Below are 55054 nucleotides of genomic sequence, written 5' to 3'. Positions count from 1 at the left end.
CGTCTCCAGCTGGGGTCCGTTCAAGCCGAGCATCATCAACATGAGCAAGGCCGGCGAGCTGCAAGGCAAGGCAACGCAGTTGATGGATCGCGCCGGTTACAAGTAAGGTGTCAGTCCTTTGACGAAAACGGGCAGCCTGCGCTGCCCGTTTTCCTTTGAACGTTTTCGCCATGTCCTTTGCCCTGTCCCTGCCGCGGCTCAGCCGCGGCCAACTCTATACGCTGCCGGTTGCGCTGCTGACCGTCGTACCGCTCGCGGTGGTGCTGTCGTCGCTGCTCGATCCGCAGCCCGAAGTCTGGGCGCATCTGGCCGAATACGTCCTGCCGGGCGTGCTGTGGAACACCTTCGTACTGATCGTCGGGGTCGGCGCTGGCGTGCTCCTGCTCGGCGTGCCGCTGGCGTGGCTGACCGCGGTGTACGCGTTTCCGGGGCGGCGCCTGTTCAGCTGGGCGCTGATGCTGCCGCTGGCGATGCCGGCCTACGTGCTGGCCTTCGTCCAGGTCGGCCTGCTCGATTTCACCGGACCGGTGCAGACGCTGCTGCGCTCGCTGTTCGGCACCAGTGCCTGGTTTCCGCAAATCCGCAGCACAGGCGGTGTGATCCTGGTGCTGTCGATGGCGTTCTATCCCTACGTCTACCTGCTGGCGCGCAACGCCTTCCTGACCCAGGGGCGGCGGGCGATCGAGGCGGCGCAGACGCTCGGCGTGTCGCGCAAGCGCGCCTTCTTCACCGTCGCGATCCCGATGGCGCGGCCATGGCTGATCGGCGGCGTCACGCTGGCGCTGATGGAAACGCTGGCCGACTTTGGCACGGTGTCGATCTTCAATTTCGACACCTTCACCACGGCGATCTACAAGGCCTGGTTCTCGCTGTTCAACCTGCCGGCCGCGTCGCAGCTGGCCTCCTTGCTGGTGATGTTCGTGCTGGTGCTCGTTGCGCTCGAACAGTGGGGGCGGGGCGCACGCAGCTATCAGGTGCGCAGTACCCAGGCTGAGCGCATCGTGCTGCGCGGCGCTCAGCGCTGGCTGGCGACGGCGTGGTGCGGCATCGTGCTGCTGCTTGCCTTCGTCGTTCCGCTGTTGCAGCTGCTGGTCTGGGTCAGGGGTGTCTGGGTCGAGGACTTCGACTCGCGCTATCCGGCCTTCATTGGCCGCTCGCTGCTGCTCGCCGCAATGGCCGCCGCGCTGGTGACGCTGCTGGCGCTGCTGCTCGCCTACGCGCGCCGCCGCTACCGGGATGCCGGGACGCGCTGGCTGGTGCGGCTGGCGACGCTCGGTTACGCGGTGCCGGGTACGGTGCTGGCCGTCGGCGTGTTCATCCCGATCGCCTGGCTCGACAATGTGCTGCTGGCCGTCCTGCGGCCGCTGGGCTTCGAAGCGCTGGCGATCTTCAAGGGCACGCTGGCGGTGATGCTGCTGGCGCTGGCGGCGCGTTTTCTCGCCGTCGCGTTCCAGCCGGTCGATTCGGCGATGCAGCGGATCACCCGCAGTCAGGAAGAAGCGGCGCGCTCGCTCGGCCTGAACGGCCGCCAGACCCTGTGGCGGCTGCACCTGCCGCTGCTGCGCGGCGGCCTGCTGTCGGCCGCGCTGCTGACCTTTGTCGACGTGCTCAAGGAAATGCCGATCACGCTGATGACGCGCGCGTTCGGCTGGGACACGCTGGCGGTGCGCGTGTTCGAAATGACCTCGGAGGGCATGTGGGACCGTGCCGCCTTGCCGAGCCTGTTTATCGTGCTCGCCGGCCTGGTGCCGGTGGTGCTGCTGATCCGGAAGTCCGAATCATGATGCTTGAAGTCCACGACGTGTCGGTCCGCTACCCGGGGCGGACGGTGATCGAATCGCTGTCGTTCTCGCTGGCGCCGGGCGAGATCGGCTGCCTGCTCGGCCATTCGGGCTGCGGCAAGACGACGATGCTGCGGGCCATCGCCGGCTTCGAGCCTGTCAGCGCCGGCGAGATCCGCATCGCCGGCGAAACCGTTGCCGGCAACGGCAGTAGCGTGGCGCCGGAGGACAGGCGGATCGGCATGGTCTTCCAGGACTATGCGCTGTTTCCGCACCTGAGCGTGCAGGACAACATCGGCTTCGGAATCAAGGCATTGTCCAACGGCGAACGCCACGCCCGCATCGGCGAAATGCTCGCGCTGGTCGGCCTGAACGGCGAGCGTCACCGTTATCCGCATGAGCTGTCCGGCGGCCAGCAGCAGCGCGTGGCGCTGGCGCGGGCACTGGCGCCGCGGCCGCGGCTGATGCTGCTCGATGAACCGTTCTCGAACCTCGACGCCGAGCTGCGCGAGCGGCTGGGGATCGAGGTCCGTGACATCCTCAAGGCGGCCGGCACGACGGCGATCCTGGTCACGCACGACCAGCGCGAGGCCTTCGCCGTCGCCGACGTCGTCGGCGTGATGATGGACGGCCAGATCCGCCAGTGGGCGAGTCCGTACGCGCTCTACCACCAGCCGGTCGACCGCTTCGTCGCCGGCTTCGTCGGCGAAGGCGTGCTGCTGCCCGGTGTCGTCAACGCCCGCGGGCAGATCGAGTTCGAACTCGGCGCTTTCGAGGGGCCGTTGCCGGCGCATTGCGGCCCGGAAGGCTGCGCGATCGACGTGCTGATCCGTCCCGACGACATCCTGCACGACGACGCCAGCCCGTTTATGGCGACGGTACTGGCAAGAGCGTTCCGCGGGGCCGAGTTCCTCTACACGCTTGCCTTGCCGTCGGGGCGCAAGGTGCAGGCACTGGTGCCGAGTCACCACAACCACGCGGTCGGCGAAGCGATCGGCATCCGGCTGGCGCTCGAGCACGCGGTCGCATTCGTGCGCGATTGACCCCGCGCTGTTGCCACGCGTTTTCCGGGTCGCGTTTGAGCGTAGTTTGGCCCGGAGCTAGGCGCGGCGCGCGCAGTGCAGCCGGTCTACACCAAGTGCTTCGCAATGCGGCATCGGGCCAAAAAACGCCGAAAGGGGCCTTCGCCCAACCGGCGTTGCGTCGAGCTGGCGGGGGATGCCTGCGACGCTCGCCGTGACTTGGTCGGACGAAAAGTGTGCGCCGGCGCGGCCGGAAAACGCATGACAACCGCGCCTCGTCTTGCCCGGCCGCGCAGGCTGGGCGAACATGATCATTTCGCCCGGATTCCCGTCATGATCATTGCCTGCCCGCACTGCCAGACCGCCAACCGGCTCGAACCGCCGCGCATCAAGGATGCGCCTGCCTGCGGCCAGTGCCACCAACCGCTGCTTTCCGGCGCGCCGATCGGCGTCACCGCCGAGAACGCGGCCGAACTGATCGCCGCCAGCCCGGTCCCGGTGGTCGTCGATTTCTGGGCAACGTGGTGCGGACCGTGTCAGGCGTTTGCGCCGGCGTTCGCATCGGCTGCGCAGCACTTTGCCGGCCAGGTGCTGTTCCTCAAGGTCGATACCGACGCCGAACAGGCGCTGGCGGCGCAATACCAGATCCGCAGCATTCCGACGCTGATCGCCTTCGATCGCGGGCGCCAGGTCGAGCGGCTCAACGGCGCGATGTCGTCGGGGCAGTTCAAGGCCTGGGTCAGCCAGCTGGTTTGAAGCCGGCGCAAATGAAAAACGCCCTGCTGGAGCAGGGCGTTTTGCCGGATTGGCCGGATCAACCGGCGCGCAGCTTGGCGTACGGGCTGGTCTCCAGCCATTTCTTCACCCGGTTGGCATCTCCGATCCGGGTATAGCTGCCCTGCGAGTCCATCAGGATCATCACCACCGGCGTGCCTTCGATGGTCGCCTGCAGCACGATGCAATGGCCGGCTTCGTTGATGAAGCCGGTCTTGGACAGGCCGATGTCCCAGTCATCCGACTTCACCAGCGGGTTGGTATTGCGATAGACCATTTCCCGGCCGTTGAGGTTGGACATGAAGCGGTACTCGCTCGATGTCGAGAACTGGTGGATCTCCGGGTAGCGGTGCGCGGCCTTGACCAGCTGGACGAGGTCGCGCGGCGTCGACACATTGCTCGGCGTCAGACCGGTCGAATCATAAAAGCGGCTGCCGCGCATGCCGAGCTGCATGGCTTTTTCGTTCATCTTGCGGATGAACGCGTCGCGCCCGCCCGGGTAGGTGCGCGACAGCGCGGCGGCGGCGCGGTTTTCCGACGACATCAAGGCCAGCAGCAGCACCTCGGCCCGGGTCAGCGAGGTGCCGACCGACAGCCGCGAGCTGGTGTGCTTGAGCATGTCGACGTCGCCTTCGCTGATGGTGATCAGCTCGTTCATCGGCAGGTGTGCATCGAGCGTCACCATCGCCGTCATCAGCTTGGTGATCGACGCGATCGGCATCTGGGCGTCGGCGTTCTTCTCGTAGATGACCTCGCCGCTGTGTTCGTTGACGATCAGCGCGGCCGAGGACTGCACGCCGGGACGCTCCAGCGTCGAGGGCACGGCGACGGCGCGGGATACGCGGACTTCCTGGCGGGCGTTGGCAATGGCCTGGCGACTCACATTGCTCTGTTTTCTGACCGTAACCTTAATGGCCGGTTTTTTCGGCTGAGCGGTTTTCTTCTGTTGATTTTTCGCAACAGTTTGTTTGCCGGCAGGCTTGGACTTGGCCGTTTTGCTGCTGGTTTGGGCATTCTGGGTTGCAGCTTCGGCCATCGGCGCGGCGACGAGCGCAAATGCGGCCAGTACGGCGCAAAGCCCGGAAATTCTTGGTTTCATCAAAACCTCGGAGTCGAGTGCGTACTACTTACATCAGTTGATTCTTATTCTAAAGCAGGTTTGGCTGAAAATGTGGCGAAAAATCAAATGCTAATCGGATGATTTGCAGACGATTGTTTAAACATTTCGCGATGCTTGCAGACAATGTGATATTTCTAATATGCTGCGATGCACCATCGGCGGTTGTGAGACGCCGGTGATCGTGAGCCGCTGTATCTGAATGGAGCATCCCGTGTTGCAGCCGATGTCGCTTGAATCGTTTTTCCAGCAGTTCAACGAAGCCAACCAGAAGTGGTGGGGAAGTTGGGTCAACGCGGTCACGCCGCTTGCGGCAAGTCCGCAGGGGTTTCCACCGGTACAGGGGGTTTCGGCCGAAGCGTTCGATACGCACAACGCTTTCTATCGGCAGCAGCTCAACCTCTGGCTGCAGCTGATCGGTGCCGGCGAGGCGCCGGTCGTCGAGGCGGAGAAGGGCGATCGCCGCTTCTCCTCACCCGAATGGGAGTTGCCGATCTTCAGTTTCCTCAAGCAGAACTACCTGCTGACGTCGAAATGGCTGACCCAGATGGTCGAGCATGTCCACGCTGACGAGGACACCAAGGAAAGGATGGCCTTCTTCGCACGCCAGTACATCGATGCGATCAGCCCGGCCAATTTCGCCGTGACCAATCCCGAAGTGCTCAAGCTTGCCGTCGATACCCAGGGCGAGAGCCTGAACGAGGGGATGAAGAAGCTGCTGGAGGACATGCAGAAAGGCGTGATCACCATGACCGACGAATCGCAGTTCGTCGTCGGCGAGAACCTGGCCGTGACGCCGGGGCAGGTGGTGTTCGAGAACGAGTTGATCCAGCTGATCCAGTATTCGCCGAGTACGGCCGACGTGTTCGAGACGCCGCTGCTGATCGTGCCGCCGTGCGTCAACAAGTATTACATCATGGACCTCAAGCCCGAGAACTCGATGGTGCGCTGGGTCGTCGGCGAAGGGCATACGACCTTTCTGGTGTCATGGAAGTCGATCACGCCGGAACTCGGCCATCTGAAGTGGGACGACTATATCGAACAGGGCGTGGTCGCGGCGACCGACGCGGTACGCAAAATCACGAAGCGCGAGAAAACGAATGTGCTGTCGTTCTGCATCGGCGGCGAACTGGTGTCGTCGGCAGTGCCGGTGATGCAGGCACGCGGGCAGGACTGGTTCGAGTCGCTGACGCTGATGACGGTGATGATCGACCACAGCGAACCCGGCGACATCAAGCACTTTCTCGATCCGGCCGTCGTCGCCAGCCGCGAGGCGGTCATCGCGCAAGGTGGCGTGATCTCGGGCAAGGAGCTGGCGCGCACCTTCGCCGCGCTGCGCGCCAACGACCTGGTGTGGAACTATGTCGTCAACAACTACCTGAAGGGCAAGACGCCGCCGCCGTTCGACCTGCTGTACTGGAACAACGATTCGGCCAACCTGGCGTTGCCGATGCACACGTGGTTCCTGCGCAATATGTACTTCGACAACAATCTCGCCAAGCCGGGGTCGTTTTCGCTGTGCGGGGTGCCGATCGACCTGACGACGATCACCCTGCCGACCTATGTGTTCGCCGCGCGTGAAGACCATATCGTGCCGTGGACGTCGGCTTACCGGACCACCGGCATCTTCAAGGGGCCGCTGCGCTTCGTGCTCGGCGCGTCGGGGCACATCGCCGGTACGATCAATCCCGTATCGACAAACAAGCGCAATTATTGGGTCAATGAGACCCTGGCTGCCGAACCGCAGGTGTGGTTCGACGGCGCGGAGTCCCGTCCGGGAAGCTGGTGGCAGGATTGGGGCCAGTGGCTGGCACCGCGTGCCGGCAAGCGCGTTGATGCACCGAAAACCCTGGGCAACCGTCAGTTCAAGCCGATCGAGCCGGCGCCCGGCCGTTATGTGAAAGAACGCCTGTCCTGAATGCAGTGCCGGGTCAGCCGAACTTGCGGGTGATCCGTTAATCCAAAACACAGCCCGAACGGGCACATGGGAGATTCATCATGACCGACATCGTTATCGTCGCTGCACAACGGACCGCGCTGGGCAATTTCGGCGGCGCGCTGGCCAAGGTGGCCGCGCCTGAACTCGGCGCGACCGTGATTCGTGCGTTGCTGGAAAAAACCGGCCTTGCCGCCGATCAGGTCAGCGAGGTCATCCTCGGCAACGTGCTGACCGCCGGCCTCGGCCAGAACCCGGCCCGTCAGGCACTGCGCCTTGCAGGGCTGCCGGACGCAACGCCGGGACTGACGATCAATCAGGTCTGCGGTTCGGGCCTGAAGGCCGTCGCGCTCGGCCTGCAGGCGATCCTGTCGGGCGAGTCCGACATCGTCATCGCAGGCGGCCAGGAAAACATGAGCGCGACGCCGCACATCCTGCCGGGTTCGCGCGACGGCTTCCGCATGGGCAACGCGCAACTGGTCGACACGATGGTCTACGACGGCCTGACCGATGTGTACAACAAGTACCACATGGGTGTGACCGCCGAGAACATCGCCAAAAAGTACGGCATCAGCCGGACCGAGCAGGACGAACTGGCACTGTCGTCGCAGCAAAAGGCCGCCGCCGCCCAGGCAGCGGGCCGCTTTGCCGATGAAATCGTTCCGGTGACGATTCCGCAGAAGAAGGGCGACCCGGTCGTGTTCGCCGCCGACGAGTTCATCAAGACCAATGCGACGATGGAAGGTCTGGCCAAGCTGCGCCCGGCCTTCGACAAGGAAGGCACGGTTACCGCCGGCAACGCGTCGGGCATCAACGACGGCGCCGCTGCGGTGCTGCTGATGACGCGCGAGAAGGCCGAGGCGCTCGGCCTCAAGCCGCTGGCGACGATCCGTGCCGCCGCGTCGGCCGGTGTCGAACCGAGCCTGATGGGCATGGGGCCGGTGCCGGCGACGCAGCGCGTGCTGGCGCGCACCGGCTGGAAGCTCGACGACCTCGACCTGATCGAGGGCAATGAAGCGTTCGCCGCGCAGGCGCTCGGCGTTGCCCGCGAACTGAAGTGGGACTGGAACCGCGTCAACGTCAACGGCGGCGCGATCGCGCTTGGCCATCCGATCGGTGCATCGGGTGCGCGTATCCTGGTGACGCTGCTGCACGAAATGATCCGCCGCGATGCGAAGAAGGGTCTGGCAACGCTGTGCATCGGCGGTGGCATGGGTGTGGCGCTGGCGGTCGAACGCTGAGTCCCGGCCTGCGCCGTCTGCAACGCCCTCCCGACGGAGGGCGTTTTTCTTGGTGGTTCCTCCGTCCGTCAAGCGACCGGATTGCGGATTGGCCGACCGATACGCGGTCAGCATCGTCGATACGACCAACAAGGTCCGCGCAGGTGGAAAAAGTGGCGCAGATGACCGGAGATAGCAGCGCGATCGGCGAAATCTCGTCGGCCACCGTCCGGCTGGGCGGGCTGGTGGCCAGGCTTGAACGTTCGGCCGGGCAGTTCCGCTGCAACTGAGCGTCTATTGCCGGAAAAGGCCATGAACGGGGTTCGGGGCTGGCGTTATCATCGGGGTTTTCCAAGTTTCGGGGAAACATCTTGTCTTTGCTGATTGAACCGCAGGCGCTGGCGGCCCGGCTGGGCGATTGCGTGGTCGTCGATTGCCGGCATGACCTGGCCGCCCCCGATGCCGGGTGCAAGGCCTACGACGCCGGCCATATCCCCGGGGCGGTGTTCGCCCATCTCGAGACGGATCTGTCCGGCCCGAAGTCGGGTCTGAACGGCCGTCATCCCTTGCCGGCGCCGGAAGCGCTGGCCGAGTGGGCGGGCCGCGCCGGCATCGGCGCGCGGACGCAGGTCGTCGCCTACGACGCGTCGGGCGGGATGTTCGCCGCAAGGCTGTGGTGGCTGTTGCGCTGGCTGGGGCACGAGCGGGTTGCCGTGCTCGATGGCGGCTGGCAGGCGTGGCTGGCCGCCGGTCTGCCGGTGTCGGCCGAGGTGGCGCAGCCGACCGCGGTGCGCTTTGATGCAAGGCCAGATGCGACGGTCGTGGTGGACATGCTGCAAGTCCGGGCGAATCTCGATGAGCCGGCCTGTCTTGTCGTCGATGCCCGCAGTCCGGAGCGCTATCGGGGCCTCGGCGAAACGATCGACCCGGTCGGTGGGCATATCCCCGGTGCGGCGAACCGTTTTTTCCAGCACAACCTCGACGCCGGCGGCCGGTTCAAGCCGGCGGCGCAGTTGCGTGACGAATGGCTGGCGGTGCTCGGCGAATATCCGCCCGCGGGGCTGATCTGCCAGTGCGGATCGGGCGTCACTGCCTGTCACAACCTGTTCGCGCTCGAACTGGCCGGCCTGCCGGGCGCGAGGCTGTACCCGGGGTCGTGGAGCGAATGGTGCGCGCATCCGGACAACCCGGTGGCGCGTTAGCGCGGCCCGTAATCCTGCCGGCGTGCGCGCTGCCTGTCGGGGCCGACGGGAATGCCCGCGGGACGTTGTGCACGACCTTGCCGGCGTCGCGGCATGTCGTCGGTAGCGCCTGGTGGTTCACTTCAACGCATGGCGGTACAGCGGGCGGTAGCGGACGCCGTGCGGCGTCGATTCGGACACGTACAGCACGAGGTGCTCGACAGGCCAGCGGATGGGCGCCGCCAGCGTCTCGGTGACGGGGGCGCCCTTGCGCATCAGGGTGACATGCGGTGCGAAGGGCAGCGGGTCGAAGGTGATGCCGGCGGCGTCCATCGCGCTGCGCAGCTCGCCGGCCAGCGCTTCGAGCCCGGCCGGCGGTGTGCTGCTGCCCAGCCAGACGATGGCGCCGTCCCTGAAGTTGCCGGCGATGTCGAGATCGACGGCAAAGCGTGGCCGGTCGATCGTGGCGATCAGCGCCTGCAGCCGCTGTGCCGTGTGTACGTCGGTGGCGCCGACGAAGGCCAGCGTCAGGTGCAGGTTGTAGTCTGCAGTCGGCCTGCCGCCGAGCAGCGCGTGCAGGCGCTTGCGCTCGGCGGTGATCGCCTTGCGCACCGGCTGCGGCGGCTCGAGGCCGATGAACAACCTCATGCCCAGCCCCGGTCGCGTACGAGTCGCACGGTGGCGAGGCCGGCGTCGCGGGTGAAATCGGCGAGCCGATCCAGCGCTTCACCGACCGGCAGAAGGGTGAAGCCGGCGACCTCGCCGTCGGTATTGTGCGGCACGAAATCGTCCGGCAACTGCAGGTCGTAGGTGTGGAGCACCTCGTCGTGCGTGCCGTCGGGCTCGTTGCGCGTCGTGCGCAGCATGCCGCTCGCCGCCGCCTGTCGTGCCAGCGGCGCCGCTACGCCGGCTTCCTCCCACAGTTCGCGAACGGCGCAGGTGTCGGGTGTTTCGCCTGCGGCGATGCCGCCTGCGGCCAGATTGTCGAGCCGGTTCGGGTCGATGGCCTTGCTTGCACTGCGACGGGCGATCCACAACTGCCGGCCTGCGGTGTAACCGTTGACGTGGACCGCACGGCTGGTCAGGCCGAAGCGCCTGAAGGCCGCGCGTTCCAGTGCGAACAGTGGCCGGGCGGGATCGGGCAGGCCGCGGGCATCGGGGGCAAAGCAGGTGTAGCGCTCGTTGCGCCAGCCGCGGATCAGCCCGGCTTCGCGCATCGCCAGCGCGGCGTGCGCGAGCAGCGCTTCGGCCTGTCCGGGTTCCGCCACGACATGCAGGGCGGGGCCGCTGGCGGCAAAGCGCGGCGACAGCGTCTGCAGAAAGGCGCAGGTGTGCGGTTCCAGCCAGCCGACGGCCTGACCGTAAACGTGGAAGCGAATCAGGCCGCTGGCGTCGAAGCGCGGCTGGGTGCCGAGGTAGGCGTCGATCCGCGCGTCCATCACGCGGCCTCGGGCTCGATCAGCAGCTGGACCGCATCGGCGGCGAAGCGGGTGATGCCGTACTCGATCGGTACGCCGGCGGCGTCGACGTAGACGTTTTCGACATAAAGGATCGGCTGGGTTTTCGGCTGGGCCAGCAGCTGGGCCGTTTCGGGGCGCGGCATCCGGGCGGTGACGCGGCTGAGCTTGCGGCTGAATTCGGTGACCCCGAAGCCGGGCAGCACGTCGGCGATGCAGCCGGTGGCGGCATAGCAGGCGTCGAGCCCGGCAAAGCGGGGCAGCGGGAAGTACTGGGTGCAGACGCCGATGATGCGGTCGTCGACGACGTCGAGCGCGTCGACCTGGAGCACCTCGGTGCCGGCCGCAATCGCCAGCAGCTCGCAGATTTCGTCACGAGGTACCGTGGTGGCGCTGCGCTGGATCCGGCTGGTGCCGCGGCGCTGCTGGTCGTCGAGGCTGTGCGAGAACCGGCGCTTGCGGCCGAGCCGGTAGTCGATCAGTTCCTCCTGCACGAAAGTGCCGCGCCCCTGCTCGATGCGGACGAGGCCGCGGCTTTCCAGCGCCTGTACCGCGCGGCGGACCGTATGGCGGTTGACGTTGAAGCGGCCGGCCAGCTCGATCTCGTTGGGCAGGCGCTCGGTGATCGCCTTGCTGGCGATGTCGGCGGCGAGCGCCAGTTCGATCTGCCGCCACACCGCAATGCCCGATCCGCGTTCAACCCTCATGCCGTGTTCCTGTCCGTTGTCGTTAGATTGGCCGAGATGCTAGCCGGTGGTTGTTTCATCTAGATGATTCTACGTCTTGCGGTAATCCCGGGGCGCGACAACGCTGCGCGCACTGGTAAAATGCACACTTTTCCCGCCCAAGCCCCGGAGCACTTCATGGCCGTCATCCGTCAGGACGATCTGATCGACAGCATTGCCGATGCGCTGCAGTACATCAGCTACTACCACCCGAAAGACTACATCCAGGCCCTTGGCAAGGCGTACGAGCGCGAGGAAAGCCCGGCCGCCAAGGATGCGATCGCGCAGATCCTCACCAACAGCCGGATGTGCGCCGAAGGCAAGCGTCCGATCTGTCAGGACACCGGCATCGTCACCTGTTTCGTCCGCGTCGGCATGAACGTGCAGTGGGAAGGCTGTACGATGGGCGTGACTGACATGGTCAACGAAGGCGTGCGCCGCGCTTACCTGCATCCGGACAACAAGCTGCGCGCGTCGATCCTGATGGACCCGGCCGGTTCGCGCCGCAACACCCGCGACAACACGCCGGCGGTGATCCATTACGAGATCGTCCCCGGCGATACGGTCGAGATCGACATCGCCGCCAAGGGCGGCGGTTCGGAAAACAAGACCAAGTTCGTCATGCTCAACCCGTCCGACAGCATTGTCGACTGGGTACTCAAGACCGTGCCGCTGATGGGCGCCGGCTGGTGTCCGCCGGGCATGCTCGGCATCGGCATCGGCGGCACCGCCGAGAAGGCGATGGTGATGGCCAAGGAAGCGCTGATGGAGGAGATCGACATCCATGAGCTGATCGAACGCGGCCCGCAGAACCGCGCCGAGGAACTGCGGATCGAGCTGTACGAAAAGGTCAATGCACTGGGCATCGGCGCGCAGGGCCTTGGCGGCCTGGCCACCGTGCTCGACGTCAAGATCAAGGACTACCCGACCCACGCCGCCAGCCTGCCGGTGGCGATGATCCCGAACTGCGCGGCGACGCGCCACGTGCATTTCATTCTCGACGGTTCCGGCCCGGCTGTGCTCGAAGCGCCGAAGCTCGAAGACTGGCCGGAGGTGACCTGGACGCCGTCCAGCGAATCCACCCGTGTCGACCTGAACACCGTGACCCGCGACGAAGTCGCCAGCTGGAAGCCGGGCCAGACGCTGCTGCTGAACGGCAAGATGCTCACCGGCCGTGATGCCGCCCACAAGCGCATGGTCGAGATGCTGGGCAAGGGCGAGAAGCTACCGGTCGACTTCACCAACCGCTTCATCTACTACGTCGGCCCGGTCGACCCGGTGCGCGACGAAGTTGTCGGCCCGGCCGGCCCGACCACGGCGACGCGGATGGACAAGTTCACCGGTCAGGTGCTGGCGCAGACCGGTTTGCTGGGCATGATCGGCAAGGCCGAGCGCGGTCCGGTCGCCATCGACGCGATCAAGCAGCACCAGTCGGTCTACCTGATGGCGGTTGGCGGTGCGGCCTACCTCGTGTCGAAGGCGATCAAGGGTTCGCGCGTCGTCGGCTTCGAGGATCTGGGCATGGAAGCGATCTACGAATTCGACGTCGTCGACATGCCGGTGACAGTGGCGGTCGACAGCGGCGGCACTTCGGTGCACGCGGTCGCGCCGAAGGAGTGGCAGGCGAAAATCGGCAAGATTCCGCTCGCGACGGTCTGAACGCTGACCGTGGTGCAATGACGAAGACCGGCCGATGGCCGGTTTTTGTTTGCCGAAAAAAAAGGGCGGCCGAAGCCGCCCTCAAGGTTCTCGTATCTAGGTACAGCGTTTAAAACCCGGTCCAGGTCCCGAACAGCAGACGGTAGCTGTCGGCATCGACCGCGTTACCGTATGACGTCCCGTAGTTGGCACCGATACTGCCGTTTCCGCCATTCATCGCGTAGCGAAGCTGGACGTAGCCGACGGTATTGCTGGACAGCGTGTAGTTCCATTGGCCGAAGAGCACATTGGTATCGCTGTCGTCGATCGTGTTACCGGCGGCGTTCTCCGCCTCGGTGAAGTAGTTGTAGGTCAGGCCGACGGTATGCTTGCCGGCCGAGTAGATGCCCTGCAGCCAGTACTGCTCCTGTTGCGGGCCGGCAAACGAGTTGCAGCCGGCACCGGCCTGGCAGTCCCACGACTTGTAGCCGCCCTTCATCGTGAAGGCGCCGAAGTTGTAGCCGCCGGCGACGAAGTACATTTTGTCCTTGCTGTCGCCGCCGTCGTTGCGGGTTTCCTGGTAACCGGCGTCGACCATGAAGCCGGCCTTGTTGAAGCCGGCGGTGATGTCGTAGAAGTACTCGCTCGATTTGCCGTCGACCTGGTTGTTCTGGCCGCGGAACGAATACTGGCCCGAGAAGGTGAAGCCGCCCCAGTTCGGCGAGTCATAGTTGATCGCGTTTTCCGGGTTGAAGCCGATCACGCCGACCTCGGCCACGTGCATGGCGCCGCCCAGGTTGCCGTACGGCCAGTCGAGCTTCAGGTAGGTCGGCGAGTAGATCTTGCCCAGGCGCAGCGTACCCCATTCGCCTTGCCAGCCGCCCCATGCCTCGCGGTTGCCCCAGGTGCGGGCGGAGCTGCCGGTATTGAGTTCGCCGCCGGTTGCGCTGTTGTCGCGATAGTTTTCGACACCGGTCCAGATTTTCCAGATCACCTTGGAGCCGTTGTCGAGCTTGTCGCTGCCGCTGAAGAACAGCCGCGGTTCGACATCGAGCTCGACTTCGCCCTTGTAGCCCTTGGCCTGGGAGTCGACGTAGTAGACGTCGGCTTCGATCGAGCCGCCGATGGTGACTTCGGCAAACGCCTGGGTGCTGAAGGCAGCCGCGATGGCGGCCGACAGCAAGATACGCGTGAACATGACAATCATCCTTGTATGCAAGACATTTTTCGGGAACCACCCGCAGCGGCACGGGTCTGCCGGCCAGGTGTACGATCACCGTAAATGACATTGGCATTACGCGGAATGCATGTTGTTAGTTGTTGACTATCAAAACAACATTTTTGATAGTTTAAGACAATTTAAGCAAAGTGCTGCCGCCGCCTGAGCAGCCGCAGCGGTGGTCAGTGCTGGCCGAGTGCCCGTTCGATGAAGCGCCTGGCCACCGTCGGCCTTGGCACCTGTACGTCGAACCAGCGCCGTACGTCCATGTCCAGCCCGATCCCGTGCATGTAGTTGTACAGCGCCTTGTTCAGCGCCCGGCCCAGTTCGTCGTGGTCGACACCGGTCGGGTCGACGAAGCCGACGTCGTTTTTGGCGAAACCGCCCGGCGGCAGCGGTTCGAGCGTGACGCCGTATTCCTCGGGGTTCTGGCCGACCGGCGAGTGCACGGTACAGGCGAAGCGGTGGAAGAAGCCGCTCTGGATGCAGCCGTGCTCGAACAGCTGGCGCACGTATTCGAGCGCGTCGACGGTGTCCTGCACGGTCTGGGTCGGGAAGCCGTACATCAAATAGGCGTGAACGAGGATGCCGGCGTCGGTGAATGCCGCAGTGACGCGCGCGACCTGATCGACCGAGACGCCTTTCTTCATCAGCTTGAGCAACCGGTCCGACGCGACCTCGAGCCCGCCCGAAATCGCGATGCAGCCCGAATCGGCCAGCAGCTGGCACAGCTCGGGCGAAAACGATTTCTCGAAGCGCACATTGCCCCACCACGAGATCGCCACCTTGCGGCGCAGCAGCTCCTCGGCCAGCGCCTTGAGCATTTTCGGCGGCGCGGCCTCGTCGACGAAGTGGAAACCGGTCTGGCCGGTCTCAAGGATGATTTTCTCGATCCGGTCGACCAGCTCCTTCGCCGACGCGGTTTCGTAGCGCGAGATGTAGTCGAGCGTCACGTCGCAGAAGCTGCACTTCTTCCAGTAGCAACCGTGCGCGACGGTGAGCTTGTTCCAGCGTCCGTCGGACCACAGCCGGTGCATCGGGTTGAGCATGTCGAGTAGCGACAGGTAACGGTCGAGGGGCAGGCCGTCCCACGTCGGCGTGCCCCATTCCTCGAACGGTACGTCGGGCTCGGGGAAGTTGATGTAGCGGACCTTGTCCTCGTCTCGCACGAAGGTGCGCACCAGCCGCTCGCGCGAGCGGCCGCCCTTCAGGTGGTCGATCAGCGCCAGCAGCGGGCGTTCACCCGAATCGAGCGTGACGAAGTCGACGAAGTCGAACACGCGCGGGTCGGACAGCTCGCGCAACTCGGTGTTGGCGAAGCCGCCGCCAAGGCCGATGCGGATCTGCGGATGACGCGCCTTGATCGTCTGGGCGATCCGGAACGCCGCGTACACGGCGCCCGGGAACGGGACCGACAGCAGTACCAGCGCCGGCTGGTGGCGTTCGATCGCGGCCAGCGTCAGCGTCTCGAGCACCTCATCGACCAGGGTCGGCGGGGCGGCCAGCGCATCGGCGAGCGGGTCGAAGGTCGGCTGGCTCATCGCCAGCGATTCGGCGTAGCGGACGAATTCGAAGCGCGGATCGACCGCGTCGCGCAGCACGTCGGCCAGGTCGTTCAAGTACAGCGTCGCCAGATGCCGGGCGCGGTCCTGCATGCCGAGCGCACCGAACGCCCAGGCCAGCGGATCGCCGCCTTCGTCGTCGACGTAAACGTCGAGCGCGGCGAAGCGCGGGCCTTCGGGCAGGAAGTTGCGGCTGCAGATCCGGTGGCCGACGGTCGAATCGCGGCCCTGCAGGAAGGCGATCGTTGCGGTGACCGTTGCATCGTAGCGATCGAACTGGTCGTGGAATGACTGAACCGCTTCGCTGCGGCGGCGCGGCGGAACGTGCTCGACGCATTGCCGCAGTCTGGCGAGACCGTCGCGCGAGAACAGCGCCAGCACCAGTTGCAGCGCCAGGTCTTCCTGCACTGCATCGAAACCGCGCGAGCGCAGGAAGCCGGTCAGGTAGGCCGTCGACGGGTAGGGCGTATTGAGCTGCGTCATCGGCGGGATCAGCGAGAGGACGCGGAAGGGCTGGTTCAGCACGCGGCACCCCGCCGGAGGATGACGGTGTCCGTTGCATGCCCGTTGCGGGCGGCGATCCAACTCGAAATGTTCATGACCAGGCCTTGCCGAAGAAGCGCGCGGGCTTGCACCGGCGCAAACGCGTATTTTGCCAGACTCGGCGCCCCCGCATGCCGGACCGCGCCGGCCGGTTCACAGCACGGTTTCGAGCAGCGTGATGAAGCCGCTGACCTTCTGCGGCACGAAGCGGTTGCGCGGGTAGTTGGCCCAGATGCCGTCGACCAGCGTATGGGCGCCGAGCAGGCTGCACAGGCGCCCGCTGGCCAGATGCTCGCGCACGTAATAGTCGGGCAGTTGCACGAGGCCAAGCCCGGCCAGCGCGGCGTCGACGAGCGCCGCGCCGCTGTTGCAGCGCAGCCGGCCGCCGACGTGGACTTCGCGGGTGTGTCCGTCGGCATCGCGGAAGCGCCATGTGTTCAGCGTGCCGGCCAGGCACTGGTGGTGCTTGAGTTCGGCCAGCGTGTGCGGCGCGCCGAATTGCGCCAGATAGGCCGGCGATGCGCAGATGTGGTGGGTGCGGCTGCCGAGCTGGCGGACCGTCAGCGATGAGGCGTCCATCGGCCCGAGGCGGATGCCCAGGTCGTAGCCCTCGGCGACGAGATCGACCTTGCGGTTGTCGAGGTTGAGTTCGGCGGTGACCGCCGGCTGCGCCTGCAGGTAGCGGTGCAGCAGCGGCGCGACGACGCGCTCGCCGTAGTACACCGGCGCGGTGATGCGCAGGTGGCCGCTGGGCCGGTCCTGTGCTTGCGATACGGCCTGTTCGGCTTCGCGCAGGCCGTCGAGGAGCGGCCTGCAGTGCTGGTAGTACAGCTGGCCGGCTTCGGTGACGCTGACCTTGCGCGTGGTCCGGTACAAGAGGCGCGCGGCCAGCCGCTGTTCGAGCTGCGACACCTGCCGGCTGACCTGGGCGACCGAGATGCCCAGCCGCTGCGCCGCGGCGGTGAAGCTGTTCGTTTCGACCACGGCGACGAACTCGCTGACGCCTTCCCAGTTCATCGTTGTTGCTCTTTGGAAAAAATATCTTTCCATTAAACATGATTGTCGATGACTGGGTAATAAATAGAATCGACCGTTATTGTTGCCAACCTTCATCCGAGGACATTCCATGCAGACCATGAAGACCCGCGCCGCCGTCGCCTGGGGGCCGAACCAGCCTTTGAGCATCGAGGAAGTCGACCTGCAGCTGCCGCAGAAGGGCGAAGTGCTGGTGCGCATCGTCGCCAGCGGCGTCTGCCATACCGACGCGTACACGCTGTCGGGCATGGATTCGGAAGGCGTGTTTCCGGCGATCCTCGGCCACGAAGGTGCCGGGGTCGTCGAGGCGGTCGGCGAGGGCGTGCGCAGCGTCGCGGTCGGCGATCACGTGATTCCGCTCTATACGCCCGAATGCGGCGAGTGCAAGTTCTGCAAGTCGGGCAAGACCAACCTCTGTCAGGCGATCCGCGCGACGCAGGGCAAGGGCCTGATGCCGGACGGCACGACCCGGTTCTCGAAGGACGGCAAGCCGATCTACCACTACATGGGCACGTCGACGTTCTCCGAATACACGGTGCTGCCGGAAATCGCGCTCGCCAAGATCAACAAGACCGCGCCGCTCGAGGAGGTCTGCCTGCTCGGTTGCGGCGTCACCACCGGCATGGGCGCGGTGATGAATACCGCCAAGGTCAAGGCCGGCGACACGGTGGCGATCTTCGGCCTCGGCGGCATCGGCCTGTCGGCGGTGATCGGCGCCAGAATGGCCGGCGCGTCGCGCATCATCGGCATCGACATCAACACCAGCAAGTTCGAGCTGGCCAGGCAGCTCGGCGCAACCGACCTGATCAACCCGAACGAGTTCGACCAGCCGATCCAGGACGTGATCGTTGCGATGACCGACGGCGGCGTCGATTTCTCGTTCGAATGCATCGGCAACGTCAAGGTGATGCGCTCGGCGCTCGAGTGCTGCCACAAGGGCTGGGGCGAGTCGGTGATCATCGGTGTTGCCGCCGCGGGCGAGGAAATCAGCACCCGGCCGTTCCAGCTGGTCACCGGCCGCGTCTGGCGCGGTTCGGCCTTCGGCGGCGTGCGTGGCCGTTCCGAACTGCCCGATTACGTCGAGCGCTACCTGAAGGGCGAGTTCCGCCTCGACGATTTCATCACCCACACGATGCCGCTCGAGGACATCAACACCGCGTTCGACCTGATGCACGAAGGCAAGTCGATCCGTTCCGTCATCCACTACGCAAAGTAATGGCCATGGCCGATACCCTGGAACTGCTCTCGAGCAACTGCGCGTTCGGCGGCTGGCACAAGCGCTACCGCCACCGCTCGACCGCCACCGGCACGGTGATGACCTTTGCGATCTATCTGCCGCCGCAGGCACAGGGCGGTACGGTGCCTGTGCTCTACTGGCTGTCCGGGCTGACCTGTACCGACGAGAACTTCGCCACCAAGGCCGGCGCGCAGCGTGTGGCGGCCGAACTGGGGCTGGCGCTGGTGATGCCCGATACCAGCCCGCGCGGCGACGGCGTTGCCGATGCCGACAGTTACGATCTGGGCCAGGGCGCGGGGTTTTACGTCAACGCGACGCAGGCGCCGTGGGCCGCGCATTACCGGATGTACGACTACGTGGTCGACGAACTGCCGGCGCTGGTCGAAGCCCACTTCCCGGTGACGCAGCAGCGCGCGATCAGCGGCCATTCGATGGGGGGACACGGCGCGCTGATGATCGCGCTGCGCAATCCGGGGCGCTACAGCTCGGTGTCGGCGTTCGCGCCCATCGTCAATCCGAGCCAGGTGCCGTGGGGCCAGAAGGCCTTTGCGCATTATCTGGGCGAGGACCGCAACAGCTGGCTGGCGTACGACAGCTGCCACCAGCTCGGCCTGGCGCTCGAGCGGCTGCCGATGCTCGTCGACCAGGGCGAGCAGGACGGGTTCATGCCGGAGCAGCTCCAGCCCGATGCGCTCGCCGTCATCGCGCGCCGGAACGACTGGCCGCTGACCTTGCGGCGCCAGCCCGGCTATGACCACAGCTACTACTTCATCGCCAGCTTCATCGAGGACCATCTGCGCTTTCACGCGCATCACCTCGCGGCCTGACGATACCGCGCCCCGGCCGGCCCGGGGCGCTCATGGCTGCTGAAAGCCGGTTCAAGCGCGCGGTGCCGCGTCCGCAACCGTTTCGGGGTCCAGATGCCGTGCCCCCGGACCCTGGGCCCCAAGGGTGTCGTTGGGATTGCGCAGCCGGCAATGCTCGATCGACAGGCAGCCGCAGCCGATGCAGTCGTCGAGATGGTCGCGCAGCGCGTGCAGCTGCGCGATCCGGGCGTCGAGATCGGCACGCCACATCGCGGAAAGCCGTACCCAGTCGTCGCGGCTCGGTGCGGCGGTGGCCGGCAGCGTCGCCAGCGCTTCGGCGATCCGGGCCAGCGGGATGCCGACGCGTTGCGCGACGCGGATCACCGCAACGCGGCGCAGCACGTCGCGGGTATAGCGACGCTGCTGCCCCTGCGTGCGCTGGCTGCTGATCAGCCCCTTGCTCTCGTAGAAATGCAGCGCCGAAACGGCGACGCCGCTGCGGCGCGCGACCTCGCCGACCGACAGCGTCGATGGCAGGCCGGACGGATGGGGCGGTGCGATCGTCATTTTCTCTTGACCTCAACTTAACTTGAGATTTTACGCTGTGATTATTGCAGCCGATCGGGCTGCGCACAACGGAGTCTCAGCATGTCGAACCAAGCCGGAAATGCGGTCTATCGCGTCGACCGTTTCACCGTTCCCGAGGCCGCGCTGGCCGTGTTCCTGGCGCGCGTCGAACAGACCAACCGCTTGCTGGCGCTGCAGCCGGGGCACCGGTTCCAGCGCGTGCTGACGCGCGCCGGAAATCCGCAGCAGGTGGTGACGGTGATCGAATGGGCCGATGCGGCGGCGCTGGCGGCGGCCAGGCAGGTGATCGAGCAGCATTACGCCGAAACGAGGTTCGATGCCGCGGCGTTCATGCAGCAGCTGGGAGTCCACGCCGACATGGGCGTCTTCCACGACGTACCGGCGGTGGCTGCCCATGCAGTTTGAGTTGCCGGGCATCATCCTGTTCACCGAACGCTTCGACGCGTGCGTGGCGTTCTACCGTGACCGGCTGGCGCTGCCGGCGGTTGTCGCCAGGCCGGGGCTGGTCACGCTCGACCTTGGTGGCGCCTATCTGATGATCGAGTCCGGCGGTGTGGGCCGGCGCGGGCCGAAGCCGATCGACGAGAACCCGACCATCCTGCGCTTCAACGTCAGCGACGTCGATGCCGCCGCCGGCTTGCTGAGGTGCCAGGGCATCGACGTCGAGGTGCTGCGGCTGGACTGGGGCGTGGTCGGCTGCTTCAGCGATCCGGACGGCAACCGCTGCGAACTCAAGGATCACTCCGCCAGTTTTCATGTACTGTCCCGGCAGGTGCCGAAACACTGCGAAACCGCCTGATGCCCGGCTGGGCATGGTCGGGCTAGGGAAAAAACCATGAATGAAGCGGAAGACGCCGAAGGGCCGGCAAGGCTGCAGGCCTGCCTTACGCGCTGGCATCTGACCGCCCGGGGCGCGCCGTGGTGCACCGGGTCCGGCTGGCTGCAGGCGGTCTGGCGCAATGGCGAACCCGCGATGCTGAAGGTGGCGCTGGTGCCGGAGGAGCGCCGGGGCGGGCAACTGATGGTCTGGTGGCGCGGCCGGGGCGCGGCGCGCGTGCTGGCCCACGATGCCGACGCCATCCTGCTCGAGCACGCGACCGGCCGGCGATCGCTGCCCTGCATGGCCCGCAACGGCCAGGACGACGCGGCAAGTCGCATTATTTGCGATGTTGCCGCGCGGCTGCACGCGCCACAATCGCGTCCCCGGCCGGACCTGGTGCCCTTGTCGGCGTGGTTCGCATCACTGGCGCAGGCTGCCGGGACGCGCGGCGGGGTCTTCCGCGAGGCCGGCGCGGTGGCCGCCGATCTGCTTGGCGCGCAGCAGGACACCGTTGTCCTCCACGGCGATCTCCATCACGGCAATGTGCTGGATGCCGGTACGCGAGGCTGGCTGGCGATCGACCCCAAGGGGCTGATCGGCGAACGCGGCTTCGATTTCGCCAACATCCTTTGCAACCCCGACCATGATCTGGCGACCTCGCCGGGACGGCTGAACCGGCAGGTCGCGGTGATCGCCGAGGCGGCCGGTCTGGATCGCCGGCGCCTGCATGCGTGGGTTGCCGCGTGGGCCGGCCTGTCTGCGGCATGGCATCTGGAGGACGACACGGGGCCGGATACCGCACTGGCGGTGGCCGGACTGGCGCTGGCCGCGCTACGCACGGGCTGACTGACGGGCTGACCGCGCCGGGCGGTTTGCCGGCATTGAAAAGGAACACCGATGGCACAGAATATTTACGACACCCCGGCCTTCTTCGAGGGCTACAGCCGGCTTGGCCGCTCGGTCGACGGCCTGGCCGGCGCGGCGGAGTGGCCGTCGCTGCGGGCGCTGATTCCCGGTCTGCACGGGCTGCGCGTGGTCGATCTCGGTTGCGGTTTCGGCTGGTTCTGCCGCTGGGCTGCCGGGCAGGGCGCGGCGCAGGTGCTGGGGCTCGATGTGTCGGAGAACATGCTGGCACGGGCGAGATCGGCGACCACCGAGGCCGCGGTGTCCTACGTGCGGGCCGATCTGGACAATCTGGCGCTGCCGGATGCGGGCTTCGACTTCGCCTACAGCGCGCTGGCGCTGCATTACGTCGAGGACATCGCCGGCCTGCTGGCCCGGCTGCATCGCGCCCTCGTGCCCGGTGCGCGGGTGGTGTTCTCGGTCGAGCACCCGATCTACATGGCGCCGAGCGCGCCGGGCTGGCTGACCGATGCCGCGGGGCGCAAGACCTGGCCGGTCGACGGCTATTCGGTCGAGGGCGTACGCACGACGAACTGGCTGGCCGATGGCGTGATCAAGCATCACCGCAGCATCGGCACCTGGATCAATACCCTGCTGGCGCAGGGCTTCACGATCAGCCATGTCGAGGAGTGGGCGCCGACCGATGCGCAAATCGCCGCCCGACCCGAACTGGCGGAGGAACGCGAGCGGCCGATGTTCCTGCTGCTGGCCGCGCAACGTTCGGGCTGAGGGCATCACGGCCATGATCGCCGCCGGGCGATCAGGGTCTTGCCCTGAGGCGTGTCAGTCCCAGTGCGGCGCAAAGTCCGGGTTGGCGAGCCGCTCGCCGCGGTCGAGCATGGCGATCGCCGCCATGTCATCGTCGCTCAGCCGCAGCGATCCGGCCTGCAGATTGGTGGCCAGATTGGCACGCCGCGTCGACGACGGAATCACCGCAAAGCCCTGCTGCAGCGACCACGCCAGCGCCACCTGTGCGGCGCTGCTGCCGTGCCGTTCGGCAATGCCGGCAATCACCGGGTCGTGCATCACCTTGCCGTAGGCGAGCGGCATATAGGCGGTCAGGTGGATGCCGTTGGCGCGGGCAAAGTCGGCCAGCTTGCGGTTCTGCAGGAAGGGGTGGATCTCGATCTGCAAGGTGGCGATATTGTCGGCGCCGACCGCGGCGATGGCCTGCTGCAGATGGGCGATGGTGAAGTTCGACACGCCGATTGCGCGGGTCAGCCCTTGTTGTTTCGCCTCCAGCAGTGCAGCCATGTATTGGGCAACCGGAATCGCGTCGGCCGGTGACGGCCAGTGGATCAGCGTCAGGTCGACCTGATCCATGCGCAATTTGGCGAGGCTGTCCTTCAGGCTGGGAAGCAGCGCATCGCGGCTCAGCGATGCCGTCCAGATCTTGGTGGTGACGAACAACTGGTCGCGGGCGATGCCGCTCTCGGCAATCGCCAGGCCAACGTCGGCCTCGTTGCCGTAGATCTGTGCGGTGTCGACGTGGCGGTAGCCGAGTTCGAGGCCGGTGCGGACCGAGTCGATGACGGTCTGGCCTTGCAGGCGGAAGGTGCCGAGGCCGATGGCGGGCATGGTGTTCATCTGTGTTCTCCGATATGGGGTCGATGGTGCGGGGTTTGATCAGCAGTCGGCGGTGGCCGGCTGCAGGGTCGGGGCGGGTGCGGTGCGGCGATCGAGGCGGCCGCTCAGTACGGTCAGGCCGAAGGCGCCGAGCACGATCAGCGCGCCGATCCACGGCGTATGCATCAGGCCGAGGTGCTCGACGATCAGCCCGCCGACCGAGGCGCCGATCGCGATGCCGACGTTGAATGCGGCGATGTTCAGGCCCGAGGCGACGTCGACGGCGTGCGGGGTGTAGTGCTCGGCCTGCTTGACGACGTAGACCTGCAGAGCCGGCACGTTGCCGAAGGCGACCACGCCCCAGGCGAGGATGGTGGCGACGATCAGCCATTGGCTGGTGGCGGTGAACGTCAGTGCCAGCAGCACGACGGCGAGCAGCAGGAAGATCAGCTTGAGCGAGGCGATCGGGCCGTGACGGTCGGCCAGCTTGCCGCCCCACAGATTGCCGAAGGCGACCGCGACGCCGTAAACCAGCATCACCAGACTGACCGCGTTGCCGCTGAAGCCGGCCACGTCCTGCAGGATCGGCGCGAGGAAGGTGAAGGCGGTGAACGAGCCGCCGTAGCCGACCGCTGTCATCGCATAGGCGATCAGCAGCCGCGGCTGGCCGAGCACCTGCAGCTGCTGCAGCACCGGTGCCGGCGGCGTGTTGCGGATGGTGTTCGGCAGCAGCGCGGCGATGCCGGCGACGGCGATCACGCCGAGCAGCGACACGGCAAGGAAGGTTTCGCGCCAGCCGAAATGCTGGCCGATGAAGGTGCCCAGCGGCACGCCGGTGACGAGGGCGACGGTCAGGCCGGTGAACATGATCGCGATGGCGCTGGCGGCCTTTTCCTTCGGCACCAGGCTGGTGGCGATGGTCGAGCCGATCGAGAAGAACACGCCGTGCGCCAGCCCGGTGAGGATGCGGGCGACGATCAGCGATTCGTAGCCGGGCGCGCGCCAGGCCAGCAGGTTGCCGACGGTGAACAGCGCCATCAGCGCCAGCAGCAGCGTCTTGCGCGGCAGCTTGCCGGACAGTGCGGTCAGGATCGGTGCGCCGATGGCGACGCCGAGTGCGTACAGGCTGACCAGCAGCCCGGCCGAGGGCAGGCTGACGTGCAGGTCGGCGGCGATGGTCGGAATCAGCCCGACGATGACGAACTCCGTCGTGCCGATGGCAAAGGCGCTGATTGTCAGCGCGAACAGGGCAAGGGGCATGGTGTTACTCCGTGATGGATGCCGTGAAGCAATGCCCCGCAGTGTCCCGGTTTTACATTTGCAGATTAAGATAGGTGTGTGGATAAGATATTTGACTGAAAATCAACAATGAAAACGACGCTCGACGAATTGCAGGCCTTTGTCCGCGTGGTCGACGCCGGTTCGATCAGCGCCGCCGCGGTCCAGCTCGGCCAGACGGTCTCGGGCGTCAGCCGGGCGCTGGCAAGGCTGGAAACCAAGCTCGACACCACCTTGCTGCACCGGACGACCCGGCGGATCGAGCTGACCGAGGAAGGGCAGGCCTTCCTGACGCACGCCTGCGGCATCCTCGCCGCGGTCGACGCCGCCGAGGAACAGATGGCGCAGCGCCGCCAGCAGCCGGCCGGGCTCTTGCGCGTCAACGCCGCATCGTCGTTCATGCTGCACGTGATCGTGCCGCTGGTCGGCGAGTTCCGCCGCCGCTACCCGCAGATCCAGCTCGAACTCAATACCAACGACCAGTTCATCGACCTGATCGAGGACCGCACCGACGTGGCGATCCGCATCGGCACGCTGCGCGATTCGACCCTGCACGCAAGGCCGCTGGGCCGCAGCCGGATCCGCGTGCTGGCGAGCCCGGCGTATCTGGCCGCGCACGGCACGCCGGCCAGCGTGGCCGATCTGGCCGGGCATAGCCTGCTCGGCTTCAGCCGGATCGACCTGCTGAACCGCTGGCCGCTGCGCGACGACGCCGGCAACGACGTGCACATCCGCCCGGCCGTGGCGGCGTCGAGCGGCGAAACGCTGCTGCATCTGGCGCTGGCCGGCGAGGGCATCGTCTGCCTGTCGGACTTCATGGCCGCTGCGGCGCGGGAGCGGGGCGAGCTGGTCGAGCTGCTTGCGGACGAGGCGCTCGACGTCTGCCAGCCCATCCATGCGGTCTATTACCGCAATACCCAGCTCGCATCACGGATCGCGTGCTTCCTGGATTACGTTGAAAGCATGATGCGCCGCCAGTTCTAGGCTGGCGCCTGTTGCGCGATCGTTGCCTGCTCCCCAAAACGGAAAAGCCCGGCAAGTGGAACCTGCCGGGCTTCGGGGTCGGGGAAGGCGGTCGCCGTCAGTCGTTCAGGCCCCAGAGCGCCACGAAGGCCCGTTCGACCGAGCCCGGGCGGGTCGTGTAGCGAAGGATGACCTTGCGGACGTTGCGGTCGTGCCCCCGCAGATCGAGGACCCGGCTGGCGCCGTTGGCCGGGATGACAAAGCGCATCGGCAGGACGTCCCGGCCGCCAGTGGAATAAACTACCGTCATGTCCAGCATTTCGATGGCGCGTTCGCGGGTGCGCAGCTGCAGTGCCTTGAAGTCACCGGCGCCTGCCGTGACGATGATTTCGTCATGATCGGCGGCCAGGCGCACCGTTCGCTCGCCGAGCAGTTTCCAGTTGTCGGCCAGCGCAAAGGAGCTGAACGACGAGAGGACGAGGGCTGTTGCAACGAGGGCAAGAATCTTTTTCATTGGATTGGTCACTTTGATGGAAGAGGGAAGTTGCAACTGCGCTTATTTTTCGACGTTGATCATCCAGGGGATGCCGAACCGGTCGACCAGCATCCCGAAGCCTTCCGCCCAGAACGTCGCCTGGTAGGGCATGAGCACGGTGCCGTTCTGCGCCAGCGCGTTGAACAGCGACAGCCCCTGGGCAAAGTCGTCGGCATCGAGGGAGAGCTGGAAGCCTTTGTGCTCCGTACCACTTTCGTCGCAGTCGGCGGCCATGATGGTGCTTCTGCCGACGACAAAGTTGGCGTGCATGACCTTGTCCTGCCAGCCTTCCCGGACGGGCATGCCCGCATCGTCAGGCATGTCGCGGAAATAGGAGATGAATGCGAGCTTTGCGCCGATCGCTTGCGAATAGAAGCGGATCGCCTCTTCGCAGTTGCCATTGAAAAAAACGTACGGTTGCACGTTCATGACGACATCCTTTTACCGGTTCGATTGATGGTGAACAGCGCGAAGCATGCTCCACGGCGCAGATGATGACGTTATGGTTGTATTGTGCAACAGTAAAAATTGGGATGACCCGCACGCCGCCGGTCATGCCCGTCCCTTCCGCAAGCCGCGATCGGCGACATACTGATAGCGATGGGCAGGGATGATCCGTCGCCCCCGACACTTCAGGAGTACCGACATGGTCAGCAAGAACACGATTTGCCTGTGGTACGACGGCACCGCGCTGGATGCTGCAGAGTTCTACGCCCGGACGTTTCCGGACAGCGCGGTAGGTACGATCCTCCGCGCGCCCGGCGACTATCCCGCGGGCAAGCAGGGCGACGTCCTGACCGTCGGATTCACCGTGCTGGGCATCCCCTGCCTCGGCCTGAACGGCGGGCCGGCGTTCAGGCACAACGAGGCCTTCTCGTTCCAGGTCGCGACCGACGACCAGGCCGAGACGGACCGTCTGTGGAACGCGATCGTCGGCAACGGCGGCCAGGAAAGCGCCTGCGGCTGGTGCAAGGACAAGTGGGGCCTGTCGTGGCAGATCACGCCCCGCGCCTTGACGGCGGCGATTGCCGATCCTGATCCGGCCGCGGCCGGGCGCGCGTTTGAAGCCATGATGGGCATGACCAGGATCGACATCGCCACGATCGAGGCGGCCCGGCGCGGCTGACGCACCCGGCGCCCGGAGGCGCGTCCAGCGATCAGCCGGGGACGAAAAAGCGCTCGGAAGCCGCGGCCGGCTGACCGAGGCCGAGGGCGCCGAACAGCGTGCGCGCGAGCAGCAGGTGGCCGTGCGCGTTCGGGTGGTAGACGTCGGCGTACAGCCAGCCGTTGTCCTGGCGCTCCCAGACCCGGGCATGGTCGACCAGCGGCGCGCCGGTCTCGGCGGCCAGCGTGCGCACGCAGTCGTTGTACGCCGGCAGGTGCAGGCTGCGCGCCGGGATCAGCCCGGCCAGCACCGGTGTCGACGTCTGCAGCACGACGTCGCCGCCCCAGTCGCGCACCGCGGCGATCATCGCCAGCAGGTTGGCGCGGAATTCGTCGAGCGGCACCAGTTGGCCGTCGGCCGGGTCATGGTTGCAGTCGTTCAGCCCGGCCATCAGCAGCACGACGTCGGGCCTGAAACGGGCGACGCGGGCAGGAAAGTGCAGCAGCAGCTGGCGGGTGGTGTAGCCGGAAAACGCGGTGTTGATGACGACGTCGTCCTGCCGGTCGAGCTCGAAGCGGACGCGTTCGTTGAAGTGCTCGCTGAACGATCGCGCGCCGAAGGTGTGGACGATGCCGTGGGTGATGCTGTCGCCGTAGAAGAGCCAGGTGACGGGGTGCGCGAGCCGGGACTGGATGGTGCGGAAGGCTTGCATGGACAGGGTTCCGGACGGAAACGCCCATCTTAGGCCGCATGCCGCCGGCACCGTTTTGCCGGTCTTGCCGAGCCCGCCGCGTGAACGGCATCGGGGCAGCCTCGGCAAAGGGCGGGCCGTGCGGCCCGCCTGTTGCCGCACTTATCGGGCGGCCGGATCGCGCACCATGACGACCGGAATCGTCGCGTCACGCACGACGCCCATCGCGTCGCTGCCCATCACCAGATGACGGATGCCGCGGCGGCCGTGGGTGCCCATGACGATCATGCCGGCTTCCCATTTCTTCGCTTCGGCGAGTACCAGATCGGCGACGGTACCGCCGTTCTTTTCGCGCAGCTCGGCGTCGGTCGGCACGCCTTCGGCTTCGGCGATCTTCAGCGCTTCGGCGAGCACGTCGCGGCCGGCGGCGCGGATCGACTCGACATAGTCGCTGACGTTGACCATGCCGCCGAAGTCGATGTACACGAGCTGCGGGTCGACGACGTGCAGCAGCCGCAACCGGGCGCCGAGACGCTTGGCGAGGCGCAGCGCTTCCTGCAGGCCGTGGTTGCTGGTGTCGCTGCCGTCTACCGGGACGAGGATGCGGTCATACATGGCGAACTCCTTTGCCGGGCTGGCCCGGATCGATGAGGTTGCGTTCGGGGACGGCCGCATGGCGATCGTCCCGCTCATGACTTCATTAGAAAGCGGCTTGCCGGCGGCAGCCTTGGCTCAGATCAAATTGTCATGGTTCAGCGCATCGCGAACAGCTCGCGGCGAAAGCGCCGCTCGGGCAGGCCGAGTGCATGCCAGCTTCTGGCCAGCGTGTCGCCGAGCGCCTGCGCCCCGCAGTACCACAGCGTCGACTGGCTGGCGTGGCGGTTGTCGGCGAGGATCTTCGCCAGCGTCAGCGGCCCGTCGCTGCCGCGCTGGATCCAGTGCAGGCTCACGCCGGCTTGCCGGCAAAGTGCCACCAGCCGTTCGGCGAACGGATCGCGGCCCGGCTCGCCGCCGCAGTAGAACAGGCTCACTGCTTGCCGGCTGCCGCCGTTCGCGGCCAGCCACTCGAGCCGGGACAGAAAGGGCGTGATGCCGATGCCGGTGGCGACCCAGACCTGGCCGTGACCTTCGTCGGCGAAGTCGAAGCGGCCGTAGGGCCCTTCGACGACGACCGGCTGGCCCGGCCGCAGCGCCTGCATTCCGCGGGTATCGTCGCCCAGCGCCTTGATCGCGAAGCGAACCTCGCGCGGGTCGAGGCCGGCCGACACGATCGTGAACGGATGCGGCTCGCCGTTGCCGATGCGCAGGTAGGCGAACTGGCCGGGCCGGTGCGGCATGGCATCGACGTTGCAGCACAAGGCGACGATGTCGTCGCCAAGCCGTTCGACCGCGGCGATCGTGCCCTGATGCCGGCGCTTGAGGCCGATGCGGCCGGCGAGCGAGCGCAGCGCGGCGACGCTGCCGGCCAGCGCGCAGAGCGCCAGCAGGGCGCCGAACGGCGTCGGCCACATCGCCGCCGGCAGCAGCACCAGGCCGTGGAAGGTGATGACGAGAAAGGCCAGCGCGAACAGCCGGTGGACCTTGCGGAACCAGTGGTAGGGAATGCGCTTGAGCAATGCGATCGCGACCAGCGCCAGCATTGCGTAGATCGCCCATTCGCCGAGATGCTTGGCCGGCCCGTGCAGCTGGGCGACGAGATCGGCCGCCTGGCCGCCTCCGCCCCCGCCGCGCGGCTTGGCGGCGATCCAGCCCCAGCCGGCCAGCCACTTCGGCACGAGCTTGATCAGCCAGTGCGCGGCGAACAGCAGTGCCGCGGCAATGCCGGCGTGCTTGTGCATCCGGTAGAGCTTGTCGAGGCCGCCGAGCCGGCGTTCGAGCCATGCCGGCCGGTTGGCGAGCAGCATCAGCCACGCCATCAGCACGTAGGACAGCATGCCGCTGAGCACGATGGCTTCCTTGCGCAGCGTCCAGACGGTGTGCGTCTGGGCGAACCACGCCGGATCGACGCTGAGGGTCCAGAGCACGCCGGTCACGAGCAGGATGGGCAGGGTCGTGGGTGTCATTGCTTCGTCCCGGATGGTCAACCCTGCCAGCATAAGCGCATTGATAGTCAATGACATTGACCTATGACAATGGCCGTAGCGTCAGATTGCCGAGAAGTGCCGCGCCCAGCCCTGCTCGCGGAACGACCCGGTGACGAAGTCGACAAAGGCGCGGGTCTTGGCCGGCAGCAGCTTCTGGCTGGCGAAGTACAGCGACACCGGGCCGGCGTCGGTATGCCACTCGGGCAATACGCGGCACAGCGCGCCGCTGGCCAGCTGCCGGTGCACGTGCGTCAGCGGCAGCAGGCCGACACCGAGTCCCGTCAGCACCGCGGTGCGCAGCGCGTCCGGATCGTTGACGACCATGCGCGGCGTCAACGACGCCGGCATCTCGGTGCCGTCGGCATGGCGCAGCGCCCGGTTGTTGATCCGCCCGGTGCGCGGCGAGCGCCGGAGGATGCCGTCCCAGCCGTCGAGGTCGCCCGGCCGCTGCGGCACCGGCCGGCCGCGCAGATAGTCCGGCGCGGCGACCGCGACGATGTGGACGCGCGCCAGTTCGCGCGCGACGACGCCCGGCGTCAGTTCGATGCCGCCGCCGACGGCCGCGTCGAAGCCGTCGCGGACCAGATCGACCTGGCGGTTGTCGAAATCCCAGTCCGGCACGATGGCCGGGTAGCGGCCGAGGAAGGCCGGCATCAGCGGCAGCAGGTACTCGCTGCCGAAGCCCGGTGCCGCCGCCAGCCTCAGTACCCCGGCCGGCTGGCCGGCGTTGGCGCTGACGTCGGCAATCGCTGCGTGGATCTGCGCCAGCCCGCCGCCGAGCCCGTGCAGCAGCCGCTCGCCGGCTTCGGTCAGCGCCAGCCCGCGCGTGCTGCGCTGGAACAGCCGGACGCCGAGATTGCGTTCGAGCTGGGCGACATTGCGGCTGACCGCCGCCGGCGTCAGCGCCAGCCGCCGCGCCGCGGCCGAGAAGCTGCCGGTTTCGGCGCTGCGGGTGAACGATTCGAGATTGGCGAGCGTTTCCATGGTCTTGCTTCAATGAATGCTTGAAACTGATTCTATCCGCTACCGGCTAACTGCTTGAAGTGGCGCGGCGCAAAGTACGGGCATCCACTCACCGCAAGGAGCCCCGCATGCCGACCAAGCACCAGCCGATCACCCCGCAACCGCTCGCCGGCAAGATCGCCGTCGTCACCGGCGCATCGCGCGGCATCGGCGCCGCGATCGCCCGCCGCCTTGCCGCCGACGGCGCGACCGTCGCGATCACCTATCACGCCTCGCCGGACAAGGCCGACGACGTCGTGCGCAGCATCGAAGCCGCCGGTGGCCGGGCACTGGCGATCCGGGCCGATGCCGGCGATCCGGCCGCGGTCCGCGCCGCCGTCGGCCGCGTTGCCGACGCGTTCGGGCGAATCGACATCCTCGTCAACAACGCCGGGATCAGCGTGATGGCGCCGGTCGACGGGATCGGCTTCGACGACTTCCAGCGCATCCTCGCCGTCAACGTCACCGGCGTGTTCGTCGCGACGCAGGAAGCGCTGCGCCATATGGGCGAGGGCGGCCGGATCATCCAGATCGGCAGCTCGATGACGCAGTACGCGGCGTTCGCAACCGCATCGGCGTACACCTTGAGCAAGGGTGCCGTCGCCGGTTTCACCCGTGGTCTGGCGCGCGATGTCGGCCCGCGCGGCATCACCGCCAACACCGTGCACCCGGGGCCGACCGACAGCGACATGAACCCGGCCGACGGCCCGGTCGCCGCGGCAATCGGCCCGCAGATCGCCGTGCAGCGCTACGGCCGCGGCGCCGACATTGCCGATGCGGTCGCCTATCTCGCCAGCCCGCAGGCGTCATTCGTCAACGGCGCCGAACTGCTGGTCGATGGCGGCTTTGCGGCCTGAGCGCGGGGCGGCCGCCCGTCGGCGGCAAAGCTTGATCGCGCGCAAGCAGCGGGCCGGCCGGCCTTGAGATTCACGCGTCGGTCGATCAATGATCAGGTATGCCCCGATCCAGCGCCCAGTCCTTTCCACCACGCAGGCCGCGCGCCGCGACGCCGCCGCGCCGGCGGCTGGCAGTGCTTGCGCTGGCCGTACTGGCCGGCTGCGGCGGGCCGGCATCGCCGACGTGGCAGGGCTATGTCGAGGGCGAGTACGTCTACGTCGCGACGTCGCAGCCCGGCCGGCTCGAGCGGCTGTCGGTCGAACGCGGCCAGCAGGTCAGCGCGGGGCAGCCGCTGTTCGCGCTCGAATCGGCCGACGAGGCCGCCGCGCAGCGCCAGGCCAGCGCACAGCTGGCCAGCGCGCAGGCGCAGCTCGCCGACCTCGGCACCGGCAAAAGGCCGGCCGAGATCGACGTGACCCGCGCCCAGCTCGTGCAGGCGCAGGCCGAGGCGGTCCGCGCCGCCGCCGAGCTGGCGCGCGTCCGGGGGCTGGTCGGCGCCGGTGCGGTATCGCGCCAGCAGCTCGACCAGGCGACCGCCGGTGCCGATGCTACCGCCGCGCTGGTCCGGCAGTTGCAGAGCCAGCTGCAGGTCGACGTGCTCGCCGGGCGCTCGCAGCAGATCAGGGCGCAGGCCGCACAGGTTGCCGCCGCGCAGGCGGCGCTGGCGCAGGCCGACTGGCTGCTCGGGCAGAAGACCGTTGTCGCACCGCGCGGCGGCCTGGTCGACGACACGCTGTACCGCGCCGGCGAGTGGGTTGCCGCCGGCCGGCCGGTGCTGCGGCTGCTGCCGCCCGAAAACGTCAAGGTGCGCTTCTTCGTGCCGCAGACCGTGCTCGGCGGCCTGAAGCTGGGCCAGCCGGTCCGGCTGCGCTGCGACGGCTGCCCGGCGCCGGTATCGGCGAAAATCAGCTACATCTCGGCCGCGGCCGAATACACGCCGCCGGTGATCTACAGCAACGACACGCGCGACAAGCTCGTGTTCATGCTTGAGGCCCGGCCGGCTGCCGCCGATGCGCCGCGGCTGCATCCGGGCCAGCCGGTCGAGGTCGTGCCCGATGGCTGAGGCGCCGGGTTCGGCCGGCGAGTTCGCGATCGACGTCGCCGGCCTCGACAAGCACTTCGGCAGCAAGCACGTCGTGCGCGGGCTGTCGCTGCAGGTGCGCCGCGGCGAGATCTTCGGCTTCCTCGGCCCGAACGGCAGCGGCAAGACGACGTCGATCCGGATGATGTGCGGCCTGCTGACGCCCGATTCGGGGCAGGGGCGCTGCCTCGGCCACGACATCCGCACGCAGCGCGAGCTGATCAAGCGCCAGGTCGGCTACATGACGCAGAAGTTCTCGTACTGGGACGACCTGACGATCCGCGAGAACCTCGATTTCATCGCGCGGATGTACGAGATGCCCGACCGCAAGGCCGCGGTTGCCGCGGCGCTGGACGGGCTCGGGCTGACGGCAAGGGCGAAGCAGCTGACCGGCTCGCTCTCGGGCGGCTGGAAGCAGCGGCTGGCGCTGGCCGCGTGCATGCTGCACAAACCGCAACTGCTGCTGCTCGACGAACCGACCGCCGGCGTCGATCCGGCGGCGCGGCGCGATTTCTGGGAAGAGCTGCACCGGCTGGCCGCGCAGGGGATCAGCGTGCTCGTCAGCACCCACTACATGGACGAGGCCGAGCGCTGCCACAAGCTCGGCTACATCGCCGACGGCCGGCTGCTCGCGCAGGGAACGGCGGCCGAGATCGTCGCCGGCCAGCGCCTGAGCACCTGGGCGGTCCGCGGCGACGGGCTGATCGCGCTGTCGCAGCGGTTGCGCGGCCTGCCCGGCGTCGACCAGACCGTGATGTTCGGCGGTGCGCTGCACGTCAGCGGCCGCGACGCGCCAGCGCTCGCGGCCACGCTGCAGCACGCGGCCGGCGGGCTGCGCGTCGAGCCGGTCGAGACCGGGCTCGAGGACGTGTTCATCTACATGATGAACGCCGCCGAGGCCGCGCGATGAGCCACCGCTTCTCGTTCGCGCGCTGGGCCAGCATCGTGCTCAAGGAGTTCCTGCAGCTGAAGCGCGACCGGATCACCTTCGCGATGATCGTCGGCATCCCGATCGTGCAGATGCTGCTGTTCGGCTTTGCGATCAACACCGACCCGCGCCATATGCCGACCGCGGTGATCGGCGCCGACCAGAGCGAATTTACCCGCTCCTACGTCGCGGCGATGCAGTCGTCGAGCTATTTCGACATCGTCGGCACGCTGCCGGACGAAGAAGCCGGCCGGGCGGCGCTGGCGCAGGGCAGGGTGCTGTTCGTGCTCAACATCCCGGCCGATTTCACCGCCCGCCTGCTGCGCGGCGAGCGGCCGTCGCTGCTGCTCGAGGCCGACGCGACCGACCCGACTGCGACCGGGATGGCGCTCGGTGCCGCCAGCCAGCTCGTCGACGTCGTCAGCCGCCGCGATCTGACCGGCCCGCTCGCGCATCTGGCCGCCGGCGAGCCGCCGTTCGACGTGCGCATCCACCGCTTGTACAACCCGGAAGCGATCACCCAGTACAACGTCGTCCCCGGGCTGATGGGCGTGGTGCTGACGATGACGCTGGTGATGATGACCGGGCTGGCGATGACCCGCGAGCGCGAGCGCGGCACGATGGAAAACCTGCTGGCGACACCGGTGCGGCCGCTCGAGGTGATGACCGGCAAGATCATGCCCTACATCGTCATCGGGCTGATCCAGGCCAGCATCATCCTGCTCGGCGCGCGCTTCGTGTTCCGCGTGCCCATGCAGGGCAGCCTGGTCGCGCTCTACGGCGTGGCGCTGCTGTTCATCGCCGCCAGCCTCACCGTCGGCATCACGCTGTCGTCGCTGGCGAAGAACCAGCTGCAGGCGATGCAGCTGACGGTGTTCTACTTCCTGCCCAACATCCTGCTCTCGGGCTTCATGTTCCCGTTCCAGGGCATGCCCGGCTGGGCCAAAGCGATCGGCGAAGTGCTGCCGCTGACCCACTTCAACCGCCTGGTGCGCGGCATCCTGCTCAAGGGCAACGGCTGGGCCGACCTGTGGCCGGACATCTGGCCGATGCTGCTGTTCACTGCCGTGGTGATGGCGGTTGCGGTGAGGTTCTACCGCGGCACGCTGGACTGAACGCCGGGCTTTGGCCTCGCCCCCCGCTACGGTGCCTTGGGGGATGCGCCATCCGGCGCCCGGTCCTGGGCACCGGAAACCGGCTCCGGCTTGCCGACGCGGGTCCGCGCGACGGAAGGGCGGGCCGCCCTTCCGGTGACGCGCCGGTGCCGGACAGCGCTCAACGCCCCCTGAGCTTCATCGCGAGGATGCCGACAAGCACGCCGACCACCACGCCCGCGCCGCCCAAGAGCAAGCCGTGATGGCTTTCCGAGCCGCTTGCGGCTTCTCCGGGGCCGACACCGCGCAGAACCACTTGCCAGTCCGCCCCGGTGAGCTGCGTCATCCTTACGGCTTCCGGCAGCCCGTAAACGCAGATTTCCCCCCCGGGCAGCTTGCAGAACTGCTTTTCCGGGCATTGCCTGAGTATCGTCTGAGGCGCTCCCTCGCCACATTGGGCGCCGGCGCTGCGCAAGACCTGCAGCGTGACGTCAGGATGCTTCGTAAGTTGCTCCGGCACGGCGCTCTCCTTCTAGCCGGGGTAATCACCAGCATAGTGGCGTTGACTGGCGCTGCTCAAAGCGGTCTGGCGTTCAAGGTGGGGGCGTGGTATCGGGTTAGACCCCCTCGATTGGCACAAGCTACAGCGGCAGGATCACCCCGCTGGGCAACTGGATTCGTGTCGGTCCGATCACACTGTTGAACAGCAGATCGCCACCGGGCAGGAACTCCATGATGGCGTAGTAACCATTGCCGAGCGGTCCGGTGCCGAGGATCGTCTGATGCACCGTGCTGCCGGTGTTCCAGTCGAGCCCCGTGACGACCCAGCCCAAACCGTTCTGGTAGTAGCCGTTGACATAGACGGCATTGGAGCCCGAGCTGATCGCCGGGATCATCGTGTTCGACGAGATGTCCGCCCGTGCCCAAGTCGACGACCAGCTATGCGAAGCGGTGTCCCAGGTGAAGCGCTCGACGCCGATCGGCGACGGCAGCACGGGGCCGCGCAGAAATCCATCGACAAGCGCCGACGTGCCGCTGCCGGTGCTACCGTCGGCCGCCGACACGTTGTTCACTACGAAAGCGCCATAGCCATTGACCGCCACAGACTGGTCGGACTGGATTTGGTACCCCGCAGGCAGGCCGCAGTTGACCTGGATCTGCCCGGCGATGCGATTCGTGAAGCCCGCGGGAATCGCATCGCGCCAGAACGCCACGAGCCCCATGCGCTGCTTGCCGTCGGTGATGACGACGAGCTTGTCCGGATCACTGCCGAAGCCCATCAGTGTCGGCGTAGCGCCCGAGCCCGAACCGAAGATCGTCGGGTAAGTGTCACCGGTCGGATACGGCGAGCTCCACGCGCCGTCGGAGGCATTCTGCGACAGCGTTGCGCCGGTCCATACGAGCTTGCGCATGATCTTGTCGGAGACGACGTAGATGCCGCCGTCCGGATCGACAGCGGCCGAATTGCTGATGCTCTCGTCGGAGCCGAAGGTCAGGGTATGGGGCGTTCCGGCGAAGGAACGGTCGACCACCGTCACCGAGCGTGTGCCGAGCACGACGAGTTTGCCGTCGTAGGTCATCACCACCCCGGTGATGTTCTCGTCGCTTTGCAGAAAGGCAGTGGTATCGAGCGTCCGCACGACACTGATGCCGAGAACGGGCAACGAAGGCGAGTTGAGCGCAAAGGCAAAGATTTTCTTGCCCACGTTCGTGTAGAGCACGTTGTTGTTGTCAACCAAGCTGTAGGCACTCGGAAACGACACGCGACCACCGGTCGGGAGGATCTGATCGACCACGTCCTGCGCTTGCGCGATCGTGGGGATCGGATCGGTCAGCAGTCCGGTCAGGGTGTCGATCACCGTCTGCGTCACGCCCGGCAGCAGGAGTTGGCTCACCGGTGTGAAGCTCGTGCCGGACACCGAAATGTAAGTCACCGCGGTCGACGATACCCCCCACATGTAGTTCGGCGAGGTCGAGGCAAGTGTCATGATGTTGATCGGCCCGGCGACTACCTGCGGTTTGAGCAGGAGCAGCGGCGAGGTGACGGAACGCGTACCTCCCGGTATCAGGTAGGGCAGTGCGTCGGTCTGGGCCGAATCGAAGTGCGTGATCGCGGCCTTTTCCGCCGCGAGATAGGGATTGGGTACTGGATCGGCGGCGATTGCAGTGGCCGATACGGAAAGCGCGACGAGCATCGAGAGTGAACGAAGGAAGCTCGGCAGGGGAAATGCTTGAACCATGTTTTTCTCCTCGAAAGCAGCAAGAACCGAAGCAGAACGATAAGCGCCCGATGACGAACGCAGCTCGGTCGACCCGAGAGGATGTATAGAACAGGCGTTTCGTTTTTGCTGTGTTGCTCAAGAAGGAGATGAATCACCCGGGATTGAGCGAAAGGGGTTTATTGAGAATCGACACGTATTGCAAACCACGGTCGCTGCGGTGGATCAAGCTGTCGCACACGAATCCTGTTCCAGCACATCGATTGAGGATTCAGTATGCATGCCGCGGCGGGTGTGCAAGCCGATGATGTAGCCGGAAAACACGTTTGCGACGAAAGCCATGTAGATGAATTTTCGTCTCCGGGGTGATTCAGCACTGATGCCGTTCACTGAGTCGTGGTGATTTGACCCTGTCAAATTTAACAGGGTATGCCTGTTAAACGACATCTGCGCTGACCGTCTGTCGCTGCCTGCTTGATAATTGCGGGCTGAAAATTAGCATTTTGAATGCTTGTTGAAAGATAAGCTTCGATTTTGCTTTCAATGTCAGAGTCAACTGGAGATTACTTGTGAAATCAATCCGAGGATGGTTTGCCAAGCTGGCAGTGGCTGGCTTGTTAACGAGTGGCATGTTCAGCCAAGCATCTGCCGCTGCACTTGGCTCATGCACTGGTATCCTCACCACGACTTATAATCCTGCCATTACTAACGTGCCACAGGACGTGACTGCTACGGTTACCTCGACCTACGTTAATTGCACCTCGGTGATTCCGTTGTTCGTGGGTTCCGGCACAGGCACCGCAGTCAACCATCTCAAAGGTAGCACCTGCGCGCAGATCGCAACGCCCGGCTCGACTTATGGCGACAAAACGATTGTTTACAGTGACGGCGCAGGCAGTACCTTGGCGGGAGCAGGGGCGACGGTCGCCCGGGTTGACCTGGGAGCAAGCTATGCGGTCACGCGGACTTCCTCCGTGGAAACCGGGGAGTTCAAAGGTGCCAATGCCGTGGAAACGCTGCTTGTACTGAAGACCAGTCTCGCGAGTTGCTCGGACAATACTCCGCTGACACAAACCAGCGGCGCTACCACGCTCGAGTTCGTCGGGGTTCCCTGACCTGATATTGCTGAAAAGGCCCGCAACATCTGCTGCGGGCCTTCTTGCTATTGCATACCTGTGTGTGCGCGGCTTTGGTTGACCTGCCTTTCGCCGTTTCAGGGCCAAGGGGAAGCAGGTTTGGGTTGATGACTACTTTTCTTGAATTATTCATTGCTGGTTTGCATGCCAAGCAACGACAATGCGGACTCCACTGATTCCGGGTGGCCAAGAAGCCGGAGGCAGTTCATTTGGGGCTTACGCGCCTACAGCTATCAAGAAAGTAGCGCATGAACAATATCGATCAGCATTTCCATCCAATAGAAGGATTGTCATGATTCAGTTACTTTCGTTGCTGTCGACCTTTATCTCGCGATTGATCGCAGGCATGTTGTTAATGCTTGGGCTTTGTGCCAGCGCACAAGCTGCGCTGGTCACCTGTACCGGTTCGGCCGCTGATTCGTATACACCAGGCATTACCCAGACCGCCCAAACGGTTCAGGTCGACACGACGTCTACTTATTCGCAATGCACGTCTTTGTTGCCGCTCTGGAATGGCTCTGCCGTCAGCCATGCCAATTTCCCGTTTGCAGGTGCCAGTTGCCTGTCGCTGTTGGGGGTCAGTACCGGCACTATGGCTAAAACGATCAACTGGAGCGATGGTACGAGCAGCACATGGAGTGGCGGCACCAGTACGGTCAATGCGGTGGAAGGAAGCACCGTGATCGTGCGCGTCGCTCCCATCACCGATGGCCGCTACTTGGGGCGTTCGGTCGTCGAAACGAAGGTTTATCTGAATACCGATCTGAACGCATGCTCGACCTCCGGCATGAGCAGCCTGAATGGCACCGCCGAGTTACTGATACTGTAACGTTCGTGACGCTGCCGGTGGCGCTGGTTGCTGGCAGCACATGGCTCGGCCACGGGTGGCGAGCTAGGCATTCCCGGCTTTGCGCGTCTTGGTACGTCTGGCCTCGGAGACGGTCACGCCGCCGAGCCTGCCGTGCCGGGGTTGGTAGCTAGCGGCGGAGAAGCCATGCTGGCGATTCAACGCGCCAGCGGCGTGCCGGCCCTGATGGGCGACCCGAGCCCGGTTGCTGACGCGTTATGTCTTCGGGCACAACGTGCCGGATGTCCGGTGGGCTCGCCGCCGGCTTCTGAATCAGCGTCCCCCGAGCTGCCGCTGCGCACGGGCTCATTGAGCGGGTGCGATCGCCGGTGACGTGAATCACCGGAAGCGGCCCGCCGGATCCGAATGCCTGACTTCGTGCTCCGATGTCGTGTGCCTGGGGCCACGCTGATCAAGCAATCCCCGCATGAGGACGGGGAAGGGCATTGCTCCGGCATGTAGGAACGCAAGCGTGGGCAAGCGGCACGCTTTGCGCACATGCAGTCCCACGGCAATCGCAATGCGCGGGATGACCGATCTCGGCGACGCTTGCGTGCCAGGGAACCAATGCCACGGGTTCCGATGGCGAGCGCTACGCCTGCCTTATCAAGTACGCACCTCCTGAAATTATTGAAATTTAAACACCACTCTGCAACAGTAAGTAACTTTTTGATGTTATGTAAGTTATCTGACGGGAATTCGATTTCACTGGCGTGATCATGGAGGAATGAATGGATACTCGCCAAATTTCGCTGGTCGGTACGGTGGCGGTCATTACCGGCGGCGCACGCGGGCTGGGGCTGATCTACGGACGAAGGCTGGCAGCAGCCGGCGCTAAAGTCGCAATCATGGCGCGAAGTGGCGCACAGCTCGATCTGGCTGTTGCGGCCATCCGTGCGGAGGGCGGGACTGCGCTGGGCGTGCTGGCCGACGTAACCGATGCCGGGTCAATCCGCCGCGCTTTCAATCAGGTGGAAGAGGCGTTGGGACCGCTGTCGCTGCTGATCAACAATGCAGGCAATGCAGGGCCGATCGGACGCGCATGGGAGGTGGACGGGGGCGAGTGGTGGCAAACCATTGAGGTTCACCTTCGCGGGAGTTTCCTGTGCCTTCAGGAGGCGCTGGCCAGAATGGCGCCAAGAAAGCACGGGCGCATCATCAGTATGGCCAGCAATGCGGGCGCATTCCGCTGGCCGACCGCATCCGCCTATTCGGTTGCCAAATCAGCGCTGATCAAGCTCACCGAAAACGTGGCTGTCGAAGCAAGATCGACCGGGGTCAGCCTGTTTGCATTTCATCCCGGCCTCGTGCACCGCGTCGGCATGGGAAGTGATTTCATCGCTCGAGGTGCACCCGCAGGATCGGCGCAGGCTGCACTGGCGGCGTGGATGGCCGACGAGGCGGAGAGCGGCCGCACTGTCGATCCGGAGCCGGGCGCAGAACGTATCGTCGCGCTGGCTTCGGGGCAGTTCGACTTCCTGACCGGACGGTACATTACGGTACACGACGATCTGAATGCCCTGCTGGCGCAGGCCAAGGCACTGAAACGCAGTGATGCGTTGATGCTGCGAATCAGCCCGTTTGACCATGCGTCCCAAGGTGACGGCGATCGCTTTGCCGTCCGGCAGGAGCTCAAGACGACAAGTGCCTGATCCGATTGCCGCGCCCGGGCTTGCTGCGCATTGACCTGCCCCCGGTTCCAGTCCGACGCTTTTTCGGGCTCGCCCGGAATAGCGGCAAAACAGGGGGCGGGTTCATCGGGCTTGGACGGCGTTTCGTGAGTATCAATAGGCACGAAAAACCCCGCGATCTAGCAGAAATGCGGGGTTTGTGAGGCATGGGAGGACGTCCGTGGACTTCGCTGGACGTCGACCCTTACTCCATCCGGTAGTTCGGTGCTTCCTTGGTGATCTGCACATCGTGGACGTGCGATTCGCGGATGCCCGAGGCGGTGATCTCGACGAACTCGGCCTTGGTATGGACGTCGTCGATCGTGGCGCAGCCAAGGTAGCCCATCGACGAGCGCAGGCCGCCCATCAACTGGTGGACGATTGCGGTCAGCGGGCCCTTGTACGGTACGCGGCCTTCGATGCCTTCGGGCACCAGCTTGTCGGCGTTGTTGACGTTGTCCTGGAAGTAGCGGTCCGACGAGCCGTTGCTGCCGGCCATGGCGCCGAGCGAGCCCATGCCGCGGTAGCTCTTGTAGCTGCGGCCCTGGTACAGCTCGACTTCGCCCGGGGCTTCCTCGGTGCCGGCGAACAGGCCGCCGAGCATCACGCAGCTGGCGCCGGCGGCGATGGCCTTGGAAATGTCGCCCGAGAAGCGGATGCCGCCGTCGGCAATCAGCGGGATGCCGTGCTTGGCCAGCGCGTCGGCAACATTGGCAACCGCCGAGATCTGCGGCACGCCGACACCGGCGACGATGCGCGTGGTGCAGATCGAGCCCGGGCCGATGCCGACCTTGACCGCATCGGCGCCGGCTTCGACCAGCGCCAGCGCGGCGGCGGCGGTGGCGATGTTGCCGCCGATGACCTGCACTTGCGGGTAGTTCTGCTTGACCCAGCGAACCCGGTCGATCACGCCCTGGCTGTGGCCGTGCGCGGTATCGACGACGATGACGTCAACGCCGGCTTCGGCCAGCAGCGCCACGCGCTCGTCGGTGCCTTCACCGACGCCGACTGCGGCGCCGACGCGCAGCCGGCCCTGTTCGTCCTTGGCGGCGAGCGGGTGTTCGCTGGTCTTGATGATGTCCTTGACGGTGATCAGGCCCTTGAGGCGGAAGCCGTCGTCGACGACCAGCACGCGCTCGAGCCGGTGTTCGTGCATCAGGTTGCGCGCTTCGTCGATGCTGGCGCCTTCCCTGACGGTGATCAGCCGCTCTTTCGGGGTCATGATCGAGCTGACCGGCACGTCGAGGCGCGATTCGAAGCGGATGTCTCGGTTGGTGACGATGCCGACGACCTGGCCTTGCGCATCGAGCACCGGCAGGCCGGAAATCTTGTGCTGCCGGGTCAGCGCGAGCACGTCGCGAACCAGCATGTCCGGGCGTACGGTGACTGGGTCCTTGACGATGCCCGATTCGTAACGCTTGACTTTGGAGACTTCGAACGCCTGCGCCTTGGGCGTCATGTTCTTGTGGATGATGCCCATGCCGCCTTCCTGCGCCATGGCGATGGCAAGACGCGACTCGGTCACCGTGTCCATTGCGGCGGACAGCAGCGGCAGGTTCAGGCGGATGCTGCGGGTGAGCTGGGTCGAGAGACTGACATCGCGCGGCATCACCGTGGAGTGGGCCGGGACGAGGAGGACGTCGTCGAAAGTGAGAGCTTTCTGAACGATGCGCATGGTGGTCGAAATCCTTTGCACGCAAAAGCAGATTATACCGAAAGCGCCAGATTGCGGCGAGTGTGATTACCACACTGACATTCATCTCGGCAGGGCTGACGCAGTGTGCGTGGCGCAGGTTACAATCGTTACCGATTGAAAAAAACAATCGGGATGGAGTGACGACTATGAGCTTGGCGCTGCGCTACTGGCGCACCGGATTTCTGCTGATCTTCATCGCCTGCGCGGCGATGATCGGCTTTGCGCTGTATCACCAGATCTACAACTGGGTGATGCCGTGCCTGATGTGCGTTTACCAGCGGCTGGCCATCCTGGTTGTCGGCCTGCTGGCCCTGCTGGCTGCGGTGTGGCGCCCCAACAGCAAGGCCGGGGTGAAGCTGCTCGGTGGCCTGATGATTGCCGTGGCATCCGCCGGTGCGCTGGCGGCGATCTGGAACCTGCGCCTGCAGTACGGCCCGGCCGATCCGAGCGTGACCTGCGCGGCCAGCCTGCCGTTTCCGATCGACCTGAACCAGATGCCGGCGTGGATCGGTACGCTGGTCCGCCCGGTCGGCGATTGCTCGGCGGTCGATTTCACGCTGTTCGGCGTGACCATGCCGGTGTGGGTGCTGCTGACCTGTCTCGGGCTGATCGCCGTGATCATCGGGCTGTGTTCGGCGCGCTGTGCCGAGATCGGCCGGAGACGCTGGCGATGACGCTGACCGAGTTCCGCTACATCGTCGCGGTTGCTCGCGAGCGCCATTTCGGCCGTGCAGCGGCGAGCTGCTTCGTTTCGCAGCCGACGCTGTCGGTCGCGGTGAAAAAACTCGAGGACGAGCTCGGCGTGACCTTGTTCGAGCGCGCCGCCGGCGACGTGACGCTGACGCCGAACGGCGAGCGCATCGTCGAACAGGCGCAGCGTGTGCTCGAGGAGGTGCAGGTGATCAAGCAGCTGGCCGAGCAGGGCAAGGACCCGCTGGCCGGATCGCTGCGGCTCGGCATCATCTACACGATCAGTCCCTACCTGCTGCCGCACCTGATCCCGGACCTGCGCGAGCGGGCGCCGCAGATGCAGATCCTGCTCGAGGAAAACTACACCAGCCGGCTGGCCGAAATGCTCAAGCAGGGCGAGATCGACGTGGCGATCCTGGCCGAGCCGTTCCACGAGGCCGGGATCGCAACCCTGCCGGTCTACGACGAGCCCTTCGTCGTCGCCACGCCCAAGGGGCACCCGTGGGAGGCGCTGGCGGCGATTGACTCGGACCAGCTCGCCGAGGAAAACGTGCTGCTGCTGTCGCCGGGCAACTGCTTCCGCGATCACGTGCTGCAAACCTGCCCGGACCTGAACCGCGAAAGCCTGCCGGCCGGCAGCCTGCAGCGCACCTTGCAGGGCTCGTCGCTGACGACGATCCGCCACATGGTCGCCGGCGGCATCGGCGTCACCGTACTGCCGGCGACGTCGGTCTCGAGTGCCGACGAAGCACTGCTGACGATCCGCCCGTTCAGCGAGCCGGTGCCGACCCGGCGCGTCGTGCTTGCCTGGCGCAAGAACTTTCCGCGCGCCGCGGCAATCGAGGCCGTGCGTCAGGCCATCCTCGCCTGCGCACTGCCGGCGGTGACGCTGCTGGACGAGCCGGAAATCCACTGAGCCTGTCCCGGATTGGCGCTGAATCCGGCCGGACGCCGACGCGTTCGGCCTTTTCTATCTATCTGGAGTTGAAATGACTGCCCCTGTCGTGATCGTCGGCGCCGGCCTCGCCGGCTACAACCTCGCGCGCGAGTGGCGCAAGCTCGACGCCGAAACCCCTTTGGTGATCGTTGCCCGCGACGCGGCCGACTTCTATTCCAAGCCGATGCTGTCGAATGCGCTGGCCAGCAAGAAAACGGCGGAAACGCTGGTGATGAAGCCGGCGGCGAAGATGGTCGACGAGCTGAACGCGACGGTGCTGGCGCAGACCGAGGTGCTGGCGATCGACGTCGCCGCACGGTCGCTGCGTCTGGGCAGCGGCGAGACGGTGGCCTACCGCGATCTGGTGCTCGCGCTCGGCGCGGACCCGATCCGCCTGCCGCTCGCGGGCGACGCGGCCGACGAGCCGGTCTCGGTCAACGATCTCGGCGATTACGCGCGCTTTGCCGCCCGGCTCGACGGTGTCGCGCACGTGGCCATCCTCGGCGCCGGGCTGATCGGTTGCGAATTCGCCAACGACCTGATCGCGCGCGGCATCGTGCCGACGGTGATCGATCCGGCCGAAGCGCCGCTGTCGCGCCTGCTGCCGCCGCAGGCCGGCACCTGGCTTGCCGACAGGCTGGGCGAGGCGGGCGTTGTGTTCCGCTGTGGCGTCGGTGCCAGCCGCGTCGACCGCGATGGCGCAGGGTACACACTGACGCTGGACGGCGGCGAGCGGCTACACGCCGATCTGGTGCTGTCGGCGGTCGGGCTGCGGCCGCGTACTGGCCTGGCAGGGGCCGCCGGGCTGGCGGTCGCGCGCGGCATCGTCGTCGATCGCGTGTTGCGGACCAGTGCGGCGCACGTCTATGCGCTGGGCGATTGCGCCGAAGTCGCTGGCCTCAATCTGCCGTTCGTGATGCCGATCATGCAGCAGACGCGGGCGCTGGCGGCGACGCTCGCCGGCACGGACACGCCGGTGCGCTATCCGGCGATGCCGGTGCTGGTCAAGACGCCGTCGTGCCCGACGGTCGTCGCCCCGCCGCTGCGCAACGACGGCGAATGGCTGCTCGAGTCCGTCGAGGGCGGGCTGATTGCCCGCTACCGGCTGGCCGACGAGACGCTGGCCGGCTTTGCGCTGCTCGGTGCCGCGACCAGGGAGCGCCAAGCGCTGCTGTCGCAGTTGCCGGCGTGGCTGGATTGAGCTAGTCCTGGTTCAGTGCCGGTCCGACGACCGGCGCGATGCCGAGGGTGCGCAGCTTGCGGGCTGCGGCATCGGCTTCGGCCCGGGTCTTGAACGGGCCGATCTGTACCCGGGTTTCGAGGTAGGCGGGTACGCCGGCAGCCTGCAGTTTGCGCAGCAGTTTTTCGGCGTTGTCCGAATGCAGGAAGACGCCGGCCTGCACCGTGTAGCCGTCGGGACGCTTGACGATGGCAACGGGGGGCGGGGTCGCGACCTTGACGGGGGCGGTGGTGGCCTCGACCGGCTGGGCCGGTTGGGGGGCTTGGGGCGCGGCAGCTTGCGGCGCCGGTGCTTGTTGCTCGGGCGGCATGGCCGTGGTCGGTGCCTGCGGCCGTGCGGTTTCGGGTGAACCGGCCGGTGCGCTGGCCTGGACCGGGGGAGCTTCGTCGGTCGCTTCGGGTTCGATCGCCGAAGCGCCCACGGCGGCCGGGGCGCTGGCTATCGGGCTCGGTGGCGCGATCTGCGCTGCGCTTTGCGCCGGTCCGCTGCGGTCGAGCCACCGCAGTGCGCCGACGACGGCGCCGATCAGCACCACTGCAACCCCGAGACGCCAGTAAAGCTGGGTATGCAGTTTCTGCTGTGCGCGTTGCGCCTCGATCGGGTCGTCGGTCGTGGCGCGGTTCTGCCCGTTCTGCTCGGTCTCGCTCATCGCTCGGCAAGGCAATACAAGCCAAGTGGCTTGATTTTGTTATAATACTCGGCTGTCCTGTCGCGAATCGCGGCCGGGAACGGCGTCGTCCTGATTGAGGCTAGCCGATTTCCGCCAGCAGTGTAAACCAGACCAAAATCAACTTGTCTCTTAAACGAAACCCACCGGAGTTTGTCCCATGGCTATTGAACGCACCCTGTCGATCGTGAAGCCCGATGCAGTTGGCAAGAACGTGATCGGCAAGATCTACGACCGTTTCGAATCGGCTGGCCTCAAGGTCGTTGCCGCCAAGATGAAGCACCTGTCGCGCGCCGAAGCCGAGGGCTTCTACGCGGTGCACAAGACTCGCCCGTTCTTCAACGATCTGGTGTCGTTCATGATTTCCGGCCCGGTGATGATCCAGGCGCTGGAAGGCGAAGGCGCGATCCTCAAGAACCGCGAACTGATGGGCGCGACCGATCCGAAGCAGGCCGACAAGGGCACCATCCGTGCCGATTTCGCCGATTCGATCGATGCCAACGCCGTTCACGGCTCCGATTCGGCCGAAAACGCCGCAATCGAAATCGCCTACTTCTTCGCGTCGAGCGAAGTGTACGGCCGCTGAGGACTACTGAGATGTCGGTCAATCTGCTCGATTACGACGCGCAAGCGCTTGCCGAACTGATGGTGAAGTACGGCGAGAAGCCGTTCCGCGCCAAGCAGTTGCTCAAGTGGGTCCACCAGCGCGGCGTGGCCGATTTCGATCAGATGACCGATATCGCCAAGTCTTTCCGCAGCAAGCTTGCCGCCGACGCGGCGGTGACGATTCCCGGTCTGCTCGCCGAGCAGATCGCCAGCGACGGCACCGCCAAGTGGCTGCTCGATGTCGGTACCGGCAACGGTATCGAAACCGTGTTCATCCCCGAGGATGACCGCGGCACGCTGTGCGTCTCGAGCCAGGTCGGTTGCGCGCTCGATTGCGGTTTCTGCTCGACCGCCAAGCAGGGGTTCAACCGCAACCTCAGCACCGGCGAGATCATCGGCCAGTTGTGGTGGGCGAACAACCGGCTTTCGGCCGAGCAGGCGCGCATCGGCGCGCCGCTGGAAGAGGGCGGACGCGTCGTCTCGAACGTCGTGATGATGGGCATGGGCGAACCGCTGGCCAACTTCGACAACGTCGTTGCGGCGCTGCGGCTGATGCTCGACGACAACGCCTACGGCCTCTCGCGCCGCCGCGTCACGCTGTCGACGTCGGGGCTGGTGCCGGCGATGGACCGGCTGCGCGACGCCTGTCCGGTCGCGCTGGCCGTCAGTCTGCATGCGCCGAATGACGCGATCCGCGACGAAATCGTGCCGATCAACAAGAAATATCCGCTGAAAGAGCTGCTGGCGGCCTGCAACCGCTATCTGGAAAAGGCGCCGCGCGACTTCATCACCTTCGAATACGTGATGCTGGCCGGCGTCAACGATCAGCCCGAGCATGCGCGCCAGCTGGCGGCGCTGCTGCGCGACGTGCAGTGCAAGATCAACCTGATTCCGTGGAACCCGTTCCCGGGTGCGGACTACAAGCGATCGGGACGGGATGCTATCCTCGCGTTCCGGGACATCGTGATCGACGCCGGTTACATCGTGACCGTGCGCAAGACCCGTGGCGACGATATCGACGCCGCCTGTGGCCAGCTTGCTGGCCAGGTCAAGGACAAGACCCGTCGTGCCGAGAAGCACGCGGCGGAAACCCGGCCGATCGTATTTCGGCCGTAGAAGAGGGATGGAAATGAGCCTGCGTCCGTTGGTACTGCTGGTTGTCTGCCTGTTCGCGACCGGTGCGAGCATGGCGGCAGCCCAGGACGAGGCGTCGCCGGACAAGCGGGCGAACATCCGTGCGCAACTGGCTGCCGAGTACTACAGGCTGGGGCGCTATGGCGTGGCGATCGACGAGGCCAACAAGGCGCTCCAGGCCGACAGCAAGTATTCGCCGGCCTACACGATCCTGGCGCTGAGCTATGTCGGCCTCAAGGACGACGCCAAGGCCAAGCAGAACTTCACCGAGGCGCTGCGTTTGTCGCCGGACGACTCGGATGCCAACCACAATTACGGCTGGTTCCTGTGTGAGCACGGGCAGATGCAGGAAGGCCTCGGCTATTACGAGCGCGCGCTGACCAACCCGCTGTACGCGACGCCGGAGAAGACGCTGGTCAACGCCGGCCAGTGCGCCGCGAAGGGCGGCGACGCCGCGACGGCGAAGGGCTACTACGAGCGTGCGCTGCGCTATCGGCCGAACGATGTGCAGGCCAATTACCAGCTGGCGGAACTCGGCCTGAAAACGCAGGACTATGTCATGGCCAAGCGGGCCGCGCTGGCCCTGCAGAAATCGATGCCGAACAGCGCTGCGCTGGCATGGCTGAACCTGCGGATCGAACGTGGCCTCGGCAATGCCGGTGGCGTCGAGCGCTTTGCGCAGGTGTTGCGCAAGCAGTTCCCCGATTCGCTGGAAACGACCAAGCTGGCCGCTGGCCAGTACGAATAGGCCAATACGAAAAAAAGCGATGACAGACGAGCCGATCCAAACCCCGCCCGAATCTCCGCCTGCCCAACGCATCGGCGCGCAGCTGCGCGCGCAGCGCGAGGCATTGAACCTGTCGATCGACGACGTGGTCACGCAGCTCAAGCTGACCCGCGGCCAGGTGGCGGCCATTGAGGAAGACCGTTTTGGCGATCTGCCCGGCAATACCTTTGCACGCGGCTTCGTGCGCAACTACGCGCGCCTGCTGCAGCTCGACCCCGAGCCGCTGGTTGCCCAGCTGGCCGAGGCTTTGCCCGTCGAGCGCGAGCAGGCGTCGCTGCCGCATTTGGCCGAAGAAGCGACGTTCAGCATCGGTGGTGGCGGTCGCGGCCGGCCGTTGCAGCTGACGCTGACGGTGATCGCCGGGCTGATCATCGGTGCCGGCGGCGTGTTCTGGTACCTGCAGCAGCCGGCCGCGCCCGAGCTGAATGTGTCGACCACGACGCTGGTGCTGCCGGAAGCGTCGGCACCGGCCGATACGGTGTTGCCGCTGTCGATTGCAAGCGAGATGGCCAGCGAAGTCGCATCGGCACCGGTGGCTGCGCCGGCCGCGGTACCGGTGACGCCGGCGCCGGCGCCGGCCAGCGAGGTCGCTTCGGCGCCGGTGGCGAACAGTGGCGAGATCAGGCTGGTTGCCGAGCAGGATTCGTGGATCCAGGTCGTCGATGCCGGCGGCAACAAGCTGATTTCCGAGGTGCTCAAGGCCGGTGACGAGCGCAGCCTCGGTGGCGTGGCGCCGTACCGGATCAAGATCGGCAACTCGCCGAAAACCCAACTCTATCTGCGCGGCCAACGCGTGGACCTGGCGCAGTACAGCCGGTCCGACGTGGCGACGCTGGAACTCAAGTAAGACCCGATGAGCGATATCCTGATTCCCCGCCGCGCGACCCGATCGGTTCGTGTCGGTCATGTCATGGTCGGCAGCGACCATCCGGTCATCGTGCAGTCGATGACCAATACCGATACCGCCGATGCCGAAGGTACGGCTAGGCAGATTTTCGAGCTGTGGCGTGCCGGTTCCGAAGTGGTCCGGATCACCGTCAACAGCCCGGAGGCAGCGGCGCAGGTCGGCAACATCAAGACCAAGCTCGAGAACTGGGGCTGCAAGGTGCCGCTGGTCGGCGACTTCCACTTCAACGGCGACCGGCTGCTGCGCGATTATCCCGACTGCGCCGAAGCGCTGGCCAAGTACCGGATCAACCCGGGCAACGTCGGCAAGGGCAGCAAGCGCGACGAGAAGTTCGCCTTCATGGTCGAGAAGGCCATCGAATACCAAAAGGCAGTCCGTATCGGTGTCAACTGGGGCTCGCTCGACCAGAGCATGGCAACCCGGCTGATGGACGAGAATGCCAGGCGCGCCGTTCCGCTGTCGGTCGAGGCGATCATGCGCGAGGCGCTGATCCGTTCGGCACTCGAATCGGCCGATCAGGCGATCGCCTGGGGGCTGAGCCCGGACCAGATCATCCTGTCGTGCAAAGTCTCGCACGTGCAGGACCTGATCGCCGTGTACCGCGATCTGGGCGGTCGTTGCGATTATCCGCTCCATCTCGGCCTGACCGAGGCCGGCATGGGCAGCAAGGGCATCGTCGCATCGAGCGCGGCGCTGGCGGTGCTGCTGCAGGAAGGCATCGGCGACACGATCCGCATTTCGCTGACGCCGGAGCCCGGTGGCGACCGTACCAAGGAAGTCGTCGTCGCGCAGGAGCTGCTGCAGACGATGGGCTTGCGCGCCTTCACGCCGCTGGTCACCGCCTGCCCGGGCTGTGGCCGGACGACGTCGACGGTGTTCCAGGAGCTGGCACAGAAAATCCAGTCCTTCCTGCGCGAGCAGATGCCGGTGTGGCGTGAAACCTATCCCGGTGTCGAAGACATGAAGGTCGCGGTGATGGGCTGTGTCGTCAACGGCCCGGGCGAGTCCAAGCTCGCCGATATCGGCATCAGCCTGCCGGGGACCGGCGAGGTGCCGGTATGCCCGGTCTATGTCGACGGCGAGAAAACCGTCACGCTCAAGGGCGAACAGGTGGCCGAGGAGTTCCAGGCCATCGTCGAAAACTACGTGGCCAGCCACTACGGCGACGGCGGTGCGAAGCGCCGCGCCGGTGCTGCCCCCAAAACTATCCCGCTTCTACCGGTCTGACAAATGGCACAAACGATTCAGGGCATCCGCGGCATGAACGACATCCTGCCGCAGGAAGGTGCCCGCTGGCAGTATTTTGACGCGGTGGTGCGCGACTGGCTCGCCGCCTACGGCTACAACCAGATCCGCACGCCGATCGTCGAGGCAACGCCGCTGTTCGTTCGCGGCGTCGGCGAGCATACCGACATCGTCGAAAAGGAAATGTACGCGTTCGAGGACAGCCTGAACGGCGAGCAGCTGGTGCTGCGCCCCGAGGGCACGGCCGGCTGCGTGCGTGCCTGCATCCAGCATGGCCTGCTGTACAACCAGACGCAGCGGCTGTGGTACACCGGGCCGATGTTCCGTCACGAGCGCCCGCAGAAGGGCCGCTACCGCCAGTTCCACCAGGTCGGCGTCGAGGCCTTCGGCTTCGACGGTCCCGATGTCGATGCCGAGATGATCGTCATGCTGGCCGACCTGTGGCGCAGGCTCGGGCTGACCGGCCTGCAGCTCGAACTCAATTCGCTGGGCGACGCGCCCGAGCGCGCCGCGCACCGCGAAGCGCTGATCGCCTATCTCGAACGCCACGTCGACATCCTCGACGACGACGGCAAGCGCCGGCTGTACACGAACCCGCTGCGCGTGCTCGATACGAAGAACCCCGCGCTGCAGGAAATGGCCGAGCATGCACCGAAGCTGGCCGATTTTCTCGGCGAGGCATCGCGCGCGCATTTCGATGGCCTGCGCGCCCTGCTGGACCAGGCCGGCATCGGCTACAAGCTCAACGACCGTCTGGTGCGCGGACTCGATTACTACAACCGCTCGGTGTTCGAGTGGACGACAGACAAGCTCGGTGCGCAGGCAACCGTCGCCGCAGGCGGCCGTTATGACGGCCTGGTCGAGCAGCTCGGCGGCAAGCCGTGCAATGCGGTCGGCTTCGCAATGGGCATCGAGCGGCTGATCCTGCTGCTCGAAACCCAGGGCGTCGAGATGCCGCGGGCCGCGCCGGACGTCTATCTGGTCCACAGCGGTGAAGCGGCGTCGCGAACGGCCTTCGGCCTTGCCGGCGAGTTGCGCGCGGCCGGGCTCAAGGTCGTTCTGCATGCCGGCGGCGGCAGCTTCAAGTCGCAGTTCAAGAAAGCCGATGCCAGCGGCGCCAGCTTTGCCGTCGTGATCGGTGACGAAGAGGCGGCGGCCGGCACCGTCAACGTCAAGCGCTTGACCGGCGCTGCGGCCGGCGAGCAGCAGGTTGTCGCACAGAACGCGCTGGCCGCGCACTTGGGCGCTGCGGCATAATCGCGCACATTCGATTGAACATGAAAGGCGGTACGCCGCCCGGGGACTGCAATGGCGTTTGACCTGCAAGAACAAGAACAGATTGCCGAATTCAAGGCGTGGTGGCAGGAATGGGGCAGGTGGCTGGCCGGCGCGATCGCCGCCGCACTCATCGGCTGGGGAGGCTGGGCAGGCTTCGAGCACTATCAGGCTTCGCAGACCAAGGATGCCGCCGCGCTGTACGGGCAGCTGGAAACCCAGCTGCAGGCCGAACCGGCCAAGCTGGCCGAAAGCGCCAAGACCATCGAGCAGCAGTATGGCTCGACCGCTTACGCGCCGCGCGCTGCGCTGCTGGCCGCCAAGGCCGGCGTCGACGCCAGCAAGCCGGCAGATGCCGAAGCGCAACTGAAATGGACCGTGAGCAATGCCAAGGAAGCGCCGCTGCGCGACGTCGCCCGGCTGCGCCTTGCCGCACTGCAGCTCGACGCCGGCCAGTTCGACGTCGCACTGACGACGCTGCAGGGCCGCGAGGATGAAGCGTTCACCGCGCTGTTCGCCGAAGCGCGCGGCGACGTGCTGGTCGAGAAGGGCGACAAGGCCGGTGCGCGCGACGCGTATCGCGACGCCGTCTCGAAGCTCCCCAAGGATGCGCCGAACCTGAAGTTCGTCGAAGTCAAACTCGAAGCGCTCGGGAAGGTCTGACATGCAGATGAAGTGCTCATCCCGCTTGCTGGCGTCGGCAGGCCTCGTTAGCCTGCTCGCGGCCTGCGGTTCGGTCAGCAATGCGCCGACGCCTTCGCCGCTGCCGGTGGTCGACAACCAGGCAGGGCTGACGACGGTCTGGCGTGCGTCGGCCGGCGGCAAGACCGACTTCCGCTTCCTGCCGGCGCTGGCCGGCGACAGGCTCGTCGTGGCCGGTCAGCCGGACCGGCTGAGCGCGCTGAACCTGCAGAACGGCGCCAGCCAGTGGCAGGTCAAGCTCGACAAGCCGGTCGCCGGCGGGGTCGGTGCCGGAGAGGGTCTGATCGCCGTCGGCACGCTCAAGGGCGAGGTTGCCACCTACAGCTACGACGGCAAGCCGATGTGGCATGCGCAGGTCAGCAGCGAGATCGTTTCCCCGCCGGCGATTGCCGACGGCATCGTGCTGGTGCGGACCGTCGACGGCAAGATCAGCGGTCTTTCGGCAGTCGACGGCGCGCTCAAGTGGCAATTCCAGCGCCAGTTGCCGGCGCTGATCCTGCGGAACTACGCGCCCATGACACTGCGCGGCGGGATTGCGCTTGCGGGGCTGGCCGGCGGCCGTCTGGTCGCGCTCGGCGCGCAGGATGGCCGCGTGCTGTGGGATAGCCCGGTGGCGATGCCCAAGGGCGCGACCGAGCTCGAACGGATCGCCGACGTCGTGTCGGCGCCCGAAGTCAACGGCAACATGGTCTGCGCCGCCGCGTACCAGGGGCGCGTGTCGTGCTTCAACGTACTCAACGGCACGCCGGTCTGGTCGCGCGAGGTATCGAGTTATGCCGGGGTTGCCGGCAACAACCGCATGATTGCGGTCACCGATGCCGATGGCAACGTGCTCGGCTATGACCGCAACAGCGGCCGCAGCCTGTGGAAACAGGACAAGCTGGCGGCCCGGCTGGTCGGCTCGCCGGCAATGCTCGGCAACTATGTCGCCGTCGCCGACTACCAGGGTTATGTCCACCTGCTCAAGCCCGATGACGGCAGCCTCGTCGGCCAGTTGGCGACCGGTGGCGACCGGATCGCGGCAGAGCCGGTGGTGTTCGACAACAAGCTGATTGTCCAGTCGCAAAACGGTGACGTTTTTGCGCTGGCCGTGAAATAAACCGTAGAAAGATTCAATGAAACCGACGATTGCCCTCGTGGGCCGGCCGAATGTAGGCAAGTCCACGCTTTTCAACCGACTGACCAAGACGCGCGACGCGCTCGTTGCGGATCAGCCGGGCCTGACCCGTGACCGCCACTACGGCCACGGGCGCGTCGGTGAAAAACCGTACTTCGTCGTCGATACCGGCGGTTTCGAGCCGGTTGTCGATGAAGGCATCATGTTCGAAATGGCGAGGCAGACCTTGCAGGCGGTCGATGAGGCCGACGCCATCGTGTTCATCGTCGATGGTCGTGTCGGCATCACGCCGCAGGACAAGATCATCGCCCAACGCTTGCGCCAGGTCGACCGCCCGGTCTGGGTCGCGGTCAACAAGGTCGAAGGCATGCAGCGCGCCGTCGTCACCGCCGACTTCTACGAGCTTGGTCTTGGCGATCCGGTGGCGGTTTCGGCCAGCCACGGCGAAGGCGTCCGCGACCTGATCAATGAAATCCTCGACGGTTTCGAGGTGCCGGCCGACGAAGAGGAGTCGACGCATCCGAAGTTCGCCGTCGTCGGCCGTCCGAACGTCGGCAAGAGCACGCTGGTCAACGCGGTGCTCGGCGAGGAGCGCGTGATCGCGTTCGACCAGCCGGGCACGACGCGCGATTCGGTCTACATCGACTTCGAGCGCAACGGTTCGCCCTACACGATCATCGACACCGCCGGCGTGCGCAAGCGCGGCAAGGTGACCGAGATGATCGAGAAGTTCTCGGTCATCAAGACCATGCAGGCGATCGAGGACGCTAACGTAGCCGTGCTGGTGCTCGATGCCATGCAGGAGGTTTCCGACCAGGATGCCCGCGTCGCGAGCTTCGTGATGGAAACGGGCCGGGCACTGGTCGTCGCGGTCAACAAATGGGAAGCCGCGAACGCCGAGCAGCGCGACCGGATCAAGCGCGAGATCGACCGCAAGCTGTCCTTCCTCGATTTCGCCAAGTTCCACTACATCTCGGCGCTTGGCGGTCAGGGGGTCGGTGACCTGTTCAAGTCGATTGACCAGGCCTATATGGCAGCGATGATCAAGATTCCGACGCCGAAGCTGACCAATGCTTTGCAGATGATGCTCGAGCGCCAGCAGCCGCCGCTTTCCGGCAAGATCCGTCCGAAGATGCGCTATGCCCACCAGGGTGGTTCCAACCCGCCGGTGGTGATTGTGCATGGCAACGCGCTCGAACAGGTGCCAGACTCTTACTGGCGCTATCTGGAACGCAGTTTCATGAAAGTGTTCAAGCTGCAGGGCACGCCGTTGCGCGTGCAGTTCAAGCGCAGCGCCAACCCTTTCGATGACAAGAGCAAGAAGCCGGGGCCGAAGCCGAAGCCGCGCAGCAAGTTCTGATTGCTGCGCCGCACCATGGTGGCGACCCGAC

At 65.9% G+C, this 55054-nt stretch carries 57 protein-coding genes (1 of these 57 running past the window's edge); 36 read left to right on the top strand and 21 right to left on the bottom strand.

The window, feature by feature from the left end; all coding sequences use genetic code 11:
- The 4 genes from BJP62_RS03615 to trxC form a co-directional block, all read left to right on the top strand.
- Positions 1-106: the 3' portion of a Fe(3+) ABC transporter substrate-binding protein gene (locus BJP62_RS03615; protein WP_083300679.1), read on the top strand. It extends 899 nt beyond the left edge of the window; 106 of the gene's 1005 nt are visible here — the last part of the coding sequence; its start codon lies off the left edge, out of view; its stop codon occupies positions 104-106.
- A gap of 64 nt (positions 107-170) precedes the next feature.
- Positions 171-1784 (top strand): iron ABC transporter permease, encoded by a 1614-nt coding sequence (locus BJP62_RS03610; RefSeq protein ID WP_070526628.1) that lies wholly within the window; start codon positions 171-173, stop codon positions 1782-1784.
- Positions 1781-2824 (top strand): ABC transporter ATP-binding protein, encoded by a 1044-nt coding sequence (locus tag BJP62_RS03605; RefSeq protein WP_070526625.1) that lies wholly within the window; start codon positions 1781-1783, stop codon positions 2822-2824. Before BJP62_RS03610 ends, BJP62_RS03605 begins: the two co-directional genes overlap by 4 nt.
- Before the next feature lie 312 nt (positions 2825-3136).
- Positions 3137-3559, top strand: coding sequence for a thioredoxin TrxC (gene trxC / locus BJP62_RS03600; RefSeq protein WP_070526622.1), 423 nt, complete (start codon positions 3137-3139; stop codon positions 3557-3559).
- A gap of 58 nt (positions 3560-3617) precedes the next feature.
- Here the strand turns inward: trxC and pbpG are convergent, their stop codons facing one another.
- On the bottom strand, positions 3618-4460 hold the full coding sequence (gene pbpG, locus BJP62_RS03595; RefSeq protein ID WP_236943654.1) for a D-alanyl-D-alanine endopeptidase: 843 nt from the start codon (positions 4458-4460) through the stop codon (positions 3618-3620).
- A gap of 63 nt (positions 4461-4523) precedes the next feature.
- On the opposite strand from pbpG, the gene BJP62_RS18930 reads away from it, so the two are divergent.
- The 4 genes from BJP62_RS18930 (at position 4524) to BJP62_RS03580 (ending at position 9052) form a co-directional block, all read left to right on the top strand.
- On the top strand, positions 4524-4778 hold the full coding sequence (locus BJP62_RS18930) for a hypothetical protein (protein WP_236943653.1): 255 nt from the start codon (positions 4524-4526) through the stop codon (positions 4776-4778).
- 130 nt (positions 4779-4908) lie between these two features.
- Positions 4909-6612, top strand: a complete 1704-nt coding sequence (locus BJP62_RS03590) for an alpha/beta hydrolase (RefSeq protein WP_070526618.1) — start codon at positions 4909-4911, stop codon at positions 6610-6612.
- 80 nt (positions 6613-6692) lie between these two features.
- Entirely contained in the window at positions 6693-7871 is a 1179-nt protein-coding gene (locus BJP62_RS03585; protein ID WP_070526615.1) for an acetyl-CoA C-acetyltransferase, read from the top strand.
- 350 nt (positions 7872-8221) lie between these two features.
- The gene (locus BJP62_RS03580) at positions 8222-9052 is read left to right on the top strand and encodes a sulfurtransferase (protein WP_236943652.1); all 831 of its coding nucleotides are present in this window, start codon (positions 8222-8224) and stop codon (positions 9050-9052) included.
- Positions 9053-9169: 117 nt separating this feature from the next.
- Here BJP62_RS03580 and thpR read toward each other — a convergent pair whose 3' ends face one another.
- Genes thpR through phnF form a run of 3 tightly spaced genes read right to left on the bottom strand, consistent with a single transcriptional unit; the run spans position 9170 to position 11195 of the window.
- Positions 9170-9679 (bottom strand): RNA 2',3'-cyclic phosphodiesterase, encoded by a 510-nt coding sequence (gene thpR, locus BJP62_RS03575; protein ID WP_070526609.1) that lies wholly within the window; start codon positions 9677-9679, stop codon positions 9170-9172.
- A complete protein-coding gene (locus BJP62_RS03570) occupies positions 9676-10470 on the bottom strand; it encodes an NUDIX hydrolase family protein (RefSeq protein WP_070526607.1) in 795 nt (264 codons plus the stop codon). Before BJP62_RS03570 ends, thpR begins: the two co-directional genes overlap by 4 nt.
- Positions 10470-11195 (bottom strand): phosphonate metabolism transcriptional regulator PhnF, encoded by a 726-nt coding sequence (gene phnF, locus BJP62_RS03565; RefSeq protein ID WP_070526604.1) that lies wholly within the window; start codon positions 11193-11195, stop codon positions 10470-10472. The genes BJP62_RS03570 and phnF overlap by 1 nt, the downstream gene beginning before the upstream one ends.
- Before the next feature lie 156 nt (positions 11196-11351).
- On the opposite strand from phnF, the gene BJP62_RS03560 reads away from it, so the two are divergent.
- Positions 11352-12872 (top strand): fumarate hydratase, encoded by a 1521-nt coding sequence (locus BJP62_RS03560; RefSeq protein ID WP_070526602.1) that lies wholly within the window; start codon positions 11352-11354, stop codon positions 12870-12872.
- A gap of 109 nt (positions 12873-12981) precedes the next feature.
- Here the strand turns inward: BJP62_RS03560 and BJP62_RS03555 are convergent, their stop codons facing one another.
- The 3 genes from BJP62_RS03555 to BJP62_RS03545 all read right to left on the bottom strand — a co-directional run bounded on the left by BJP62_RS03555 (position 12982) and on the right by BJP62_RS03545 (position 17192).
- Positions 12982-14049 (bottom strand): porin, encoded by a 1068-nt coding sequence (locus BJP62_RS03555; protein WP_070526599.1) that lies wholly within the window; start codon positions 14047-14049, stop codon positions 12982-12984.
- A gap of 203 nt (positions 14050-14252) precedes the next feature.
- Positions 14253-16115 carry a radical SAM protein gene (locus tag BJP62_RS03550; RefSeq protein WP_205701007.1) on the bottom strand — a complete coding sequence of 621 codons (1863 nt, stop codon included), beginning with the start codon at positions 16113-16115 and terminating at the stop codon, positions 14253-14255.
- Positions 16116-16328: 213 nt separating this feature from the next.
- A complete protein-coding gene (locus BJP62_RS03545; protein WP_070526594.1) occupies positions 16329-17192 on the bottom strand; it encodes a LysR family transcriptional regulator in 864 nt (287 codons plus the stop codon).
- 118 nt (positions 17193-17310) lie between these two features.
- Between BJP62_RS03545 and BJP62_RS03540 the strand changes: the two genes are divergently transcribed.
- Positions 17311-18426 (top strand): S-(hydroxymethyl)glutathione dehydrogenase/class III alcohol dehydrogenase, encoded by a 1116-nt coding sequence (locus BJP62_RS03540; protein WP_205701006.1) that lies wholly within the window; start codon positions 17311-17313, stop codon positions 18424-18426.
- 5 nt (positions 18427-18431) lie between these two features.
- Positions 18432-19274, top strand: a complete 843-nt coding sequence (gene fghA / locus BJP62_RS03535; RefSeq protein WP_070532248.1) for an S-formylglutathione hydrolase — start codon at positions 18432-18434, stop codon at positions 19272-19274.
- A 51-nt stretch (positions 19275-19325) separates the two neighbouring features.
- Here fghA and soxR read toward each other — a convergent pair whose 3' ends face one another.
- Positions 19326-19820, bottom strand: a complete 495-nt coding sequence (gene soxR / locus BJP62_RS03530; RefSeq protein ID WP_070526588.1) for a redox-sensitive transcriptional activator SoxR — start codon at positions 19818-19820, stop codon at positions 19326-19328.
- 81 nt (positions 19821-19901) lie between these two features.
- Here soxR and BJP62_RS03525 point away from each other — a divergent pair, with 81 nt between their 5' ends.
- Genes BJP62_RS03525 through BJP62_RS03510 form a run of 4 tightly spaced genes read left to right on the top strand, consistent with a single transcriptional unit; the run spans position 19902 to position 22293 of the window.
- Positions 19902-20246, top strand: coding sequence for an antibiotic biosynthesis monooxygenase (locus BJP62_RS03525; RefSeq protein ID WP_070526585.1), 345 nt, complete (start codon positions 19902-19904; stop codon positions 20244-20246).
- Positions 20236-20640 (top strand): VOC family protein, encoded by a 405-nt coding sequence (locus BJP62_RS03520; protein ID WP_070526583.1) that lies wholly within the window; start codon positions 20236-20238, stop codon positions 20638-20640. The genes BJP62_RS03525 and BJP62_RS03520 overlap by 11 nt, the downstream gene beginning before the upstream one ends.
- 36 nt (positions 20641-20676) lie before the next feature.
- Positions 20677-21507, top strand: a complete 831-nt coding sequence (locus BJP62_RS03515; RefSeq protein WP_083300677.1) for an aminoglycoside phosphotransferase family protein — start codon at positions 20677-20679, stop codon at positions 21505-21507.
- Positions 21508-21558: 51 nt separating this feature from the next.
- Complete coding sequence (locus tag BJP62_RS03510) at positions 21559-22293, top strand: bifunctional 2-polyprenyl-6-hydroxyphenol methylase/3-demethylubiquinol 3-O-methyltransferase UbiG (RefSeq protein WP_070526581.1); 735 nt, start codon at positions 21559-21561, stop codon at positions 22291-22293.
- Between the two features lie 54 nt (positions 22294-22347).
- Here the strand turns inward: BJP62_RS03510 and dkgB are convergent, their stop codons facing one another.
- Positions 22348-23151, bottom strand: coding sequence for a 2,5-didehydrogluconate reductase DkgB (gene dkgB / locus BJP62_RS03505; protein ID WP_070526580.1), 804 nt, complete (start codon positions 23149-23151; stop codon positions 22348-22350).
- A gap of 39 nt (positions 23152-23190) precedes the next feature.
- Entirely contained in the window at positions 23191-24390 is a 1200-nt protein-coding gene (locus BJP62_RS03500) for an MFS transporter (RefSeq protein ID WP_070526577.1), read from the bottom strand.
- Positions 24391-24498: 108 nt separating this feature from the next.
- On the opposite strand from BJP62_RS03500, the gene BJP62_RS03495 reads away from it, so the two are divergent.
- Positions 24499-25392, top strand: a complete 894-nt coding sequence (locus BJP62_RS03495) for a LysR family transcriptional regulator (RefSeq protein ID WP_070526574.1) — start codon at positions 24499-24501, stop codon at positions 25390-25392.
- Between the two features lie 97 nt (positions 25393-25489).
- Here BJP62_RS03495 and BJP62_RS03490 read toward each other — a convergent pair whose 3' ends face one another.
- Together BJP62_RS03490 and BJP62_RS03485 are read right to left on the bottom strand one after the other, a co-directional pair.
- Positions 25490-25885 (bottom strand): hypothetical protein, encoded by a 396-nt coding sequence (locus tag BJP62_RS03490; protein ID WP_070526569.1) that lies wholly within the window; start codon positions 25883-25885, stop codon positions 25490-25492.
- A 42-nt stretch (positions 25886-25927) separates the two neighbouring features.
- The gene (locus tag BJP62_RS03485; protein WP_070526567.1) at positions 25928-26335 is read right to left on the bottom strand and encodes a VOC family protein; all 408 of its coding nucleotides are present in this window, start codon (positions 26333-26335) and stop codon (positions 25928-25930) included.
- A 217-nt stretch (positions 26336-26552) separates the two neighbouring features.
- Between BJP62_RS03485 and BJP62_RS03480 the strand changes: the two genes are divergently transcribed.
- Positions 26553-27032 carry a VOC family protein gene (locus tag BJP62_RS03480; RefSeq protein ID WP_070526565.1) on the top strand — a complete coding sequence of 160 codons (480 nt, stop codon included), beginning with the start codon at positions 26553-26555 and terminating at the stop codon, positions 27030-27032.
- Between the two features lie 31 nt (positions 27033-27063).
- Here the strand turns inward: BJP62_RS03480 and BJP62_RS03475 are convergent, their stop codons facing one another.
- From BJP62_RS03475 to BJP62_RS03460, 4 genes are all read right to left on the bottom strand, one after another.
- Positions 27064-27723, bottom strand: coding sequence for an SGNH/GDSL hydrolase family protein (locus BJP62_RS03475; RefSeq protein WP_070526563.1), 660 nt, complete (start codon positions 27721-27723; stop codon positions 27064-27066).
- Positions 27724-27864: 141 nt separating this feature from the next.
- On the bottom strand, positions 27865-28317 hold the full coding sequence (locus BJP62_RS03470; protein ID WP_070526560.1) for a universal stress protein: 453 nt from the start codon (positions 28315-28317) through the stop codon (positions 27865-27867).
- Between the two features lie 137 nt (positions 28318-28454).
- Positions 28455-29765 (bottom strand): ferric reductase-like transmembrane domain-containing protein, encoded by a 1311-nt coding sequence (locus BJP62_RS03465; protein ID WP_168163781.1) that lies wholly within the window; start codon positions 29763-29765, stop codon positions 28455-28457.
- Between the two features lie 81 nt (positions 29766-29846).
- Positions 29847-30770: a LysR family transcriptional regulator gene (locus BJP62_RS03460; protein ID WP_070526557.1), complete on the bottom strand. Its 924-nt coding sequence runs from the start codon at positions 30768-30770 to the stop codon at positions 29847-29849.
- A 107-nt stretch (positions 30771-30877) separates the two neighbouring features.
- Between BJP62_RS03460 and BJP62_RS03455 the strand changes: the two genes are divergently transcribed.
- The 4 genes from BJP62_RS03455 (at position 30878) to BJP62_RS03440 (ending at position 34809) form a co-directional block, all read left to right on the top strand.
- Positions 30878-31645: a 3-oxoacyl-ACP reductase family protein gene (locus BJP62_RS03455; protein ID WP_070526555.1), complete on the top strand. Its 768-nt coding sequence runs from the start codon at positions 30878-30880 to the stop codon at positions 31643-31645.
- 98 nt (positions 31646-31743) lie between these two features.
- On the top strand, positions 31744-32748 hold the full coding sequence (locus tag BJP62_RS03450; protein ID WP_083300674.1) for an HlyD family secretion protein: 1005 nt from the start codon (positions 31744-31746) through the stop codon (positions 32746-32748).
- Positions 32741-33676: an ABC transporter ATP-binding protein gene (locus BJP62_RS03445; protein ID WP_070526552.1), complete on the top strand. Its 936-nt coding sequence runs from the start codon at positions 32741-32743 to the stop codon at positions 33674-33676. The genes BJP62_RS03450 and BJP62_RS03445 overlap by 8 nt, the downstream gene beginning before the upstream one ends.
- Complete coding sequence (locus BJP62_RS03440) at positions 33673-34809, top strand: ABC transporter permease (RefSeq protein ID WP_070526549.1); 1137 nt, start codon at positions 33673-33675, stop codon at positions 34807-34809. Before BJP62_RS03445 ends, BJP62_RS03440 begins: the two co-directional genes overlap by 4 nt.
- Positions 34810-34969: 160 nt before the next feature.
- Here BJP62_RS03440 and BJP62_RS03435 read toward each other — a convergent pair whose 3' ends face one another.
- The 3 genes from BJP62_RS03435 to BJP62_RS18610 form a co-directional block, all read right to left on the bottom strand.
- On the bottom strand, positions 34970-35308 hold the full coding sequence (locus BJP62_RS03435; protein ID WP_070526547.1) for a hypothetical protein: 339 nt from the start codon (positions 35306-35308) through the stop codon (positions 34970-34972).
- 121 nt (positions 35309-35429) lie between these two features.
- On the bottom strand, positions 35430-37028 hold the full coding sequence (locus BJP62_RS03430; RefSeq protein WP_070526544.1) for a hypothetical protein: 1599 nt from the start codon (positions 37026-37028) through the stop codon (positions 35430-35432).
- Between the two features lie 204 nt (positions 37029-37232).
- Positions 37233-37397: a hypothetical protein gene (locus BJP62_RS18610; protein WP_168163780.1), complete on the bottom strand. Its 165-nt coding sequence runs from the start codon at positions 37395-37397 to the stop codon at positions 37233-37235.
- Between the two features lie 239 nt (positions 37398-37636).
- On the opposite strand from BJP62_RS18610, the gene BJP62_RS17825 reads away from it, so the two are divergent.
- The 3 genes from BJP62_RS17825 to BJP62_RS03425 all read left to right on the top strand — a co-directional run bounded on the left by BJP62_RS17825 (position 37637) and on the right by BJP62_RS03425 (position 40642).
- Positions 37637-38122 carry a hypothetical protein gene (locus BJP62_RS17825; protein ID WP_236943651.1) on the top strand — a complete coding sequence of 162 codons (486 nt, stop codon included), beginning with the start codon at positions 37637-37639 and terminating at the stop codon, positions 38120-38122.
- 313 nt (positions 38123-38435) lie between these two features.
- Positions 38436-38972, top strand: a complete 537-nt coding sequence (locus tag BJP62_RS18250) for a hypothetical protein (protein WP_145927085.1) — start codon at positions 38436-38438, stop codon at positions 38970-38972.
- Between the two features lie 749 nt (positions 38973-39721).
- A complete protein-coding gene (locus tag BJP62_RS03425) occupies positions 39722-40642 on the top strand; it encodes an SDR family NAD(P)-dependent oxidoreductase (protein WP_070526541.1) in 921 nt (306 codons plus the stop codon).
- A 223-nt stretch (positions 40643-40865) separates the two neighbouring features.
- Here the strand turns inward: BJP62_RS03425 and guaB are convergent, their stop codons facing one another.
- Complete coding sequence (gene guaB / locus BJP62_RS03420; RefSeq protein WP_070526538.1) at positions 40866-42335, bottom strand: IMP dehydrogenase; 1470 nt, start codon at positions 42333-42335, stop codon at positions 40866-40868.
- A 167-nt stretch (positions 42336-42502) separates the two neighbouring features.
- On the opposite strand from guaB, the gene BJP62_RS03415 reads away from it, so the two are divergent.
- From BJP62_RS03415 to BJP62_RS03405, 3 genes are all read left to right on the top strand, one after another.
- Complete coding sequence (locus tag BJP62_RS03415) at positions 42503-43030, top strand: disulfide bond formation protein B (RefSeq protein WP_070526536.1); 528 nt, start codon at positions 42503-42505, stop codon at positions 43028-43030.
- The gene (locus BJP62_RS03410) at positions 43027-43962 is read left to right on the top strand and encodes a hydrogen peroxide-inducible genes activator (protein WP_070526534.1); all 936 of its coding nucleotides are present in this window, start codon (positions 43027-43029) and stop codon (positions 43960-43962) included. Before BJP62_RS03415 ends, BJP62_RS03410 begins: the two co-directional genes overlap by 4 nt.
- A 73-nt stretch (positions 43963-44035) precedes the next feature.
- Complete coding sequence (locus BJP62_RS03405; RefSeq protein WP_070526531.1) at positions 44036-45184, top strand: NAD(P)/FAD-dependent oxidoreductase; 1149 nt, start codon at positions 44036-44038, stop codon at positions 45182-45184.
- A 1-nt stretch (position 45185) separates the two neighbouring features.
- Here the strand turns inward: BJP62_RS03405 and BJP62_RS03400 are convergent, their stop codons facing one another.
- On the bottom strand, positions 45186-45872 hold the full coding sequence (locus BJP62_RS03400; protein WP_070526528.1) for an SPOR domain-containing protein: 687 nt from the start codon (positions 45870-45872) through the stop codon (positions 45186-45188).
- A 178-nt stretch (positions 45873-46050) separates the two neighbouring features.
- Here BJP62_RS03400 and ndk point away from each other — a divergent pair, with 178 nt between their 5' ends.
- Genes ndk through der form a run of 9 tightly spaced genes read left to right on the top strand, consistent with a single transcriptional unit; the run spans position 46051 to position 55023 of the window.
- Positions 46051-46476 (top strand): nucleoside-diphosphate kinase, encoded by a 426-nt coding sequence (gene ndk / locus BJP62_RS03395; protein ID WP_070526525.1) that lies wholly within the window; start codon positions 46051-46053, stop codon positions 46474-46476.
- Between the two features lie 11 nt (positions 46477-46487).
- Positions 46488-47612, top strand: a complete 1125-nt coding sequence (rlmN, locus tag BJP62_RS03390) for a 23S rRNA (adenine(2503)-C(2))-methyltransferase RlmN (RefSeq protein WP_070526523.1) — start codon at positions 46488-46490, stop codon at positions 47610-47612.
- 13 nt (positions 47613-47625) lie between these two features.
- A complete protein-coding gene (gene pilW / locus BJP62_RS03385; protein ID WP_070526520.1) occupies positions 47626-48378 on the top strand; it encodes a type IV pilus biogenesis/stability protein PilW in 753 nt (250 codons plus the stop codon).
- 19 nt (positions 48379-48397) lie between these two features.
- Complete coding sequence (locus BJP62_RS03380; RefSeq protein WP_070526517.1) at positions 48398-49264, top strand: RodZ domain-containing protein; 867 nt, start codon at positions 48398-48400, stop codon at positions 49262-49264.
- A 6-nt stretch (positions 49265-49270) separates the two neighbouring features.
- The gene (gene ispG / locus BJP62_RS03375) at positions 49271-50551 is read left to right on the top strand and encodes a flavodoxin-dependent (E)-4-hydroxy-3-methylbut-2-enyl-diphosphate synthase (RefSeq protein ID WP_070526514.1); all 1281 of its coding nucleotides are present in this window, start codon (positions 49271-49273) and stop codon (positions 50549-50551) included.
- 3 nt (positions 50552-50554) lie between these two features.
- On the top strand, positions 50555-51826 hold the full coding sequence (hisS, locus tag BJP62_RS03370; RefSeq protein WP_083300669.1) for a histidine--tRNA ligase: 1272 nt from the start codon (positions 50555-50557) through the stop codon (positions 51824-51826).
- Positions 51827-51877: 51 nt separating this feature from the next.
- Positions 51878-52507, top strand: a complete 630-nt coding sequence (locus BJP62_RS03365) for a tetratricopeptide repeat protein (RefSeq protein WP_070526511.1) — start codon at positions 51878-51880, stop codon at positions 52505-52507.
- A 7-nt stretch (positions 52508-52514) separates the two neighbouring features.
- The gene (bamB, locus tag BJP62_RS03360) at positions 52515-53645 is read left to right on the top strand and encodes an outer membrane protein assembly factor BamB (RefSeq protein ID WP_070532236.1); all 1131 of its coding nucleotides are present in this window, start codon (positions 52515-52517) and stop codon (positions 53643-53645) included.
- 16 nt (positions 53646-53661) lie between these two features.
- The gene (gene der, locus BJP62_RS03355) at positions 53662-55023 is read left to right on the top strand and encodes a ribosome biogenesis GTPase Der (protein WP_070526510.1); all 1362 of its coding nucleotides are present in this window, start codon (positions 53662-53664) and stop codon (positions 55021-55023) included.
- Positions 55024-55054 lie beyond the last annotated feature (31 nt).

Source organism: Jeongeupia sp. USM3, from assembly GCF_001808185.1.
In the GTDB taxonomy this organism is placed as follows: domain Bacteria; phylum Pseudomonadota; class Gammaproteobacteria; order Burkholderiales; family Chitinibacteraceae; genus Jeongeupia.
This window is presented reverse-complemented; position numbering and strand designations above follow the sequence as displayed.

Coding starts and splice junctions, on each gene's coding strand:
- BJP62_RS03610 (WP_070526628.1), top strand. CDS start 171: ATGTCCTTTGCCCTGTCCCTGCCGCGGCTCAGCCGCGGCCAACTCTAT.
- BJP62_RS03605 (WP_070526625.1), top strand. CDS start 1,781: ATGATGCTTGAAGTCCACGACGTGTCGGTCCGCTACCCGGGGCGGACG.
- trxC (WP_070526622.1), top strand. CDS start 3,137: ATGATCATTGCCTGCCCGCACTGCCAGACCGCCAACCGGCTCGAACCG.
- BJP62_RS03585 (WP_070526615.1), top strand. CDS start 6,693: ATGACCGACATCGTTATCGTCGCTGCACAACGGACCGCGCTGGGCAAT.
- thpR (WP_070526609.1), bottom strand. CDS start 9,679: ATGAGGTTGTTCATCGGCCTCGAGCCGCCGCAGCCGGTGCGCAAGGCG.
- BJP62_RS03570 (WP_070526607.1), bottom strand. CDS start 10,470: ATGGACGCGCGGATCGACGCCTACCTCGGCACCCAGCCGCGCTTCGAC.
- phnF (WP_070526604.1), bottom strand. CDS start 11,195: ATGAGGGTTGAACGCGGATCGGGCATTGCGGTGTGGCGGCAGATCGAA.
- BJP62_RS03560 (WP_070526602.1), top strand. CDS start 11,352: ATGGCCGTCATCCGTCAGGACGATCTGATCGACAGCATTGCCGATGCG.
- BJP62_RS03555 (WP_070526599.1), bottom strand. CDS start 14,049: ATGTTCACGCGTATCTTGCTGTCGGCCGCCATCGCGGCTGCCTTCAGC.
- BJP62_RS03550 (WP_205701007.1), bottom strand. CDS start 16,115: ATGACGCAGCTCAATACGCCCTACCCGTCGACGGCCTACCTGACCGGC.
- BJP62_RS03545 (WP_070526594.1), bottom strand. CDS start 17,192: ATGAACTGGGAAGGCGTCAGCGAGTTCGTCGCCGTGGTCGAAACGAAC.
- BJP62_RS03540 (WP_205701006.1), top strand. CDS start 17,311: ATGAAGACCCGCGCCGCCGTCGCCTGGGGGCCGAACCAGCCTTTGAGC.
- fghA (WP_070532248.1), top strand. CDS start 18,432: ATGGCCGATACCCTGGAACTGCTCTCGAGCAACTGCGCGTTCGGCGGC.
- soxR (WP_070526588.1), bottom strand. CDS start 19,820: ATGACGATCGCACCGCCCCATCCGTCCGGCCTGCCATCGACGCTGTCG.
- BJP62_RS03525 (WP_070526585.1), top strand. CDS start 19,902: ATGTCGAACCAAGCCGGAAATGCGGTCTATCGCGTCGACCGTTTCACC.
- BJP62_RS03520 (WP_070526583.1), top strand. CDS start 20,236: ATGCAGTTTGAGTTGCCGGGCATCATCCTGTTCACCGAACGCTTCGAC.
- BJP62_RS03515 (WP_083300677.1), top strand. CDS start 20,677: ATGAATGAAGCGGAAGACGCCGAAGGGCCGGCAAGGCTGCAGGCCTGC.
- BJP62_RS03510 (WP_070526581.1), top strand. CDS start 21,559: ATGGCACAGAATATTTACGACACCCCGGCCTTCTTCGAGGGCTACAGC.
- dkgB (WP_070526580.1), bottom strand. CDS start 23,151: ATGAACACCATGCCCGCCATCGGCCTCGGCACCTTCCGCCTGCAAGGC.
- BJP62_RS03500 (WP_070526577.1), bottom strand. CDS start 24,390: ATGCCCCTTGCCCTGTTCGCGCTGACAATCAGCGCCTTTGCCATCGGC.
- BJP62_RS03495 (WP_070526574.1), top strand. CDS start 24,499: ATGAAAACGACGCTCGACGAATTGCAGGCCTTTGTCCGCGTGGTCGAC.
- BJP62_RS03490 (WP_070526569.1), bottom strand. CDS start 25,885: ATGAAAAAGATTCTTGCCCTCGTTGCAACAGCCCTCGTCCTCTCGTCG.
- BJP62_RS03485 (WP_070526567.1), bottom strand. CDS start 26,335: ATGAACGTGCAACCGTACGTTTTTTTCAATGGCAACTGCGAAGAGGCG.
- BJP62_RS03480 (WP_070526565.1), top strand. CDS start 26,553: ATGGTCAGCAAGAACACGATTTGCCTGTGGTACGACGGCACCGCGCTG.
- BJP62_RS03475 (WP_070526563.1), bottom strand. CDS start 27,723: ATGCAAGCCTTCCGCACCATCCAGTCCCGGCTCGCGCACCCCGTCACC.
- BJP62_RS03470 (WP_070526560.1), bottom strand. CDS start 28,317: ATGTATGACCGCATCCTCGTCCCGGTAGACGGCAGCGACACCAGCAAC.
- BJP62_RS03465 (WP_168163781.1), bottom strand. CDS start 29,765: ATGACACCCACGACCCTGCCCATCCTGCTCGTGACCGGCGTGCTCTGG.
- BJP62_RS03460 (WP_070526557.1), bottom strand. CDS start 30,770: ATGGAAACGCTCGCCAATCTCGAATCGTTCACCCGCAGCGCCGAAACC.
- BJP62_RS03455 (WP_070526555.1), top strand. CDS start 30,878: ATGCCGACCAAGCACCAGCCGATCACCCCGCAACCGCTCGCCGGCAAG.
- BJP62_RS03450 (WP_083300674.1), top strand. CDS start 31,744: ATGCCCCGATCCAGCGCCCAGTCCTTTCCACCACGCAGGCCGCGCGCC.
- BJP62_RS03445 (WP_070526552.1), top strand. CDS start 32,741: ATGGCTGAGGCGCCGGGTTCGGCCGGCGAGTTCGCGATCGACGTCGCC.
- BJP62_RS03440 (WP_070526549.1), top strand. CDS start 33,673: ATGAGCCACCGCTTCTCGTTCGCGCGCTGGGCCAGCATCGTGCTCAAG.
- BJP62_RS03430 (WP_070526544.1), bottom strand. CDS start 37,028: ATGGTTCAAGCATTTCCCCTGCCGAGCTTCCTTCGTTCACTCTCGATG.
- BJP62_RS17825 (WP_236943651.1), top strand. CDS start 37,637: ATGTTCAGCCAAGCATCTGCCGCTGCACTTGGCTCATGCACTGGTATC.
- BJP62_RS18250 (WP_145927085.1), top strand. CDS start 38,436: ATGATTCAGTTACTTTCGTTGCTGTCGACCTTTATCTCGCGATTGATC.
- BJP62_RS03425 (WP_070526541.1), top strand. CDS start 39,722: ATGGATACTCGCCAAATTTCGCTGGTCGGTACGGTGGCGGTCATTACC.
- guaB (WP_070526538.1), bottom strand. CDS start 42,335: ATGCGCATCGTTCAGAAAGCTCTCACTTTCGACGACGTCCTCCTCGTC.
- BJP62_RS03415 (WP_070526536.1), top strand. CDS start 42,503: ATGAGCTTGGCGCTGCGCTACTGGCGCACCGGATTTCTGCTGATCTTC.
- BJP62_RS03410 (WP_070526534.1), top strand. CDS start 43,027: ATGACGCTGACCGAGTTCCGCTACATCGTCGCGGTTGCTCGCGAGCGC.
- BJP62_RS03405 (WP_070526531.1), top strand. CDS start 44,036: ATGACTGCCCCTGTCGTGATCGTCGGCGCCGGCCTCGCCGGCTACAAC.
- BJP62_RS03400 (WP_070526528.1), bottom strand. CDS start 45,872: ATGAGCGAGACCGAGCAGAACGGGCAGAACCGCGCCACGACCGACGAC.
- ndk (WP_070526525.1), top strand. CDS start 46,051: ATGGCTATTGAACGCACCCTGTCGATCGTGAAGCCCGATGCAGTTGGC.
- rlmN (WP_070526523.1), top strand. CDS start 46,488: ATGTCGGTCAATCTGCTCGATTACGACGCGCAAGCGCTTGCCGAACTG.
- pilW (WP_070526520.1), top strand. CDS start 47,626: ATGAGCCTGCGTCCGTTGGTACTGCTGGTTGTCTGCCTGTTCGCGACC.
- BJP62_RS03380 (WP_070526517.1), top strand. CDS start 48,398: ATGACAGACGAGCCGATCCAAACCCCGCCCGAATCTCCGCCTGCCCAA.
- ispG (WP_070526514.1), top strand. CDS start 49,271: ATGAGCGATATCCTGATTCCCCGCCGCGCGACCCGATCGGTTCGTGTC.
- hisS (WP_083300669.1), top strand. CDS start 50,555: ATGGCACAAACGATTCAGGGCATCCGCGGCATGAACGACATCCTGCCG.
- BJP62_RS03365 (WP_070526511.1), top strand. CDS start 51,878: ATGGCGTTTGACCTGCAAGAACAAGAACAGATTGCCGAATTCAAGGCG.
- bamB (WP_070532236.1), top strand. CDS start 52,515: ATGAAGTGCTCATCCCGCTTGCTGGCGTCGGCAGGCCTCGTTAGCCTG.
- der (WP_070526510.1), top strand. CDS start 53,662: ATGAAACCGACGATTGCCCTCGTGGGCCGGCCGAATGTAGGCAAGTCC.